This is a genomic window from Blastococcus sp. SYSU DS0669, from assembly GCF_054050895.1.
In genome coordinates this window covers 1-50716 of record NZ_JBJHAE010000025.1, presented here as the reverse complement: position 1 = coordinate 50716, position 50716 = coordinate 1, and the positions used below count along the sequence as shown (strand labels likewise).

Annotated in this window: 48 protein-coding genes and 1 pseudogene; 22 read left to right on the top strand and 27 right to left on the bottom strand. The window is 74.6% G+C overall.

Annotated features, from left to right (window positions below; translation table 11 throughout):
* Positions 1–358 precede the first annotated feature (358 nt).
* From ACI792_RS18540 to ACI792_RS18530, 3 genes are all read left to right on the top strand, one after another.
* Positions 359–1348, top strand: coding sequence for an anti-sigma factor RsbA family regulatory protein (locus tag ACI792_RS18540; RefSeq protein WP_456603893.1), 990 nt, complete (start codon positions 359–361; stop codon positions 1346–1348).
* A 165-nt stretch (positions 1349–1513) separates the two neighbouring features.
* Complete coding sequence (locus ACI792_RS18535) at positions 1514–2329, top strand: CoA transferase subunit A (RefSeq protein ID WP_456603892.1); 816 nt, start codon at positions 1514–1516, stop codon at positions 2327–2329.
* Positions 2329–2997, top strand: coding sequence for a CoA transferase subunit B (locus ACI792_RS18530; RefSeq protein ID WP_456603891.1), 669 nt, complete (start codon positions 2329–2331; stop codon positions 2995–2997). The genes ACI792_RS18535 and ACI792_RS18530 overlap by 1 nt, the downstream gene beginning before the upstream one ends.
* 28 nt (positions 2998–3025) lie before the next feature.
* Here ACI792_RS18530 and ACI792_RS18525 read toward each other — a convergent pair whose 3' ends face one another.
* From ACI792_RS18525 to ACI792_RS18500, 6 genes and pseudogenes are all read right to left on the bottom strand, one after another.
* Positions 3026–3775, bottom strand: coding sequence for an IclR family transcriptional regulator (locus tag ACI792_RS18525; RefSeq protein ID WP_456603895.1), 750 nt, complete (start codon positions 3773–3775; stop codon positions 3026–3028).
* A gap of 26 nt (positions 3776–3801) precedes the next feature.
* A pseudogene (locus ACI792_RS18520) lies at positions 3802–4746 on the bottom strand (PDR/VanB family oxidoreductase); the annotation flags it as partial.
* A gap of 37 nt (positions 4747–4783) precedes the next feature.
* Positions 4784–5071 (bottom strand): hypothetical protein, encoded by a 288-nt coding sequence (locus ACI792_RS18515; RefSeq protein ID WP_456603890.1) that lies wholly within the window; start codon positions 5069–5071, stop codon positions 4784–4786.
* 8 nt (positions 5072–5079) lie between these two features.
* Positions 5080–6165, bottom strand: a complete 1086-nt coding sequence (locus ACI792_RS18510) for a Rieske 2Fe-2S domain-containing protein (RefSeq protein WP_456603889.1) — start codon at positions 6163–6165, stop codon at positions 5080–5082.
* A gap of 127 nt (positions 6166–6292) precedes the next feature.
* Complete coding sequence (locus tag ACI792_RS18505) at positions 6293–7273, bottom strand: ABC transporter substrate-binding protein (RefSeq protein WP_456603888.1); 981 nt, start codon at positions 7271–7273, stop codon at positions 6293–6295.
* A gap of 122 nt (positions 7274–7395) precedes the next feature.
* Positions 7396–7854 carry a MarR family winged helix-turn-helix transcriptional regulator gene (locus tag ACI792_RS18500; protein ID WP_456603887.1) on the bottom strand — a complete coding sequence of 153 codons (459 nt, stop codon included), beginning with the start codon at positions 7852–7854 and terminating at the stop codon, positions 7396–7398.
* Between the two features lie 81 nt (positions 7855–7935).
* Here ACI792_RS18500 and ACI792_RS18495 point away from each other — a divergent pair, with 81 nt between their 5' ends.
* From ACI792_RS18495 to ACI792_RS18480, 4 genes are all read left to right on the top strand, one after another.
* On the top strand, positions 7936–8859 hold the full coding sequence (locus ACI792_RS18495) for an SDR family oxidoreductase (protein WP_456603886.1): 924 nt from the start codon (positions 7936–7938) through the stop codon (positions 8857–8859).
* Positions 8860–8933: 74 nt separating this feature from the next.
* Positions 8934–9803: an amidohydrolase family protein gene (locus ACI792_RS18490; protein ID WP_456603894.1), complete on the top strand. Its 870-nt coding sequence runs from the start codon at positions 8934–8936 to the stop codon at positions 9801–9803.
* A complete protein-coding gene (locus tag ACI792_RS18485) occupies positions 9796–11343 on the top strand; it encodes an acyl-CoA synthetase (protein WP_456603885.1) in 1548 nt (515 codons plus the stop codon). The genes ACI792_RS18490 and ACI792_RS18485 overlap by 8 nt, the downstream gene beginning before the upstream one ends.
* On the top strand, positions 11340–11798 hold the full coding sequence (locus tag ACI792_RS18480; RefSeq protein ID WP_456603884.1) for a MaoC family dehydratase: 459 nt from the start codon (positions 11340–11342) through the stop codon (positions 11796–11798). Before ACI792_RS18485 ends, ACI792_RS18480 begins: the two co-directional genes overlap by 4 nt.
* A 25-nt stretch (positions 11799–11823) precedes the next feature.
* Here ACI792_RS18480 and pcaC read toward each other — a convergent pair whose 3' ends face one another.
* From pcaC to pcaH, 5 genes are read right to left on the bottom strand one after another with little or no spacing between them, the layout of a single operon-like run.
* Entirely contained in the window at positions 11824–12228 is a 405-nt protein-coding gene (gene pcaC / locus ACI792_RS18475; RefSeq protein ID WP_456581195.1) for a 4-carboxymuconolactone decarboxylase, read from the bottom strand.
* On the bottom strand, positions 12225–13022 hold the full coding sequence (pcaD, locus tag ACI792_RS18470; protein ID WP_456603883.1) for a 3-oxoadipate enol-lactonase: 798 nt from the start codon (positions 13020–13022) through the stop codon (positions 12225–12227). The genes pcaC and pcaD overlap by 4 nt, the downstream gene beginning before the upstream one ends.
* On the bottom strand, positions 13019–14344 hold the full coding sequence (gene pcaB, locus ACI792_RS18465; protein ID WP_456603882.1) for a 3-carboxy-cis,cis-muconate cycloisomerase: 1326 nt from the start codon (positions 14342–14344) through the stop codon (positions 13019–13021). The genes pcaD and pcaB overlap by 4 nt, the downstream gene beginning before the upstream one ends.
* A gap of 37 nt (positions 14345–14381) precedes the next feature.
* A complete protein-coding gene (gene pcaG, locus ACI792_RS18460) occupies positions 14382–15035 on the bottom strand; it encodes a protocatechuate 3,4-dioxygenase subunit alpha (RefSeq protein ID WP_456603881.1) in 654 nt (217 codons plus the stop codon).
* Entirely contained in the window at positions 15032–15778 is a 747-nt protein-coding gene (gene pcaH, locus ACI792_RS18455; protein ID WP_456603880.1) for a protocatechuate 3,4-dioxygenase subunit beta, read from the bottom strand. Before pcaH ends, pcaG begins: the two co-directional genes overlap by 4 nt.
* A gap of 68 nt (positions 15779–15846) precedes the next feature.
* Between pcaH and ACI792_RS18450 the strand changes: the two genes are divergently transcribed.
* The 7 genes from ACI792_RS18450 to ACI792_RS18420 all read left to right on the top strand — a co-directional run bounded on the left by ACI792_RS18450 (position 15847) and on the right by ACI792_RS18420 (position 24296).
* Entirely contained in the window at positions 15847–16623 is a 777-nt protein-coding gene (locus ACI792_RS18450; protein WP_456603879.1) for an IclR family transcriptional regulator, read from the top strand.
* A gap of 120 nt (positions 16624–16743) precedes the next feature.
* Entirely contained in the window at positions 16744–18510 is a 1767-nt protein-coding gene (locus ACI792_RS18445; protein WP_456603878.1) for a PIG-L family deacetylase, read from the top strand.
* A gap of 69 nt (positions 18511–18579) precedes the next feature.
* The gene (locus tag ACI792_RS18440) at positions 18580–19749 is read left to right on the top strand and encodes a 4-hydroxybenzoate 3-monooxygenase (RefSeq protein WP_456603877.1); all 1170 of its coding nucleotides are present in this window, start codon (positions 18580–18582) and stop codon (positions 19747–19749) included.
* A gap of 43 nt (positions 19750–19792) precedes the next feature.
* A complete protein-coding gene (locus ACI792_RS18435) occupies positions 19793–20035 on the top strand; it encodes a hypothetical protein (RefSeq protein ID WP_456603876.1) in 243 nt (80 codons plus the stop codon).
* Between the two features lie 126 nt (positions 20036–20161).
* On the top strand, positions 20162–21784 hold the full coding sequence (locus ACI792_RS18430) for a carboxylesterase/lipase family protein (protein WP_456603875.1): 1623 nt from the start codon (positions 20162–20164) through the stop codon (positions 21782–21784).
* Positions 21785–21950: 166 nt separating this feature from the next.
* Positions 21951–23126 carry an acyl-CoA dehydrogenase family protein gene (locus ACI792_RS18425; RefSeq protein ID WP_456603874.1) on the top strand — a complete coding sequence of 392 codons (1176 nt, stop codon included), beginning with the start codon at positions 21951–21953 and terminating at the stop codon, positions 23124–23126.
* 6 nt (positions 23127–23132) lie between these two features.
* Entirely contained in the window at positions 23133–24296 is a 1164-nt protein-coding gene (locus ACI792_RS18420) for an acyl-CoA dehydrogenase family protein (protein ID WP_456603873.1), read from the top strand.
* Positions 24297–24422: 126 nt separating this feature from the next.
* Here ACI792_RS18420 and ACI792_RS18415 read toward each other — a convergent pair whose 3' ends face one another.
* Positions 24423–25259 carry an HDOD domain-containing protein gene (locus ACI792_RS18415; protein ID WP_456603872.1) on the bottom strand — a complete coding sequence of 279 codons (837 nt, stop codon included), beginning with the start codon at positions 25257–25259 and terminating at the stop codon, positions 24423–24425.
* Positions 25256–27328 (bottom strand): putative bifunctional diguanylate cyclase/phosphodiesterase, encoded by a 2073-nt coding sequence (locus tag ACI792_RS18410; protein WP_456603871.1) that lies wholly within the window; start codon positions 27326–27328, stop codon positions 25256–25258. The genes ACI792_RS18415 and ACI792_RS18410 overlap by 4 nt, the downstream gene beginning before the upstream one ends.
* A 306-nt stretch (positions 27329–27634) precedes the next feature.
* Between ACI792_RS18410 and ACI792_RS18405 the strand changes: the two genes are divergently transcribed.
* The 4 genes from ACI792_RS18405 (at position 27635) to ACI792_RS18390 (ending at position 32036) form a co-directional block, all read left to right on the top strand.
* Positions 27635–29221, top strand: a complete 1587-nt coding sequence (locus ACI792_RS18405) for a Re/Si-specific NAD(P)(+) transhydrogenase subunit alpha (protein WP_456603870.1) — start codon at positions 27635–27637, stop codon at positions 29219–29221.
* Positions 29218–30624 carry a Re/Si-specific NAD(P)(+) transhydrogenase subunit beta gene (gene pntB / locus ACI792_RS18400; protein ID WP_456603869.1) on the top strand — a complete coding sequence of 469 codons (1407 nt, stop codon included), beginning with the start codon at positions 29218–29220 and terminating at the stop codon, positions 30622–30624. The genes ACI792_RS18405 and pntB overlap by 4 nt, the downstream gene beginning before the upstream one ends.
* Positions 30625–30822: 198 nt before the next feature.
* Positions 30823–31542, top strand: a complete 720-nt coding sequence (locus ACI792_RS18395; protein ID WP_456603868.1) for a GAF and ANTAR domain-containing protein — start codon at positions 30823–30825, stop codon at positions 31540–31542.
* A 62-nt stretch (positions 31543–31604) separates the two neighbouring features.
* Positions 31605–32036, top strand: a complete 432-nt coding sequence (locus tag ACI792_RS18390) for a hypothetical protein (RefSeq protein WP_456603867.1) — start codon at positions 31605–31607, stop codon at positions 32034–32036.
* 189 nt (positions 32037–32225) lie between these two features.
* On the opposite strand, the gene ACI792_RS18385 is transcribed toward ACI792_RS18390, so the two are convergent.
* The 6 genes from ACI792_RS18385 to ACI792_RS18360 form a co-directional block, all read right to left on the bottom strand.
* Positions 32226–32606 carry a hypothetical protein gene (locus ACI792_RS18385; protein ID WP_456603866.1) on the bottom strand — a complete coding sequence of 127 codons (381 nt, stop codon included), beginning with the start codon at positions 32604–32606 and terminating at the stop codon, positions 32226–32228.
* A 159-nt stretch (positions 32607–32765) separates the two neighbouring features.
* Positions 32766–33611 (bottom strand): aggregation-promoting factor C-terminal-like domain-containing protein, encoded by an 846-nt coding sequence (locus ACI792_RS18380; RefSeq protein ID WP_456581176.1) that lies wholly within the window; start codon positions 33609–33611, stop codon positions 32766–32768.
* Between the two features lie 436 nt (positions 33612–34047).
* Positions 34048–34704: a class I SAM-dependent methyltransferase gene (locus tag ACI792_RS18375; protein ID WP_456581175.1), complete on the bottom strand. Its 657-nt coding sequence runs from the start codon at positions 34702–34704 to the stop codon at positions 34048–34050.
* 46 nt (positions 34705–34750) lie between these two features.
* Entirely contained in the window at positions 34751–35761 is a 1011-nt protein-coding gene (locus ACI792_RS18370) for a GNAT family N-acetyltransferase (protein WP_456603865.1), read from the bottom strand.
* 40 nt (positions 35762–35801) lie between these two features.
* Positions 35802–36641: an SDR family NAD(P)-dependent oxidoreductase gene (locus ACI792_RS18365; RefSeq protein ID WP_456603864.1), complete on the bottom strand. Its 840-nt coding sequence runs from the start codon at positions 36639–36641 to the stop codon at positions 35802–35804.
* Positions 36641–38119, bottom strand: coding sequence for a flavin-containing monooxygenase (locus ACI792_RS18360; RefSeq protein WP_456603863.1), 1479 nt, complete (start codon positions 38117–38119; stop codon positions 36641–36643). The genes ACI792_RS18365 and ACI792_RS18360 overlap by 1 nt, the downstream gene beginning before the upstream one ends.
* Before the next feature lie 121 nt (positions 38120–38240).
* Here ACI792_RS18360 and ACI792_RS18355 point away from each other — a divergent pair, with 121 nt between their 5' ends.
* Entirely contained in the window at positions 38241–38894 is a 654-nt protein-coding gene (locus tag ACI792_RS18355) for a TetR/AcrR family transcriptional regulator (RefSeq protein ID WP_456603862.1), read from the top strand.
* A gap of 12 nt (positions 38895–38906) precedes the next feature.
* Here the strand turns inward: ACI792_RS18355 and ACI792_RS18350 are convergent, their stop codons facing one another.
* From ACI792_RS18350 to ACI792_RS18340, 3 genes are all read right to left on the bottom strand, one after another.
* Entirely contained in the window at positions 38907–39827 is a 921-nt protein-coding gene (locus ACI792_RS18350) for an SMP-30/gluconolactonase/LRE family protein (RefSeq protein WP_456603861.1), read from the bottom strand.
* A gap of 80 nt (positions 39828–39907) precedes the next feature.
* The gene (locus tag ACI792_RS18345; protein ID WP_456603860.1) at positions 39908–40417 is read right to left on the bottom strand and encodes a universal stress protein; all 510 of its coding nucleotides are present in this window, start codon (positions 40415–40417) and stop codon (positions 39908–39910) included.
* Positions 40418–40517: 100 nt separating this feature from the next.
* A complete protein-coding gene (locus ACI792_RS18340) occupies positions 40518–41408 on the bottom strand; it encodes a DivIVA domain-containing protein (RefSeq protein WP_456603859.1) in 891 nt (296 codons plus the stop codon).
* 209 nt (positions 41409–41617) lie between these two features.
* Here ACI792_RS18340 and ACI792_RS18335 point away from each other — a divergent pair, with 209 nt between their 5' ends.
* Both ACI792_RS18335 and ACI792_RS18330 read left to right on the top strand, forming a co-directional pair.
* Positions 41618–42799, top strand: a complete 1182-nt coding sequence (locus tag ACI792_RS18335) for an LLM class flavin-dependent oxidoreductase (RefSeq protein ID WP_456581167.1) — start codon at positions 41618–41620, stop codon at positions 42797–42799.
* Positions 42800–42851: 52 nt separating this feature from the next.
* Positions 42852–43472: an FMN reductase gene (locus ACI792_RS18330; protein WP_456603858.1), complete on the top strand. Its 621-nt coding sequence runs from the start codon at positions 42852–42854 to the stop codon at positions 43470–43472.
* 39 nt (positions 43473–43511) lie between these two features.
* Here the strand turns inward: ACI792_RS18330 and ACI792_RS18325 are convergent, their stop codons facing one another.
* The 5 genes from ACI792_RS18325 to ACI792_RS18305 all read right to left on the bottom strand — a co-directional run bounded on the left by ACI792_RS18325 (position 43512) and on the right by ACI792_RS18305 (position 49900).
* Positions 43512–43694, bottom strand: a complete 183-nt coding sequence (locus ACI792_RS18325) for a hypothetical protein (RefSeq protein ID WP_456603857.1) — start codon at positions 43692–43694, stop codon at positions 43512–43514.
* Between the two features lie 143 nt (positions 43695–43837).
* A complete protein-coding gene (locus tag ACI792_RS18320) occupies positions 43838–45409 on the bottom strand; it encodes an FMN-binding glutamate synthase family protein (RefSeq protein ID WP_456603856.1) in 1572 nt (523 codons plus the stop codon).
* Between the two features lie 52 nt (positions 45410–45461).
* Positions 45462–46919 carry a GntP family permease gene (locus tag ACI792_RS18315; RefSeq protein WP_456603855.1) on the bottom strand — a complete coding sequence of 486 codons (1458 nt, stop codon included), beginning with the start codon at positions 46917–46919 and terminating at the stop codon, positions 45462–45464.
* Between the two features lie 16 nt (positions 46920–46935).
* Positions 46936–48489, bottom strand: a complete 1554-nt coding sequence (locus tag ACI792_RS18310; protein ID WP_456603854.1) for a gluconokinase — start codon at positions 48487–48489, stop codon at positions 46936–46938.
* A 79-nt stretch (positions 48490–48568) separates the two neighbouring features.
* On the bottom strand, positions 48569–49900 hold the full coding sequence (locus ACI792_RS18305; protein WP_456603853.1) for an MFS transporter: 1332 nt from the start codon (positions 49898–49900) through the stop codon (positions 48569–48571).
* A 274-nt stretch (positions 49901–50174) separates the two neighbouring features.
* On the opposite strand from ACI792_RS18305, the gene ACI792_RS18300 reads away from it, so the two are divergent.
* Positions 50175–50576 (top strand): cupin domain-containing protein, encoded by a 402-nt coding sequence (locus ACI792_RS18300; protein WP_456603852.1) that lies wholly within the window; start codon positions 50175–50177, stop codon positions 50574–50576.
* Positions 50577–50716: the final 140 nt, after the last annotated feature.

Below are 50716 nucleotides of genomic sequence, written 5' to 3'. Positions count from 1 at the left end.
CCGCCCGCTCCTCCGGCGAGGTCAACCGGTAGCCCGCGAACGCCCGGGCCGCACGAGCCAGCTTCTCCTCCAACGCCTCCTCCCCCAACGGCTCATAGGTCTTCAGCGTCTCGCCGGTCGCCGGGTTGATCGTCGCGATGGCCATGGTGTCTCCCTCCTGATGCGCCCTCACCTGCCCGGACGGGCCCGCTCGAAACGGGCGGCAGGCGGCCCGACCACCGTCCCCCGGGCAGGCACCACGCGCTCCCGGAACCCCCGGATGCGCCTCCGGACCGGGGTGCGGGCTGACCACCCCGCCGCGCTGGCCTACCGTGGGAGCCCGAGCAGGACGGCCGGCGCGGAGAACTCAGGGGAACAGGTGAACTGGACGGCAGCGGGCGGTGCGGGCCACCCCCCGACGGCGGGCTTCGTCCACGACGCGCTGGTCTACGACTCCCTCGACGACCTCGTCGCCGTGGCCGCCCCCTTCCTGCGGGCGGGGCTGGACGCCGGTGAAGCCGCCGTGGTCGTCGCGTCGGGCCCGGCCACGACCGCGCTGCGGGAGGCGATCGACGACGACGAGCGGCTCGTGGTCCTCGACCGCACCGTGACCTACGGGCCGCGCACACCGGCGGCGATCACCAGCTTCCGCCGGCTGGCCGAGCAGCACCGGGCGGCTGGGGCGTCGCGGGTCCGGGTCATCGGCGAGGTGGACCACGGCAGGACCCCGCGCGAGTGGCTGGAGTGGCAGCGCTACGACGCGGTCATCAACGAGGCGCTGCGCGGCTGGGACCTCTGGGGCGTCTGCGCGTTCGACACCCGGCGGCTGCCCGCGCCGGTGGTGGCCTCCGCGGCCTGCACGCACCCCCACGTGGTGGGCGCCCAGGGCCGTACGAGCAGCACGGGGTACACCGACCCGGCCGCCTACCTGCGCGGGCTGCCCGTGCCGGAGGAGCCGCTGGAGAGCACCCCGCCGCGGTTCGCCGCCGCCGACGTCGCCGACTTCATCGGCCTGCGGCACGCCGTCGGCGCGGAGCTCGCCGGCCTGGGGGCACCCGCCGACCTCGTCGAGGACTTCCTGCTCGCCGTCGACGAGATGACGTCCAACGCCGTCCGGCACGGGCTGCCCCCGGTCAGCCTGCAGCTGTGGACCGCGCCCGACCGGCTCGTGTGCACCATCGCCGACGGCGGTCCGGGCTGGGACGACCCGTTCGCCGGGTACGGGCCGGCGCACGGGAACGACCTCTCCCGCGGCGGCATGGGCCTGTGGCTGGCCCGCCAGCTGTGCGACCACGTCGACATCTCCGGCGGGGCCCACCACCCGGGCGACGGCGGGGTCCGCGTCCGGCTCACCGCCCTGCTCCCCTGACCCCTCGCAGCGGCGGATTTCCGCCCAGTGGGGACGGCGGCCCCGCCGGGCGGTGGCGGCCCGCGATACTGGGGGCCGCAGCCGGCGACGATGGGAGCAACGTGGTGGATCGGGCGCGTTCGGACCACGGACGGGGAACCGTCCCCGCAGAGCGGGAGGGCTGACGTGGACAAGGTCGTCCGCTCCGCCGAGGAGGCGGTCGCCGACATCACCGCCGGCGCCACGTTGGCCGTGGGTGGCTTCGGGCTGTGCGGTGTGCCGTACGCGTTGATCGACGCGCTGCTGGCCCAGGGTGCTGACCGGTTGACCACGATCTCCAACAACTGCGGCGTCGACGACCAGGCCCTCGGTGTCCTGCTCTACGCGGGCCGGATCCGCAAGACGATCAGCTCGTTCGTCGGCGGCAACAAGGAGCTGGCCCGGCTGTACCTCTCCGGTGAGCTCGAGGTGGAGCTGACCCCGCAGGGCACCCTCGCGGAGCGGCTGCGCGCCGGCGGCAGCGGCATCCCCGCCTTCTACACCCCCACCGGCGTCGGCACGCTCGTCGCCGAGGGCGGCATCCCGATCCGCTACGACGCCGAGGGCACCGTGGTGGAGGTCAGCCGGCCCAAGGAGGTGCGGGAGTTCGACGGCCGCCAGTACGTGCTGGAGACCGCGCTCACCGCCGACTTCGCGCTCGTCCACGCCGCCGTGGGCGACCGGCACGGCAACCTCGTGTTCCACGAGTCGGCGGCGAACTTCAACCCGCTGGCCGGGATGGCGGGCCGGATCACCGTCGCCGAGGTCGAGGAGCTCGTCGAGCCCGGCGAGATCACCCCCGAGCACGTCCACCTGCCCGGCGTCTTCGTCGACCGGGTCGTGGTCGTCGGCGCCGACCGCAAGCCGATCGAGCGGCGCACCACCCGTCCCCGCCCGGCGGGGCCCGACACCGCCGCCCCGGCCGCCGCCGGTGACGAGGCCACCACCGAGGGAGCACGCTGATGGCCCTGACCCGTGAGCAGCTCGCCGCCCGCGTGGCCCTCGAGCTCGAGGACGGCCAGTACGTCAACCTGGGCATCGGCATGCCCACCCTCGTGCCGAACTACGTGCCCGAGGGCGTGCACGTCGTCCTCCACTCGGAGAACGGCGTCCTCGGCGTGGGGCCCTACCCCTTCGAGGGCGAGGAGGACCCCGACCTGATCAACGCCGGCAAGGAGACCGTCACCCTCCTCCCCGGGGCGAGCTTCTTCGACTCGGCGCTCTCCTTCGGCATGATCCGCGGCCAGCACCTGGACGTCGCCGTGCTGGGCGCCATGCAGGTCAACGCCCGCGGCGACCTCGCCAACTGGCTCATCCCCGGCAAGATGGTCAACGGCATGGGCGGGGCGATGGACCTCGTCCACGGCGCCCGGCGCGTGATCATCATGATGGAGCACGTCGCCCGCGACGGGTCGCCCAAGATCGTGCAGGAGTGCACCCTGCCGCTGACCGGCAAGGCCTGCGTCGACCGGATCGTCACCGACCTCGCCGTCATCGAGGTCACCGCCGAGGGGCTGGTCCTGCGCGAGACCGCGCCCGGCGTCACCGTCGACGAGGTGGTCGCCGCCACCGGGGCCCCGCTCACCGTCGCCGACGACGTCCGCGAGATGCCGCTGCCGGCCACCGTCTGACCCGGGGGCGCCGGCCGGCGCCCCCGGGTCAGGGCACCGGTCGCCCGCCGGGCCCGGTCGGGTCCGCAGCGCGGTCCAGGGTGCGCGAGATGCCGCGGGCGGCCGCGCGCACCCCCGGGGTCAGGGTGCGGACGGCGGCCGGCGAGTTGCCGCGGACCACGATCGACAGCGCCGCCACGACGGTCCCGCGCACCTCGATCGGGGCGGCCACGGACACCGCGTCGGTGGTCACCTGCCGGTCGCTCACCGCCACGCCGGCGCGGCGCACCTCGGCGAGGACCCGGCGCAGCTGGCGGGGGTTGGTGACGGTGTGCGAGGTGTACCGGTGCAGCGGGCCGGCCAGCACCCGCTCCTGCACGTCGGCGGGGGCGTGGGCGAGCAGCACGAGCCCGACCCCGGTCGGCGGCAGCGGGAAACGGCCGCCCACCTGAGTGAGGACGGCGACGGCGTCGCGTGCGGCGAACCGCTCGACGAACACGACCTCCACGTCGTCCCGGACGGCCAGCTGCACGTTCTCGTGGGTCACCTCGTACAGGTCTTCCATGAACGGCAGCGCGGCCTCCCGCAGGCCCAGGCCGCGTGGCGCGAGCGCGCCCAGCTCCCAGACGCGCAGGCCCACCCGGTACCGGCCGTCGTCCGCCCGCTCGAGCGCACCCCACGCGCACAGCTCACCCACCAGCCGGTGGGCGGTGGACAACGGCACACCGACGGCCCGGGAGATGTCCGACAGCGTCAGCGCCGGCCGGTCCCGGGAGAACGCGCCGAGGACGGCGAGCAGCTTCCCTCCGGCGGTCCGCGAGCCGGTCAGAGCTCCAGCACCAGCTTCGGGCAGGCCGCCCGGGACACGCAGATGAACATCGTGTCGTTGGCCGCCTGCTCCGCCGGCGTCAGCAGTGAGTCCCGGTGATCCACCGCGCCGGAGAGGACCGTCGTCTCGCAGGTTCCGCACGTTCCCTCCTGACACGAGGAGAGCACGCTGACCCCGGCCTCCTCGACCACCTCGAGGACAGACTTCCCCGGGGGCACGGTGAGCGCCAGCCCGCTGACGGCCAGCTCCACCTCGAAGGCGTCGGTGAGCACTGGTTCGCCGACGTCCTTGGGGGCGAACCGCTCCAGGTGCAGCGACCCTTCGGGCCACTGCCGGCAGCGCTGCTCGACCGCGGCCAGCAGCGGCTCGGGCCCGCAGCAGTAGACCATGGTCCCGGGCCGCGGCACGGCGAGCAGCGCGTCGAGGTCGATCAGGCCGACCTCGTCCTGCGGGTGCAGGGTGACCCGGGAGCCGGTCGCCTCCTCGAGCGCCTGCAGGAAGGCCATCGACCGCCGGCTGCGGCCGCCGTAGTGGAGCTCCCACTCGGCGCCGGCCGCCTCGGCGGCGTCGACCATGGGCAGGATCGGCGTGATGCCGATGCCGCCGGCGACGAAGACGTACCGCGGGGCCGGTACCAGCGGGAAGTGGTTGCGGGGACCGCGCACCTCGACCTCGGCCCCCTCGACGAGGGCGTCGTGCACGTGGGCGGACCCGCCCCGGCTCTCCGGCTCGCGCAGCACGGCGATCCGCCAGACCGACCGGTCCGCCGCGTCACCGCAGAGCGAGTACTGGCGGGTCAGCCCGCCCGGCAGGCAGAGGTCGACGTGCGCGCCGGCCGACCAGGCCGGCAGGTCGCGCCCGTCGGCGGCGCGGAGGTCGAGGACCACGACGCCTTCCGCGCCCGTCGTCCGCCGGTCGACGCGCAGCCGCAGCTCGACCTCGTCGTGGGTGCTGTGCACCGGGAGCAGCTCCTTCTCGCTAGGCCAGGACGGGGATGCGGGTCCGCTCCCGGGCCCGCAGGACCGCCGGGTCGGTGACCACGTGCGCGGGCGGGGGCGGCAGGTCGACGGGCGGTTCCGGGATGTCCGGCCCCCCGGCGGGGTGGTCGGGATGGGCGAGCAGCCACTCCCACATCCGCACCGGGTCCTCGGCCTCGCTCTCCGCGCCGCAGTGGCACCGCCCGCGCAGGCGGTCGGAGCCTGGCAGCCAGTTCACCCGCAGCACCCGCTCGCCCTCGAGGACGTGCCGAGGCGGCGGGAGGGACATGCCGGGGGTCACCGGCCGGCCGCGGCGGGGGCCGGGGCGGCCGGGGCGGCGGCGGGGCCGTCGGCCTCCGCGGCCAGCCGGGCGATGAGGCGCCGGGCGGCCAGCCCGCCGGTGTCGATGTTGATCGAGAGCTCCTGGTAGCCGTCGGCCTCGCCGGTCAGCACCTGCTCGAGCACGTCGAGGGCGACGACGTCCTGCAGGACGACGGTCCGGTTGTTCTCGGCGAGGAAGTCAGACACACCCTGGTCGTCGAGGGCGAAGTCGCGGGCGACGGCCCAGAAGTCGTGCGTCGAGTGCTCCGTCTCCGGCGTGATCGCATAGACCACCTCGACGTGGAAGGCGTCAGGATCGGTCCCGTCGTCGTTCGGCAGGACGCCGACCGGCGCGATCCGGCTGTGCAGCTTGTACAGGCAGGGCGGGGTGAACTCGATGTCCTGCCAGCGGGTGATCCGCCCCTCGATGCCGGTGCTCTTCGCGTAGAACGGCGGGCAGGCGGCGTCGGCCATGTGCCGGCTGACGTAGACGATGCCGGCCTCGTCGTCGACCTCGGTGGTGATCGGCGTCTCGGCCACCTCGGGGGTGCCGATGTATCCGCCGTGCAGGTAGGTCTCGTGGGAGAGGTCCATGAGGTTGTCCACCAGTAGGCTGGCCCGGGCGGCGAGCGGCTCCATCCCGGACACCGTCGTCCAGCCCTCCATGTCCAGCCACGGCGCGCGCGGGATCCGGGTGGTCTCCGCCCGGTCCGGGTCGCCGATGAAGACCCAGACGAAGCTGTCCTGCTCGACCACGGGGTAGCTCTTCAGCCGCGCGGTGCGCGGCACCCGGGTTTGGCCGGGGACGGCGACGCAGACGCCGTCCGCCCCGTAGGTGAAGCCGTGGTAGCCGCACACCACCGTGTCGCCCACCAGGTGGCTGGGCTGCTGCGAGAGCGGGAACCGGCGGTGCACGCAGCGGTCGCTCATCGCGGTGACCTCGCCGGCCTCGGTCCGCCAGAACAGGATCGACTCGCCGCAGATCGTCCGGCTGAACAGCTCTCTCCCGACCTCGCGCCCGTAGGCGGCCACGTACCACTGGTTCCGAACGATCGACGTCATGCGTCCTGCTCCTCCTCGATCCGGCGTGGTCCGAGCGTGACCGCCGTCACCCGTCGCCCGACAGCACTCTTCCGCCACGTGGAAGGCTCGTCCCGCCGGAGTTGCCGACGGGCCCGCGACGCCCGCATCACCCCTCCGGGAGCAACCCGTCCAGGTCGGCGTCGTCCTCGAGGAGGCCGTCCTCGACCATCAGCTCCCCGAGCTGCTCGAGCTGATCCCGCCGCAGGTCGGTGCCGAACTCCTCCAGGCGCACCTGCTCGGCGACCTCCGGCGGCAGCTGCGGCAGCACCTCGGAGATCTGGTCCTTGACGGCGTCGGGGTTCTCCTCGGCGAACTCGAGCGTGTCCTCGATCGCGGCGGTGAAGTCCTCGACGAGCTGGGGGTCGGACTCGACGAGCTCGCCGGAGGTGAAGAACAGCTGGGTCGGGTGGCCCTGCACCGACTCCGCGCTCGAGTAGGTGGCGACGACGTTGCCGCCGGCCTGCAGGCTGCTCAGGAACGGTTCGGGCACCCACACCGCGTCGACGTTGCCGCCCTCCAGGGCGGCGGGCATGTCGGGGAAGGGCAGCTCGACGAACTCCACCGCGTCGGGATCACCGCCGTCCTGGCGCACCGCCTCGCGGATGGTCAGCCCGCCCATCCCGCTGAGCGTGTTCACCGCGACGGTCCTCCCCTCGAGGTCGGCGGCGGACTCGATGCCCGACCCGGCGGCGGCCACCACACCGTTGACGTCGGCGTCCCCCTCGGACAGGGCGGAGGTCCAGTGGGCGATCACGCGGACGTCCAGACCCTGCCCCCGCGCCTGGAGCAGCGAGACCGGGTTGCTCGTCGCGAAGTCGATCTGACCGCCCATGACCGCAGGCAGCAGGGCCGCACCGCCCTGACCGGTCTCGACGGTGACCTCGATCCCGCGGTCGGCGAAGAAGCCCTCCTCGATGCCGGCGTAGAGCGCGGCGGTGGGGAGGATCGGCAGCATCCCGACGGTGACCTGTCGGGGTCCACCACCGTCGGCGGCGGCACCGGCCGACGGCGAGGCGTCCGAGTCGTCCCCGCCGCAGGCGGCGAGCACGAGCGTCGAGGCGAGGAGGGTGGGGATCCAGCGGCGCATGATGGCGGCTCCCGGGATTCGGTGAGGTCGTCAACGATTGACAGACGGCATGATGCACGTCACAGCGACGCCTGGCCAGTCCCTTCCGCCGGGCGGCAGCCGGCCGCCCGGCCGGCGGCGGGTCAGCCGACGGCGCCACCGCTGCCGGTGCGCACCAGGCGACCGAGGAGATCCCGCAGCAGGTACTGCTCGGTGGCCGTCAGATCGGCCAGCTGGAGGGCCACCGCGGCATCGACGTCCACGACGGCGGCTGCGCGCAGCTCGCGACCGGCGGCGGTGCCGACCACCAGCTTGGTCCGCCGGTCGGTGCCCGACGGCCGTCGCTCGACCAGGCCGGACTCCGCCAGCTCGTCCACGAGCAGGACCACCTGGCTGGGATCGAGGCCCAGGACGCCGGCCAGGTCGCGCTGCGACATCCCGTCGTCGGAGGCGCAGGCGAGCAGCAGGACCGAGTACGAGCGGACCCGGAGACCGTAGGACGCCAGTGCCGTGTTGCTGGCCCGCACGAACAGGCCGCTGGCGCGGGACAGCAGGAAGCCGACGTCGTCGGTCAGCGCGCCTGTGGTGGTGTGGGCGTCCATGTCTCCTCCATCGTTGACATCCTCCATGATATCCGCCTAGCGTCGCGCACCAGCTGACCGTCCCCCGATCAAGGGAGTCCCGTGGACCTGTCCGGCAAGGTAGCCATCGTCACCGGAAGCGGACGGGGTCTCGGGCTGGCCTACGCCACCGAGCTCGCCCGCGCCGGTGCCGCGGTCGTGGTCAACGACGTCGACGCCGCCGTCGCCGAGGCCGCGGTCAGGACCATCACCGACGACGGGGGCACGGCCGTGGCCGAGGTGGTGCCCGTGGGCACCAGCGAGGCCGCGCAGGCGCTGGTCGACCGGGCGGTGTCGGCGTTCGGCCGGCTCGACGTCCTGGTCAACAACGCCGGCATCCTGCGGGACAGCACGCTCTGGAAGATGAGCGACGAGGACTTCGACGCGGTCATCGGCACCCACCTCCGCGGGACCTTCACCTGCACCCGGGCCGCGGCCATCCGGATGCGCGAGCAGGGTGAGGGCGGCCGGATCGTCTGCGTCGGCTCCCCCACCGGCCAGGTCGGCAACTTCGGGCAGACCAACTACGCCGCGGCCAAGGCCGGGATCGTCGGCATGGTGCGGACCTGGGCCATGGAACTGGCCCGCGCGGAGATCACCGTCAACGCGATCGTCCCGGTGGCCATCACGGCGATGACCGAGACAGCGCCCTTCCTCGAGCCCTACATCGACGCGATGCGGACCGGCGGGCCCCTGGCCGAGTACGGCCGCCGCGAGCTCAGCCTCGGGCCGCCGGAGGACGCCGCGGGGGTGGTCGCCTTCCTCGCCTCCGACGCGGCGGCCGGCATCACCGGCCAGGTGGTCGGCATCGGCGGCGACCGGCTGGCGCTGTGGAGCCACCCGCGCGAGGTCGTGGTGGAGTTCGCCGACGGCACCGGCTGGTCGGCCGACGCCGTCGCCGGCGTGTGGCCCGGGGCGTTCGCAGGGTCCCAGCAGAGGGTCGGCCAGGAGTTCCCGGAGCCCCCGACGAAGGCGACGGCGGAGTGAGCATCGCAGGGAGCGCCAGCGACCGAGGAGCGGAGCGACCCGGAGCCGAGCCGATGAGCAGGGTGACGTCGCACCTGGACCTCGACGCCCTGGTGGCGATCGACGTGCACGTCCACGTGCACGCCGACTCCCACGGCCACCTGGCCCTGGACGACGAGCTCAACGCCGCCGCGGCGACGTACTTCAAGGGCGACCCCTACGACCCCACCGTGGCCGACATCGCGGCCGACTACCGGGGCAGGAGGATGGCCGCGGTCATCTTCACCGTCGACGCCGAGGCGGCCACCGGGCACACGGCCCTGTCCAACGAGGAGATCGCCGAGGCCGCAGCCGAGCACCCCGACGTGCTCATCCCGTTCGGCTCGATCGACCCGCACCGCGGCGTCGCCGGCATCCGGGCGGCCCGGCGGCTGGTCGAGCAGCACGGCGTCCGCGGGTTCAAGTTCCACCCCAGCCTGATGGACTTCCTCCCGAACGACCGGGCCGTCTACCCGCTCTACGAGGAGCTGCAGGGTCTGGGCGTCCCGGCGCTGTTCCACACGGGCCAGACCGGCATCGGTTCCGGGCTGCCGGGCGGCCGCGGGATCAAGCTGCGCTACTCCGACCCGATGCTGCTCGACGACGTCGCCGCCGACTTCCCCGGCCTGACGATCATCATGGCCCATCCCTCGGTGCCCTGGCAGGACTCCGCGATCGCCGTCGCCCAGCACAAGGCGAACGTCTACATCGACCTGTCCGGCTGGTCCCCGAAGTACTTCCCGCCCCAGCTGGTCCGGGCCGCCAACACGCTGCTCAAGACGAAGGTGCTCTTCGGATCGGACTACCCGCTGCTGCGGCCCGAGCGCTGGATGAGGGACTTCGAGATGCTCGAGATCCGCGACGAGGTGAAGCCGCTGATCATGAAGGACAACGCCGTCCGCGCTCTCGGGCTGGACCGTGCGTAACGCCGGGCTCGGCTCCTGGCCGGAGCGCCGGCTGCGCATCTCCCCCGACCGCGACGCCCTCTGGTTCGAGGGGACGACGACCTCGCACGCAGGGTTCGCCGACCGCGTGCGCCGCACCGCCGGTGCGCTGGCGGGGCTCGGCGTCGGATCGGGCGACCGGGTCGCGTGGACCGGCGGAAACCACCCCTCCGCGCTCGAGACGCTCTACGCCTGCGGTCAGCTGGGCGCCGTCTGGGTGCCGGTCAACGCCCGGCTCGCCGCTCCGGAGGCGGAGTACGTTCTGGGCCACTCCGGCGCGAGCGTCGTCGTGCACGGCCGGGACCACGGCGCCCTCGCCGACGCGCTGCGCGACCGGCTGCCCGGCGTCCGGCACTGGCTGGCGGCCGAGCCCCCGGCCGCCGGCGGGGCCGGTTCCCTGCCGTACGAGGAGCTGCTCGCCGAGGCCGACGCGGACGCCCGGGACCTGCCGGTGACGCTCGACGACCCCTGCCTGATCATGTACACCTCCGGGACGACCGGCCGCCCCAAGGGCGCGGTGCTCACCCACGGCAACATGACCTGGAACGGCGTCAACCAGCTGCTCGGTCTCGACTTCGGGCAGCACGAGCGCACGCTGGCCCTCGCCCCGCTGTTCCACATCGGCGGGCTCAACGGCACCGTCAACCCGACGCTGCTCAGAGGCGGGTGCGCGGTGGTCGTGCGCGGCTTCGACCCGGCCGAGACGCTGCGGATCATCGAGGAGCAGCGGATCAACTCGTTCTTCGCCGTCCCCACGATGCTCGACGCGATGGCCCGGCTCCCGGAGTTCGCCACCCGCGATCTCTCCGCCCTGCGCACCATCGGCGCCGCCGGTGCGCCCCTCCCCCTGCCCACCCTGCGGACCTGGCTGGACCGCGGCGTGACGATGCAGCAGGCCTACGGCATGACCGAGGCCGCCCCGGGATGCACCGTCCTGGACTCGGCGGATGCCGTCCGCAAGGTCGGCTCGGCCGGCAAGCGGGTCTTCTTCACCGACGTGCGGGTGCTGCGGGCCGACGGCACGGAGGCCGGAGTGGACGAGGTGGGCGAGGTCGTCGTCCAGGGGCCCAACGTGATGGCCGGCTACTGGCAGGACCCGGAGAGGACGGCCGAGGTGCTCGTCGACGGCTGGTACCGGACCGGCGACGCCGGCTCGGTCGATGCCGAGGGCTTCCTGTACATCCGCGACCGCTACAAGGACATGATCATCTCCGGCGGCGAGAACATCTACCCGGCCGAGGTCGAGTCCGCTCTGCTCGAACTGCCCGGCGTGCTCGAGGCCGCCGTCATCGGCGTCCCGGACGACAAGTGGGGCGAGGCCTGCCTCGCCGTCCTGGTGGTCGCCCCTGGCGTCGAGCACGACGGGGACGTCGTCCGCACCGCCCTGCGCGAGCGCCTGGCCGGCTTCAAGGTGCCCCGGCTGGTCGAGTTCGCCGACGAGCTCCCCAAGACCGCCACCGGCAAGGTGCGCAAGCCGGAGCTGCGGGCCCGATACGTCCACACCGAGGAGATCACCGCATGAGCACGACCACCACGCTGGCCGAACTGCCGTCGCTGAGGGGCCAGGAACTCGGGCAGAGCTCCTGGATCGAGGTGACCCAGGAGCGTGTCAACACCTTCGCCGACGCCACCGGCGACCACCAGTGGATCCACGTCGACGTCGAGCGCGCCACGGCCGAGAGCCTTTTCGGTGGCCCGATCGGCCACGGCTACCTGACCCTGTCGCTGCTCATCCCGATGTGGTCGGAGGTGCTCACCGTCACCGACGCGACGATGGGCGTGAACTACGGGCTCAACAAGGTCCGGTTCCCGTCTCCCGTGCCGGTCGGCTCGAGGATCCGGCTGACCGCGACGCTGAAGGACGTCGAGGAGGTCACCGGCGGGCTCCAGGTCACGGTGGCGGCGGTCATCGAGGCCGAGGGCGGGGCCAAGCCGGTCTGCATCGCCGAGCCGGTCTTCCGGATGTACGGCGGCTGACCGTCCGGTCCCCGCGGCACGCCGATCAGGCGGGGTCGCCCCGCAGCTCCGCGAGGATCGGACCGGCGACCTTGAACGCGTGGTTGGCGGCGGGCACGCCGGCGTAGACGGCGGCGTGCTGGATGACCGCGCCGATCTCCTCGTCGGTCAGCCCGTTGTTCACCGCGGCGCGCACGTGCAGGGCGAACTCCTCCCAGTGGCGCAGCGCGATGGTGATCGACAGCGTCATGAGGCTGCGGTCGCGCCGGGAGAGCTCGGGCCGCTGCCACACGTCGCCCCAGGCGACCCGGGTGATGAAGTCCTGGAACCCGGCGGTGAACGGCGTCGTGCCGGCGACGGCGCGGTCGACGTGGGCGTCGCCGAGCACCTCGCGGCGGGTGCGCATGCCGGCCTCGCGACGGGCGTCGTCGGTGTCGGGCAGCTCGCTCACCGGGTACCTCCGCCGGGGCTCGAGAGTCCTGCCGCGTCGAAGTGGCCGAGCAGCGCGCCGGTGACCTCCAGCGCGCGCTCCAGGTTGCCCAGGTGGGCGGCCGGGTCGAGCACCAGCAGCTCCGCTCCGGTGATCCCCTCGGCGATCAGCTCCTGGTGCCTGGGCGGGAGGGCCGGGTCCTGCGCGCCGGAGACCACGAGCGTGGGCGCGGTGATCCGGGGCAGGTCGTCGCGGAGGTCGATGCCCGCCACCACCTCGCAGCAGGCGGCGTAGCCCTCGTCGTCGGCGCCGGCGACCATCGCCTCGAGCCGGGCGACCAGGTCGGGGTTTTCCGCGGCGAAGCCCGGGGTGAGCCAGCGGGAGACGACGGTCGGGGCGAAGGTGGCCGTCCCCTCGGCGCGGGCCTGCGCCGCCCGGTCGAGGAAGCCCTGCGGGTCGGTCTTCGCCGAGCTGAACATCACCGCCAGGCTCCCGACCCGGTCCGGCTCGCGCGCCGCCAGCCGCATCCCGACCATCCCACCCAGCGACACACCGGCGACGTGCGCCCGCTCCGCCCCGAGCAGGTCCATGAGCGCCAGGACGTCGTCGACCAGGTCATCGAGGGTGTACGGGCCGGCGGGCGCGGGCGACTCCCCGTGCCCGCGGCCGTCGTAGGTCACCACGCGGAACCGCTCGGCCAGCGGCGGCACCTGCGGGTCCCACATCGCCCGGGTGGCGCCGAGGGAGTTGGAGAGGACCACCAGGGGTGCATCCGCGGGGCCGGCGACGGAGTGGGAGACGGGGACGGGGTTCATCGGGTTCCTCCGGTGAGGTGGGCGTGCTCGGCCAGCACGGCGTCGACCTGCGCGCCCGCCTCGCCGACGTCGGGGCGGGCGCCGAGCAGGGCGGCGAGGTCGACGTCGTCGCGGCCGGCGACCACGTCGGCCAGCGGTCGTCCGGTGGCCGCGGCCTCCCGGACGGCGGCCGCGGCCACGTCGTGCGCCGCGTCCCGGCCGAGCGACGGGGTCAGCGCGTCGGCGAGCGCGCCCGCGAGCTCCGGGTCGCGGGCCGCGGCCACCGTGGCCGCCATGCGGGCGGGGTCCGGGCGCAGGCCGCCGAGGCTCTCGACCAGCCAGGCCGCGGCCGAGCCGACGGTCGACAGCAGGTCGGTGAGGGCCGGCCACTCGCTGTGCCAGGCGCCGGCGGCGCGCTCGTGCTCCTGCTCCATGGCGCCCAGCAGGGTGGTCACGAGCCCGGGTGCGCGCCGGGCGCAGGCGCGGGCGGAGATGGCGGCGACGGGGTTGCGCTTGTGGGGCATGGCCGACGAGCCGCCCCGGCCGGCCCCCGTCTCTGCGACCTCGGCGACCTCCGTCTGGGCCAGCAGCACGACGTCGACGGCGACGGTCGCCAGCACCCCGCCGGTGGCCCCGAGCGCGCCGGCCAGGTCGGCGATCGGCAGCCGCACCGTGTGCCACGGCGCGGCGGTGGCGACCAGCCCGAGCTCGGCGGCCAGGGCGGCGCGGAGCGCGGTGCCGGAGCCGTCGCTGGCGGCCAGCGTGCCGACGGCGCCGCCGTACTGCACCGGCAGCGAGGCCACCACCTCGGCCAGCCGCAGCCGGGCGCCGTCCAGCCCCCCGAGCCACCCGGCGGCCTTGAGCCCGAACGTCGTGGGCAGCGCCTGCTGCATCAGGGTGCGGCCCATGACGACGTCGTCGCGGTGGGCGCGGGCCAACCGGGCGGCGGCCTCGGCGGCGAGCACCAGGTCGCGGTCGATCGCGGCGATCGCCCGGCGGGCCAGCAGGACCAGCGCGGTGTCGACGACGTCCTGGCTGGTGGCGCCGACGTGGACCGCGACGGCGTCGCGCTCCCCCACCGCCGCGCGCAGCACGCGCACCAGCGGCGGCACCGGGTTCCCCGCGTCCGCGGACTGCGCCACCACGGTGGCCAGGTCGAGCGCAGCCGGTTCGGCACAGACCCGGGTGACGGCGTCGGCGGCGGTCGCGGGCACCAGCCCGGTCGCCGCGGCGGCGCGCGCCAGGGCGGCCTCGACGTCGAGCAGCGCGTCGATCCAGGCGGCATCGGAGACGGCGGTCGCCGCGCCGCCGCGGGCGAAGGTCGCGCTGAAGAGACCGGTCACGTCCCGTTCCTACCGCCTCGGCCGCGCGCGGGGACGTTCATACGGCGAAGAACACGGTCTCGCGCTCGCCCTGCAGGTGGATGTCGAAGCGGTAGCCGTCCCCGGACGGGGTGGCGAGCAGCGTCTGCCGGGCGGCGCCGTCGGGCAGCGCCCGCAGCACCGCGTCCTCGGCGTTGGCCTCCGCCTCGTCGGCGAAGTAGATGCGGGTGACGACGCGGTCCAGGATGCCGCGGGCGAAGACCGAGACGTCGATGTGCGGGGCCTGCAGGCCACCCTCGCCGTCGGGCACCCGGCCGGGCTTGAGGGTGTGGACGGCGAACCCGCCGGTCAGCGTCTGGGCCCGGGCGTAGCCACGGAAACCGGGGTAGGACGACGCCCCGCGCGGGTCCTCGGGCGAGGGGAAGCCGCCGTCCGGATCGGCCTGCCAGGTCTCCACCATCGCGTCCGGGACCACGTCCCCGGCGCCGTCGAGGATCCGGCCGCGGATCCAGAAGGCTCCCGCGGTGCCCTCCTCGGCGGCCCACTCACCGTCGGGCCAGGTGAGGCCGATGGAGAGGTAGGGGCCGACGGTGGCGCTCGGGGTGGTGCCCAGCCGGAACGGCCCGGTGAGGAAGCCGCTCCCGCGCCGCCCCGAGCGCGGCTGGAAGGGGGTGGGCGGGTCCGGCGGGACCTCCAGCGGGTTCACGGTCACGCCACATCTCCGTCGTCGTCGGTCTCGAACGGCGTCTGGTCCGCCCCGCGGAGCACGATGTCCCACTCGAACGCCAGCGCCCAGTTGTCCTGGGTCCGCTCCAGCGAGAAGCGGCTGATCGCGCGGTGGCGCGCGGCGGCCGGGATCGCGTTGTAGATCGGGTCCTGGCCGAACAGCGGGTCGTCCGGGAAGTACATCTGGGTCACCAGCCGCTGGGTGAAGGCGCGGCCGAACAGGCTGAAGTGGATGTGCGCCGGCCGCCAGGCGTTGTGGTGGTTCCCCCACGGGTAGGCGCCGGGCTTGACCGTCAGGAACTCGTACCGGCCCAGGCTGTCGGTGACCACCCGGCCCAGGCCGTCGAAGTGCGGGTCCAGTGGCGCCGGCCAGTTGTCGACGACGTGCCGGTAGCGGCCGGCGGCATTGGCCTGCCAGACCTCCACCAGCGCACCGGGCACCGGGCGGCCGTCGCTGTCGAGCACCCGTCCGTGCACGAGGATCCGCTGCCCGACGGCCTCTCCGCCGTTGCGCAGCGTCAGGTCGGCGTCGTGCGGCAGGACGCGGTCCTCGCCCAGCACGGGCCCGGTGATCTCGGTGAGCCGGTGCGGCAGGTCCACCGGGGTCCGCAGGGGCGCGCGCAGGGCGGTGCTGCGGTAGTCGGGGAAGCCTACGGGGGTGCGCAGCGCGGCGTCCTCCCGGTGGTACCGCGGCAGGTGCAGGCCGCCGGTGGAGGTGGTCCCGGTCATGGCCGGGACCGTACGACCGCCCGGCTACGCTCCCAACCCCAGGCTTCCACTGGACGGGAGAGGTGAGCATGGCCGGTCGCAGCGCCAGCCCGGGACGGTCGGTCACGTCCCGGGCGCTGGGCATCCTCGACGCATTCGACAGCGGCACCCCGCGGCTGTCCCTCTCCGAGATCGCCGAGCGGTCGGGCACGCCGCTGACCACCGCGCACCGGCTCCTCGGTGAGCTGACCGGCTGGGGGGCGCTCATCCGGCGCCCCGACGGCCGCTACGAGATCGGGCGGAAGCTGTGGGACCTCGGGCTGCTGGCCCCAGTGCAGCTCGAGCTGCGCCAGGTCGCCGCGCCGTTCCTCCTCGACCTGCACACGACCATCCGGGACACCGTGCACCTGGCCGTCCGCGAGGGGCTCTCCGCGCTCTACGTCGACCGGGTCTCGGGCCGGGAGTCGGTCCCGGTGGTCAGCCAGGTCGGCAGCCGGCTCCCCCTCCACGCCACCGGCGTGGGGAAGGTGCTGCTGGCCGCGGCCCCCGACGACGTCGTCGACCAGGTGCTGCGCGGTCTGCGCCCGGTCACCCGGCACACCGTCACCGACCCCGCCCTGCTCGCCCGCGAGCTGACCGAGATCCGGCGGCGGCGCTACGCGCGCACCTGCCAGGAGATGTCCCTCGGAGCCGCGTCCCTCGCGGTCCCGGTCCAGGTGGAGCGGGCGGGCGGGCCGCTGGCCGTCGCCGCGCTGGGCATCGTCGTGCCGCCCCACCGACGCGACCTCGCCCGGCTGGTCCCGGTGCTGGAGATGGCGGCGCGCGGCATCGGCCGGGAGCTGGCCCGCTCCCAGGAGTTCCACTGAGCCGGGGTGGTGGCGGCGACGTCCCCCCGACGGCGCGCTTCCACCGGCCGCACTGCCCAGGGAGGATGCTGCAACCGCCCGGCGACGTCTCGCCGATCCGTCGAGCGGGAGGAGAGGCCGGTGCACGCCTCCGTCCTGGCCGTCGTCGCCCATCCCGACGACGACCTCCTCTTCCTGAACCCCGATCTGGACGCGGGCACCCACGCCGGGCTCCCCACCACCGTGGTCTACGTCAGCGCCGGGGACGCGATGCTCCCCCTCGAGGAGGCGTCGTCGCGCGCCCGCGACCGGCGACGCGGCATCCAGGACGCCTACCGGATCTCCGCCGCCGTGCCGGACCGCACCCTCCAGGAGGAGTGGGTGGGCGAGGTGGTGCAGGTCGGCGGCCACCGGATGGAGGAGTTCCGGCTCCGCGACCGGCCCGACGTGCGGGTGACCTTCCTGGGGCTCCCCGACGGCGACCTCTCGCGGCTGTTCTCCGGCGCCACCCTGGAGACCGTCCCGGCTGCCGGTGGTCTCGTGGAGCAGGTGCAGCGGTACGACGAGGACGACGCGGTGGCGGTGCTGCACGGGCTCCTGGAGCGCTACCGGCCGACGGTGCTGCACGTGACGGAGCGCTTCGCCGACCACCGGTACGACGTGCCGCGGTCACACCCGGACCACCGGGCGGTGACCGCCCTCGCCCTCGAGGCGGTGCGCCGGTACCGGGCTGTCCAGGGCACGTGGCTGCCCTACGTGCTGGAGCACCGCGACTACGGGGTCGGGCAGCACCCGGTGAACCTCGACAGGGCGACCCGTGCGCGCAAGCGGGAGCTGTTCGCGACGGCGTACCAGCCCTGGGACCCGGCCGCGGCTGACGTCTTCGGCGCGACCGACCGCTCCTACTACCGGACCTCCCGCGGTACCCGCTGGTCGGCGACGGACGGCGAGGGCGCGGTGCGCCTGTTCGCCGTGCGCGACGGCCGGGTGGCGTGCTTCACCGGTCCGGGCAGCTGGCAGGGCCCGGTGGACCTCGGTCCCGACGACCTCGGCGCCGGGGTCACCACGGTCGTCGCGGCGGCCGGGGCCGACGGCAGCACCCACCTCGCCGCCCGCACCGACGACGGGCGGGTGGCGGTGCGTCCCCTGACCGGCGGCACGTGGACGGACCTGGGCACGCCGAACCCCGGCGACGCCGCCCGGTACGTCGGGAGCCCCGCCCTCGCGCCGAACGCGGACGGCCGGCTGCAGGTCGTCGTCGTCAACGCCGACGGCGGCCTGTCCAGCCGCCACCAGGAGGCCGACGGGGGCTGGCACCCCTGGTCCGATCTCGGCGGCACCGACCTGCAGGACCCGTGCGACGCGCTGCTGGACGTCACGGGGCGCATCGAGGTCGTCGCCGCCTCGCGGACCGGACTGGTCCTCTGGCGGCAGACCGTCCCCGGCGGCGCACTCCTGCCGGGCCCGCTGCCCAGCCTGCCACCGGCCAGCCCTGCCACGTTCGCCGTCAACGCAGACGGGCGACCGGAGGTGCACTACCGCCTGGCGGGGACGGCGGACGTCGCGACCAGCTGGCAGGACCGCGACCTCGCGTGGCGATCGGCCACCTCGATCGGGGGGCACGGCGGCACGGGACCCACGGCGAACGCCACCGTGGACGGGCGGATCGCCTGCGTCGCCCGGAACGCCGGCGGGGGCCTCTCGGTGACCCAGCAGGTCGCCCCCGACAGCCACTACGGCCCGTGGACCGACCTGGGCGGGTTCGTCACCGACCACCCCACCGCCGCCGCCACTCCCGACGGCCGGCTGGTCGTGGCCGTCGTCGACGCGGGCGGCGCGCTCACGCACCGCACCCGGTCCGCCGACGGGGAGTGGGGGCCCTGGCGGACGGTCGGGGAGATCGTTTGACCGGATGTGCTCCTCCGCTGGACGGAAGGATCCGGCGACACCGGGGGCGGCGGGCGGGAGACTGCCCCCGTGCGCACCCAGGTAGCGATCATCGGTGCCGGCCCCGCCGGCCTCCTGCTCTCGCGGCTGCTCGCCCTGCAGGGCATCGACTCGGTCGTGCTGGAGAACCGCTCGCGGGAGTACGTGGAGGCCCGCATCCGGGCGGGCATCCTGGAGCAGCACACCGTCGACACCCTGACCGACGCGGGGCTGGGCGAGCGGCTGCACCGCGAGGGCCTGGAGCACCGCGGCATCTACCTCCAGTACCCGGGCACCCGCCACCAGCTGGACTTCCGGGAGCTGTGCGGCCGCACGGTGTGGGTCTACGGGCAGACGGAGGTCACCAAGGACCTCATCGCCGCCCAGCTGGACGGCGGCCCGCCGCTGCTGTTCGACGTCTCCGAGGTCACCCCGGAGGAGGTCGACTCGGAGAACCCGCGCGTCCGCTTCACCGACGCCGACGGGGTGGCCCAGGTGCTCGAGTGCGACGCGATCGCCGGCACCGACGGGTTCCATGGCGTCTCGCGCCCCGTGGTGCAGGCCGCCGCCGCCGGGCGGACGTGGGAGCGCACCTACCCCTACGCCTGGCTGGGCATCCTGGCCGACGCGGCGCCGGCCACCGACGAGCTGATCTACGCCTGGCACCCCGAGGGGTTCGCCCTCTACTCGATGCGCTCGCCCTCGGTCTCCCGGCTCTACCTCCAGGTCGACCCCACCGAGAAGATCGAGGACTGGTCCGACGACCGGATCTGGGAGAACCTCTCGCGCCGCTTCGCGCTCGACGGCTGGGAGGTCGGCACCGGCCCCGTGACCGAGAAGTCGATCCTGCCGATGCGCTCGTTCGTGAGCAGCCCGATGCGGCGGGGCCGCCTGTTCCTGGCCGGGGACGCCGCCCACATCGTCCCGCCGACCGGCGCGAAGGGGCTCAACCTCGCCGTCGCCGACGTGACCCTGCTGGCACAGGCGCTGGTGCGGCTGCTGGCCGAGAAGCAGACCGACCTCGTCGACTCCTACTCCGACCGGGCGCTGGCCCGCGTCTGGCGGTGCACGCACTTCTCCTGGTTCATGACCTCGATGCTGCACACCTCCGGCGACGACTTCGACGCCCAGCTGCAGCTCTCCCAGCTGCGGCGCATCTGCTCCTCGGAGGCGGCCGCCCGCGAGCTCGCCGAGAACTACACCGGCCTGCCCGTCGAGTAGCGGAGGGTGCATCCGCCGGGCGGCCGCCGCCCGAATGGGGTGCGTGGAGTCCACCGCCCCGCAGCAGGAGACGGCATGGCTGGTGCAGCCCCTGGTCGACGCCGGGCTCGACCTCGACGAGATCAACGCGCTGGTGACGCGCCTGGGCTTCGAGGCCGTCGTCGGCACCGGGCCGGGCGCCGGCACCGGCCTCCTGGACGTCGTCGGTGACCGCCCCCGCGACGTCCGGGCCGCCTGGGTGGAGGTCCTCGAGCGGATGACCGGCCCACCCCTCCCCGGCGGCTGAGCAGCGCTCCGGCCACCCCCGGGCGGGCGTGACCCCCGCCACACGGGGTGAGACAGGCGTGGCTAGTGTCTCAGGTGCTGTGGCCCAGCTCACCCCAGGGCTCGGCCGGCACTCCTTGGAGGTCACGTGCGCACCACTCCCCCACGTCCTGCCCGAAGGTCGTTGCTCGCGCTCGGGCTGGGCACCGCCCTGACCGCGGGCGCGCTGGCGGCGGCCGCTCCCGCCGGGGCCGCCCCCGATGGCGCCCCGCTGGTCGTGCAGACGACCGAGGGCGCCGTCGCGGGCACCGCGGCCGACGGCTACCGCCTGTTCGAAGGCATCCCGTACGCCGCGGCGCCGGTGGGCGACCTGCGGTTCCGGCCACCGGCCCCGGCGGAGCCGTGGGAGGGGGTCCTCGACGCGACCTCCCCCGGCAGCGCCTGCCCGCAGGAGCCCAGCGCCACGAACCCGACGTCGTCGGTGGAGGAGGACTGCCTCTACCTCAACGTCACGACCCCCTCGGGCCTGGACACGCCCCGGAAGAACCTGCCGGTGATGGTCTGGATCCACGGGGGCTCGTGGCAGACGGGCAGCGGCGACCGGTACGACGCCGCCGAGCTGGCGCTCGAGGGCGACGTCGTCGTCGTCACCATCAACTACCGGCTCGGCGCGCTGGGGTTCATGGCCCAGGAGGACCTCTCGCGGGAGAACGGGGACGTCGCCTCCGGCAGCGCCGGGCTGCTCGACCAGCAGGCCGCGCTGCGCTGGGTGGAGCGCAACATCCGTTCCTTCGGCGGCAACCCCGGCCGAGTCACCATCTTCGGCGAGTCGGCCGGCGGCTCGGCGGTCTGCGCCCAGCTGACCTCGCCGTCGGCACGGGGCCTGTTCGACCGGGCCATCGCCCAGAGCTACAGCTGCACCGCGCCCTACGACACGGTGGAGACGGCGGAGGCCAAGGGTGCCCGGGTCGCCGGGACCGTCGGATGCGACCCGGCGGACGACGTCGCTGCCTGCCTGCGGGAGACGCCGGTGCAGGAGCTGCTCGACGCCTGGCCGGGCGGCGCCTTCGTCGTCGGCGGGTCGGCGCTGCCGGTGCAGCCGGCCGAGGCGATCGCGGCCGGGGACCACGCCCGGGTGCCGGTCATGCACGGCAACCTCAGCGACGAGAACACGCTGTTCACGCCGCTGAACCCGACGGTGGCCGGGCTGGCCGCCGACGGCTTCACGGAGGCCGACTACGCGACCGTCCTCGACGGCGTGTTCGGCGACGCCGCCGGCGAGGTGCTGGCGCGCTACCCGGCGGCCGCGTACCCGTCGCCGCTGCGCGCCCTGGCCGCCGTCAACAGCGACGCCGGGAGCGCGCTGTCCACCTGCTCGCACGTCGACGCCTACGACACGCTGGCCCGGCCCCCGGTGCCGGCGCCGGTGTTCGCCTACCAGTTCCGCGACGAGACGGCGGACCCGCTGTTCGACTTCCCGTACCCGGACTACCCGGAGGACGCCCAGCACGCCGCCGAGCTGCCCTACCTGTTCCCGGATCTGTTCGGGGACGGGCTGACCGCCGAGCAGGAGGAGCTCTCGACGGCGATGGTCCGCTACTGGACCAACTTCGCGGCCCACGGCAACCCCAACGGCCGGGACGTGCCGACGTGGACCCGCTACCGGGCCCCGGCCGACGTGCAGGGGCTGGACATCGCCTCTGACGAGGGCATCGGCCCGGTCGACGTCGCCGCGGAGGCGAACTGCGATTTCTGGTCGACCCTGAGCTGAGCCGACCGGATCCGGGGCGGGCCCCGGGCGGCGCGTGCTGCCCGGGGCCCGTCCGCGCGAGCGGCGCGCCGTCCCCGGGTGCCGCTCCTACCCACCGGTAGCCCGTGTGGGATCGTCGGGGGCACTACGTCGAGACGGCACCTGCCGCCGTCAGGAATGAGGACCGATGCGGTTGCAGCTGTCCCCGGAGCTCGAGGCCTTCCGGGAGGAGATGCGGACCTTCTTCACCACCCAGGTGCCGCAGGAGATCCGCGACAAGGTCGCGGCCCACCGGCACGTGTCCAAGGAGGAGTACGTCGAGGCCCAGCGCGCGCTCAACGCCGCCGGCCTGGCCGTGCCGCACTGGCCGGTCGAGTGGGGCGGGCGGGACTGGACGCCGCTGCAGCGCCACATCTGGCGCGAGGAGATGCAGCTGGCCGGGGTCCCCGAGCCGCTGGCCTTCAACACCTCCATGATCGGCCCGGTCATCGCCGCCTTCGGCAACCAGGAGCAGAAGGAGCGCTTCCTGGCCAAGACGGCGAACCTCGACATCTGGTGGTGCCAGGGCTTCTCCGAGCCCGACGCCGGCTCCGACCTGGCCTCGCTGCGCACGACCGCCGTCCGCGACGGCGACGACTGGGTGGTCAACGGCCAGAAGACCTGGACCACCCTGGGGCAGCACGCCGACTGGATCTTCTGCCTGGTGCGCACCGACCCGACGGCGGAGAAGAAGCAGCGCGGGATCTCCATGCTTGTCTTCCCGATGGACACCCCCGGCGTCACGCTCCGGCCCATCGAGCTGATCGACGGCGGCTTCGAGGTCAACGAGGTCTTCTTCGAGGACGTCCGCGTGCCCGCCGAGAACCTCATCGGCGAGGAGAACCGGGGCTGGGACTACGCCAAGTTCCTGCTCGGCAACGAGCGCGTGGGCATCGCCCGCGTGGGCGCGACCAAGAAGATGCTCGCGCAGGCCAAGGACTACGCCCGCGAGATCACCGTCGACGGCCGCCCGCTGCTCGAGGACCCGTTCATGGCCCGGCGCATCGCCGAGGTGGAGAACGAGCTGGTGGCCCTGGAGCTCACCGCCCTGCGCGTGGTGGCCAACTCCGCCGACGGGAAGCCGCACCCGGCCTCCTCGGTGCTCAAGCTCAAGGGCTCGGAGCTGCAGCAGGCCGCCACCGAGCTGCTGGTCGACATCGCCGGCCCGCTCTCGATCGCCTCGTTCGCCGAGGAGGGCTCCGACGTGCCCGACTGGGCGCGCGTCGCGACGCCGCACTACCTGAACTACCGGAAGGTCTCCATCTACGGAGGCTCCAACGAGGTTCAGCGCACCATCATCGCCGGCACGATCCTGGGGCTGTGATCTGACGTGGACTTCACCTTCGACAGCGAGCAGAGCGACCTGCGGGAGGCCGTGCGCGGCCTGCTGGCACGCGCCTACTCCGACAGCGAGCAGCGCCGCACGGTCGTCGCCAACGACCCGGGCTTCGACGAGAAGACCTGGGCGCGGCTGGCCGAGATGGGGCTGCTCGGGCTGCCCTTCGCCGAGGAGCACGGCGGCATGGGCGCCGGGCCGATCGAGGTCGCGATCGTCGCCGAGGAGATCGGCCGGGTCATCGCCCCGGAGCCCTTCATCGAGGCGGTCGTGCTGGCCGGTGGCCTGATCGCCGCCGTCGGCACCGACGAGCAGAAGGGCGAGCTCCTCGCGGGCATCGCCGAGGGGACGACGGTCCCGGCCTTCGCCCACGCGGAGCCCGGCACCCGGTGGAGCGCCTCCGCAGCCGGGGTCACCGCCACCCCGTCCGGGAACGGCTGGACCCTGACCGGCGTCAAGGAGCCGGTGCCCACCGGCGCCCGCGCCGACGTCCTGGTGGTCACCGCGGTCGTCGACGGCGGCACCGGGCTGTTCCTCGTCCAGGGGGACGCCGCGGGCCTCACCCGCACCGGCTACCGCACGCACGACGGCACCCGCGCGGCCAACGTGCGCTTCGACGGCACCCCGGCGACCCTGCTGGGCGGCAATGGCTCCCCCACCCACCCGGACCAGACCGCCGCCGTCGAGCGGGCGCTCGCCGAGGCCCGCATCGCGTACAGCCACGAGGCGATCGGCGCGATGGACACCGCCCTGCGCACCACCGCGGAGTACCTCAAGACCCGCAAGCAGTTCGGCGTCACGCTCAACCGGTTCCAGGCGCTCACCTTCCGCGCCGCGGACATGTACGTGTCCCTGGAGCTGGCCCGGAGCACCGCCCTGTGGGCCTCGATGGTGCAGGACGCCGGCGGCGACGTCGTCTCCGCCGCCGACCGTGCCCGGCTGCAGACCAGCCGCGCCGGCCGGCACATCGGCAAGGAGGCCATCCAGCTGCACGGTGGCATCGGCGTGACCGCGGAGTACTCCGTCGGGCACTACACCAGCCGGCTCACCGCCATCGACCACCTGCTCGGTGACGGCGACTTCGCCGCCGCACGGCTGGCCCGCACGGTGGGCGAGCGGAAGACCGTCGACCCGCTGGGCGCGCCGTACGCAGTCTGAACGCGGCCCCTGCCGGGCCCCGTCGGAGCCCCGTCCCCCTCGCGGGGGGCGGGGCTCCGCCGCGTTGCCCCGTCGCAGGGCCCCGGCGCGAGCGGAGCGAGTGCTGGGGGGCGACGGGGCCCTTCTTCAGTCGGCCAGCACCGCCCGGCGGAGCTCGTCGGCGTCGGCCCGCACCGAGTCGAGGACCGGCACCAGGTCGTCCTCGCGGAGCCGGCCGCAGGTGAGCCGCCCGATCGGCACCGCGTCGTGCTCCTCCGCGGTGAGCCGTGCGGCCACCTCGAAGGCGGCCCGCAGCAGCCCGCCCTCCAGGGAGGCGTGGTCGTCGACCTGGTTGAGCCGGTTGGTCATGGTGTGCGGGAAGCCCCACTGCTCCAGGGCGACGGCGGTCAGCCGGACGCTGTGGATGCCGTAGCGGCCCAGCTCGGCGCTGCGACGCGCTGCGAAGCCCGGGTGCTCGGCCACGAGGGCGCCGTACCCCTCGGGGTCGTTGTGGTGCAGGAGCGCGGCGCCCATCTGGGCGAGCAGCCCGACGCAGAGGGCGTCCTGCGACCGCTCCCCGAAGCGGGGCGCCAGCGTGGAGGACGCCAGCGCCAGGCAGGTGGTCACGTCCCAGAAGTCCTCCGGCAGCCGTGACTCGTCGTCCAGCCCGGTGAGCGCGACCGTCGCCATCGTCCGGACGGTGGTGAAGCCGATCACCGTGACGGCGAACTGCAGGGAGGTGACGCGGCCCCGCATGCCGAAGTAGGCGGAGTTGGCCAGCTTCATGACGCGCCCGGCCAGAGCGACGTCGGAGGCCAGGATCCGCGACAGCACCCTGGCACCGGTGCCGTCGGAGTTCGCGACCGACACGATCTGCGCCGCGACCGGGCGCTGGGCCGCCATCGTGTCGATGCCCGCGAGGACCTTCTCCAGGTCGAAGACCGGAGCCGGCTCGGTGCGGACCGGCAGCGGGGTGACGGTCATCGGGTGCCCGCTCCGTGGGACGCGAACCAGGCGGCGGTCCGCGGCCCGGTCATGGGCCGGCTCAGGCCGAAGCCCTGCAGGTGTGTGGCGCCCAGGCGGCGGAGCTCGTCGGCCTGCTCGGCGGTCTCCACCCCCTCGGCGACGGTGCTCAGGTCGAGGCTGCCGGCCAGCGCGATGACCGCCGAGGCGATCTCGCCGTGCCCGTGGGCGAGCTCCGCGACGAACGACCGGTCGACCTTCAGGCAGTCCACCGGCAGGTGCCGCAGGTAGGCGAGCGACGAGTAGCCGGTGCCGAAGTCGTCGATCGCCAGCTCCACGCCGAGGTCGCGCAGCTGCTGGAGCACCTCGCGGGCGGAGTCGGGGTCCTTCATCAGCGCCGACTCGGTGATCTCCACCGAGATCCGGGAGGCGTCCAGCCCGTGCCGCCCGAGCGCCTCGGTCACCTGCGGCGGCAGGTTGCCGTCCAGCTGCAGGGCCGAGACGTTGACGTTGGCCCGCGGGGGTGCGGCCGGCCCCAGGGCGCGGTCCCACTCGGCCAGCTGGCGGCACGTCTCGTCCAGGACCAGCAGGCCGAGGCCGGCGATCAGCCTGCTCTCCTCCGCCAGCGGCACGAACACCGTCGGGCTGATCGGGCCGCGCGCGGCGTGGGTCCACCGGGCCAGCGACTCGACGGCGATCGGGCGCCCGTCCTCGGCGCCGAGGATCGGCTGGTAGAGCAGCGTGATCTCGCGCCTCTCGACGGCGTCGCGCAGCTCGGCGACCAGCCGGAGCTTGTCGCGGGCCTCCTCGCGCGCCCGCTGGTCGAGCACGGTGATCCGCCCCTTGCCCCCGGCCTTGGCCTGGTACATGGCGATGTCGCAGTCGCGGATGAGCTCCTCGGCGCCGGTGTGCTCCTCGGTCTGCACGGTGACGCCGACGCTCGCGTGCGGGCGCACGTCGACGCCACCCAGGCGCACGGGCCGGGCGAGCTCGGCGGTGATGCGCTCGGCGAGCGCGACCACGGCATCCTGGTCGACCTCCTCGCAGACCACGACGAACTCGTCGCCGCCGAAGCGCGCCACCAGGTCGCCCGGGCGGACGACCGACCGCAGCCGGTCGGCCACCTCGGTGAGCAGCTCGTCGCCGGCCGTGTGCCCCAGCGAGTCGTTGACGACCTTGAAGTTGTCCAGGTCGAGGAAGAGGCAGGCGAGGGATCCGGCGCCGGGGACGAACCGCTCCGCGACATGGCGGGCCAGCAGCGTCCGGTTCGGCAGGCCGGTCAGCGGGTCGTGGTTGGCCTGGTGGGCCAGCGTGGCCTCGAACGCCAGCCGGTCGGTGATGTCCTCGATGGTGCCGACGAAGCCCGCACCCACCCCGGGGGTGAACACGTGGGCGAAGCGGATGACGGTCGTGCGGACCGAGCCGTCCGACCGGCGCAGGCGGGCCTGGGCCTCCGCCTCCTCGCCCTCCAGCGCGGCCGACACCTGCTCGATCACCGTGTCGAGGTCGTCCGCGTGCACGGTGTCCATCCACCCGATGCCCAGCAGCTGCTCGGCGCGGCGGCCGACGAGGCTGCAGAACGCGTCGTTGACGTGCGCCAGGCGCATCCCCTGCTCGGAGAGGAGCGTCGGCACCGGCGACCGCTCGGTCAGGGTGGAGAAGCGTCGCTCGTGGGCGTCGGCGGCCGACCGCAGCGCACGCTCCTGCTCGTTGTCGGTGGAGACGATGCGCAGCGTCCACATCCGGCCGCCGGGCGACGGCGTCGTGGTGACCAGCGCCTCGATGCGGGCGCCACTGGCGGTGCGGACCGGCAGCGTCATCCGGGCGGCCCGCTGCCGGCGCAGCAGCAGCGTGAGCTCGCCACCCCCGAGGGTCGGGAACAGGTGGTCGACGGGGAGGGCGCGCAGGTCGTCCAGGCCGTAGCCGAGCAGCTCCCCGGCACCGGCGTTGCCCCAGCTCAGGCACGCTCGGCCGGCCACCATCTCGACGACCACGATGGCCAGGCTGTCGCTGACCGTGGCGCCGTAGAAGACCGAGGCCATGATCTCCGGCGGCACCCGGTCGTCGGGGCGGTTCAGGATGACGGACACGGTCCTCCCCTCGGTTCGAGCAGGCGCCGAGGTCTGGACCCGCCACCGAGGTCTTCGGCCGGTCGCCCCTGCCCCCTGCACCCGGACAGGGCGCCCGCCCCCCGTTCGGGGGATACCGGCGGCCCACCGACCGCGGCGCGTCGCCGTCGTCACGCGACTCGCCGTGCCGTGCCTCACATTCGCGCAGCCAGGCACCGCCACCGTGCGTTAACAGGCAAGATCCGTCCCACTCACCCGGCACCGCGAGGGACCCCGCCACTGGCGGGCAGGCGACGAGGCCTGCCCACCGAGGAATGGAGCGCCACGATGCAGATCGGAGTCCCGCGCGAGACGCGGCCACGTGAGACCCGGGTGTCCGCGACACCCGCGACGGTCACGCAGCTGGTCCAGCTGGGCTACGACGTCGTGGTGGAGTCCGGCGCCGGGTCGGCGGCCAGCTTCCCGGACGACGCCTACGCCGGGGCCGGTGCCCGGATCGGCACGGCGGCCGAGGCGTGGGGCGCCGAGATCGTGCTGCGGGTCAACGCCCCGGCCGAGTCGGAGATCGGCCGGCTGGCCGACGGCGCGACGCTGATCAGCCTCCTCAGCCCGGCGTTGAACCCCGACCTCGTCGAGGCGCTGGCCGCCCGTCCGATCACCGTGCTCGCCATGGACGCCGTCCCCCGGATCTCGCGGGCGCAGTCGATGGACGTGCTCTCCTCGATGGCCAACATCGCCGGCTACCGGGCGGTCATCGAGGCGGCGAACGTGTTCGGCCGCTTCTTCACCGGCCAGGTCACCGCTGCGGGCAAGGTGCCCCCGGCGAAGGTGCTGATCGCCGGGGCCGGCGTGGCGGGGCTCGCCGCGATCGGCACCGCGTCCAGCCTGGGCGCGATCGTGCGCGCCACCGACGTCCGCCCCGAGGTGGCCGAGCAGGTGCGCTCACTGGGCGGCGAGTACGTCGCCGTCCCCGCCGGGGAGCAGGAGGGCGGCCAGGGTCCCGGGAGCACAGACGGCTACGCCCGCGAGATGGGCGAGGACTTCAACCGCCGGGCGGCGCAGATGTACGCCGAGCAGGCCCGCGACGTGGACATCATCGTCACCACGGCGCTCATCCCCGGCCGGCCCGCCCCGCGGCTGATCACCGAGGAGATGGTGGCCTCGATGCGCTCGGGTTCGGTCATCGTCGACATGGCCGCCGCGCAGGGCGGCAACGTGGCGGGCTCCGTGCCCGACGAGGTCGTGGTGACCGCCAACGGCGTCACCATCATCGGCTACACCGACCTCCCCGCGCGGCTGCCCGCCCAGGCCTCCCAGCTCTACGGCACCAACCTGGTCAACCTGCTCAAGCTGCTCACCCCCGGCAAGGACGGCGAGCTCGTCCTCGACCTCGACGACGTCGTGCAGCGGGCGATCACGGTGGTCCGCCAGGGCGAGCTCACCTGGCCCCCACCGCCGGTGCAGGTGTCGGCGGCGCCCCCGCCACCGCCCGCTCCCCCCGCCGGCGCCACGGCGGGTACCCCCGCGGTGCCGCAGCGGACGCCCGCGCCCGCGCGCCGGTTCGCCCTGGTGGGCCTCGCCGCGGCGGCGCTCTTCCTGGTGGCCGCCTTCTCCCCCGACGAGCTCCTCGGGCACTTCACCGTCTTCGCGCTCGCCGTCGTCGTCGGCTTCTACGTCATCGGCCACGTGCACCACGCCCTGCACACCCCGCTGATGAGCGTCACCAACGCCATCTCCGGGATCATCGTGGTCGGCGCGCTGCTGCAGCTGGGCAGCGACGACGGCGTGGTCCGCGCGCTCGCGTTCGTCGCGACGCTCGTGGCCAGCATCAACGTCTTCGGCGGTTTCGCCGTCACCCGCCGCATGCTGGGCATGTTCTCCCGCGGCCCGAGCACGGAGAGCGTCGCCCGATGACCGCCACCACCGCCGCGGCCGCGGCCTACATCGTCGCCGCGCTGCTGTTCATCCTGAGCCTGGCCGGGCTGTCGCGGCACGAGACGGCCAAGGCGGGCAACGCCTACGGGATCGCCGGCATGGCGATCGCGCTGGCCGCCACCGTCGGCCTGGCCACCCGCGACATCTCGGCCGTGGGGCTGACCCTGCTCGTCGTCGCGGTCGTCATCGGTGCCGCGATCGGCCTCTGGCGGGCCCGCCAGGTCGAGATGACCGGCATGCCCGAGCTGATCGCGCTGCTGCACAGCTTCGTCGGCCTGGCCGCGGTGCTCGTGGGCTGGAACGGCTACCTCTCCGTCGAGGGCGCCGACGGCGGGTCGGTGCTCACCGGCGCCGAGGCCGGCATCCACTCCGGCGAGGTGGTGGTCGGCGTCTTCATCGGCGCGGTCACCTTCACCGGCTCGATCGTCGCCTTCCTCAAGCTCTCGGCCCGCATCAGGAGCAACCCCCTGGTGCTGCCGGGGCGCAACTGGCTCAACCTGGGCGCCCTGGCGCTGTTCGCCGTCCTCACCGTCGTGTTCGTGGCCGAGCCGAACCTGCTCGTGCTCTCGGTCGTCACCGTGCTCGCCCTCGCGCTGGGCTGGCACCTCGTGGCGTCGATCGGCGGCGGCGACATGCCCGTCGTCGTCTCGATGCTCAACAGCTACTCGGGGTGGGCGGCCGCGGCGTCGGGCTTCCTCCTCGGCAACGACCTGCTGATCATCACCGGGGCCCTGGTCGGCTCCTCGGGTGCCTACCTCTCGTACATCATGTGCAAGGCGATGAACCGCTCGTTCCTCTCGGTGATCGCCGGCGGCTTCGGCAACGAGGGGGCGGTCGCCGCCTCCGACGTGGACTACGGCGAGCACACCGAGATCTCCGCCGAGGAGACCGCCGAGCTGCTGCGGGACGCGAAGTCGGTGGTCATCACCCCCGGCTACGGCATGGCGGTCGCGCAGGCCCAGAGCGCCGTCGCGGAGCTCACGCGGAAGCTGCGCGCGCACGACGTCGACGTGCGCTTCGGCATCCACCCGGTCGCCGGGCGGCTGCCCGGGCACATGAACGTCCTCCTCGCCGAGGCGAAGGTGCCCTACGACATCGTCCTGGAGATGGACGAGATCAACGACGACCTCGCCGGCACCTCGGTGGTCCTGGTCATCGGCGCCAACGACACCGTCAACCCGTCCGCGGCGGAGGACCCGACCAGCCCGATCGCCGGCATGCCGGTGCTGCGGGTGTGGGAGGCCGAGCACGTCGTCGTCTTCAAGCGGTCGATGAACACCGGGTACGCCGGCGTGCAGAACCCGCTCTTCTTCCGCGAGAACAGCCGCATGCTGTTCGGCGACGCCCGGGAGCGGGTCGAGGACATCCTCAAGGCGCTCTGACCAGGCCTCCGTCGCCGCACGCCGTCCGGGGTCCGCCCCGACGGCTGGCTATATTGGACCGAGCCACACACGCGTCACACAGCCGGCGCGCGGCCGGGCCCCCGGGTCCGGCTCCGAGGGATCCTGGAACAACGCGGGAACCCCTCACTGACCGCCGGCGCACGTTCGTCCGGTGCATGACCCGACGGAGTGCGACCCGTGACACCCCCCGACGACGATGCCCTCGACGTCCAACCGGCGTTCGACGAGCTGGCCCGGCTCTCCTTCGCGGAGCACTCGCTGGAGTCCGTGCTGCGCACGGTGACCGAGCTGGCCACCCGCATCCTGCCGGGGCGGCCCGTGGCCTCGGTCACGATCCTCGACGACGGCCGGCCCAGCACGGTGGCCTCGAGCGGCGACCTCGCCCTGCGGCTGGACGAGCTGCAGTACCGCCTGGGTTCCGGACCGTGCCTGGAGGCCGCCACCACGGGACGGCCGACCGCGGTGCCCGACACACGCGCAGAGCCGCGGTGGCCGGAGTTCGCGACCGAGGCGGCCGCCCAGGGGTGCGAGAGCACCCTGTCCTACCCGCTGCCGGTGCAGGAGCGGGTCTCGGGGGCCATGAACGTCTACGCCCGGAACTTCTCGGTGGCCGACGACCGCACCCGCTCGCTGGTGTCCCGGCTGGCCACCTACGCCGTCGGCCCGGTGTCGAACATGTACCTGTACGAGACCGCGGTCGAGCGGGCCGAGCACCTGCAGGCCGCCCTGCAGCACCGCGCGGTGATCGACCAGGCCAAGGGCATCCTCATGGAGCGGCACAAGCTCACCGCCGACCAGGCGTTCCAGCTGCTGGCCCGGGTGTCGATGGAGAGCAACACCAAGGTCCGGGACGTCGCCGAGCAGTTCGTCATGACCGGGGAGCTCCGCCCGCGCTGACCACCGCCCGGCCCGACCCGCGCCGGGTTGCGCCGGGGACGCCGGTCACCGACGGTGTCGGGGTGGATCCCTTCCGCGGCCTCGGCATGCCCCGCATCCCCGGCTTCAGCGAGTTGCTGGCGCTGCTCCAGACCCAGACGGAGGCGCTCTCCCAGCTCCCCCGCACGCTGGCCGACCTCAACGGCACGGTCCGGGAGCTGACCGCCGCGACCACCTCCGTCCGGGAGACCATCGCCTCCGCCCAGCGGATGGCCGAGCGCCTGGAGAGCCTGGTCGAGGAGCTCGAGGAGCCGGTGCGCGCGCTGCGCCCCGGCATCGAGCGGGTCGGCCGGGTGCTGGACGACCCCGCCGTCGACACCGTCCCCGAGACGCTGCGCCGCATCCACGACGACCTGATGCCTCTCGTCCACGGCCTCCGCCAGGCGCAGACCCGCGTGGGCTCGGTGACCGGTCTCTTGCGCCGCCGTCCCGCGGACGAGGACGACGGCTACTGAGCCAGGGTGTCCGCCGGCCCGGTCGGGGGCCCGGGCCCTCGGGCGCCCGGATCCTCGGCGTCGGTGCGCTCGTCCGGCTCTCGCCCTCATGCCGGGCGGTTGTTGCGGATAACGGTCGACGTGGCACGCCACCGCGCCGTGCCTGGCTCGAGCGGGACGCCGCCGGTCAGGTCACCGGACGGCCGGGGATCACTGCTCGGCGGGCGGCTCCCGGCGCACGATGTCGCCGACCGCCTCCTCCAGCCGGGCCCAGGTGGAGCTCCACTCCACCAGCGGGTCGAGGATCCGCTCGAAGACGGCGAGCTGCTGGTCGAAGGCGTCCAGCTGGGCGCGCATGGCCGCGATCGAGCTGCGCTGCGCCGTCACCATCTCCTTCACCGCCCGGAGCTGGGCGGCCGACATCGCCCCGGGCGGGGTCGGCAGGGCCGGGAGCGGGAGGCGGGACGTCGCGGTGCCGGCGAGGTTCCGGGCACGGTCGCTGAAGAACCGCAGTTGGCTCACGAACTCGTCGATGGACCGGCCGATCATCCCGCCCTGCGGGGTCGTCCGGTCGTCGTCGGCCTCGGTCATCGCTCCCCCTCGATCGGCTCCGGACCGACCTTAGGCAGGGCCGGCGCCGCGGGGCGAGGGCTTCGAGGACGCAGGTAGGGCTTCCTGTGCCTCAGCGGGACGGGCCCGTCCCGGGTCCCCCCGCGAGCCGGCGAGCGGTGGGGAGGACGCGGGGTCCGCTCAGTACCAGCCGACGGACTGCGAGTGCGCCCACGCGCCGCACGGGGAGCCGTAGCGGTTGGTGATGTAGATCAGGCCGGCGTCGATCTGGCGGTAGCCGTCGGAGGTCTTGGCGATGCCGGTGCCGGCCCAGGTGGAGTCGAGGAACTGCGCGATGCCGTAGGCGGTGCTGCGCGGGTTCTGCGCGTTGGGGTTCCAGCCGCTCTCCTTGCCCCAGAGGCTCTCGAGGCAGGAGAACTCGCTGCCGGAGCCCACCTTGCCCATCGCGTAGTCCTTGAAGGAGCCGCCGGCCGGGGCCGGAGCGGCGACCGGCGCGGGGGCGCTGCGGGCGGGAGCCGGGGCGGCCGGGGCAGCCGGGGCAGAGGTGCGGGGGGCCTCCTGGCGAGCGGCCTCGGCTCGGGCGGCCTCCTCCTCGGCGGCCTTGCGGGCAGCTGCTTCCTCGGCGGCCTTGCGCGCGGCCTCCTCCTCCGCGGCCTTGCGCGCGGCCTCCTCGGCGGCGCGGCGGTCCAGCTCGGCCTGCTCGGCGGCGGCCCGGGCCTCGGCGGCGGCGGTCTGCTCGGCGGCGCGCTCGCTGCGGCTGGCGGCCAGCGGCGCGAGGCTCGCGACGGCGGACTCGACGGGGTCGACGGCCGGGGCGTCGGCGGTGATCCCGAGCTGGTCGGCCACGCTGACCGACGCGAGCTGCGGCTCGGCCTGCGCGGCCGGCTCCGTGGCGACGACGCCGTTGACGAGCAGCCCGCCCGCCGCGGCGACCGCCAGCAGCAGCGCGGGACGGCGCATCCGGGCGGCGCGGCCCCCGGTCGCGGGGCGGTGGGCGCGGGTGATCGAGGTGGCGCGAAGCTTCATGAGGTGGAACTGCTCCAGGGGCAGGGCGCGGCGGGCCGCACGGGCGGCACCACGGCTGGGGTGGTCGAGTGGCAGCGGGGATCGGGCGGGTGCCCGGGCGGCTCAGCGCGGGGAAGGCACGCGCGAGGCTCCGTACCGGCTGCGGTTCCGTGCAAGGTGGGCCCGCAGGCTCCCCATGCGGCGGCTCTCCGTTTCTTCCGTGTGCCGCCTACCGGGTCAGCTGACGGGGGAGCAGCGCTGCTGCCCGCGACGGGACCTGCCCGGCGCAGGGGGGGTCAGTGCTGCGGTGGTCCCCGGCTCGCCCCGGAAGGCGACTCGGCGGCGCCCGGCGGACCTCCCCCGGTGGGGAGTGGACGACCGGCCGGGCGGAGCCACGGTAACCACCGTTATGCGTCCGTGACAATCCCCCGGCGGTCATCGCTCGGTGAGGCGGGCCTCAGGGCAGCCGCCACACGGTCGTCCGGCGCACCGGCGGCGGCCCCGTCGGGGAGGGCTCGGTGTCGGGGACGTCGTAGGTCGCCAACGCCTCCAGCCTGTCCTCGGGCAGGTACACGCGGCCGGGATCGCCGACGAGCACCTCGGCGCCGCGCGCCCGGGCAGCCGTCAGGAAGGGCAGCACCCGGTCGGTCATCTCCCGGTCGTAGCAGACGTCGCCGGCCAGGACGACGCCGACGTCCGGCGGGTCCGCACCGAGCACGTCACCGACCGGCGTGATGCCGGCCGCCCCGTTCCGCCCGGCGTTGACGGTGACGGCGGTCAGCGCGTACGGGTCGACGTCGCTGGCGAGCACCGCGCTCGCCCCGGCGAGGACGGCGGCGACGGCGACCAGGCCGCTGCCGGCGCCCAGGTCGAGGACCGCGCGCCCGGCCACGAGCTCCGGGTGGTCGAGGACGTACCGCGCCAGCGCCTGCCCGCCCGGCCAGGCCGCGGCCCAGAACGGCGGGTCGGTGGAGGTGCGCCCGTGCTCGCTCTCCATCGCCTCCCAGAGGGCGACGACGTCGGCGGCGACCAGCAGCTCGACCTCGGGCACCAGGTCCGGGCGCACCGGCCGGGTGTGGGCCCGGAGGAACTCCGCGGGGATGGGACGGTCCACCCGGGCAGTCAACCGCACCGGACCGCCGGCCCCGCAGCGCCCCGGCTCAGAGCCGGGCCGACCAGGAGGAGAGCCCGCCCGCGGGGCGGAAGCCGAGCTGCTCGTTGACCGCCACCATCGGTGCGTTGCTCTCGGCGTTGTAGGTGCTGATCCGCCGCACCTCGGGGTAGCCGGCGGCCAGCTCGCGCAGCACGGCGGCCTTCATGCGGGCACCGAGCCGGCGGCCGCGGTGCTCCCGCAGCACCAGCGTGCCGCCCTGGTGGGCGAGAACCGGCTGGGCGAGCGGGATCTGCAGGTCGGTGAAGCCGACCAGTCGGCCGCCGGTCACCGCACCCGCGCTGAGCACCGTCCGGCCCCGGGCGACGTGGGTCTGCTCGTACTCGCGGATCCGGTCGCCGTCCCACTCCTCCTCCCCCACCGGCAGCTCGCCGTGCGGGGCGTCGGTGGTCATGCGCCGCTCCAGCAGCGCGCGGTCCGCCAGCAGCGCGTCCGGGGTCCGGTCCCGCCAGGTGACGACGTCGTAGCCGGCACTCGCTCCGGCGGCCCCGGCCTCCAGCGCCCGCAGGCGGTCCTCGTCGACCGGCAGCGCCAGCTCACGGCGGGTCTCCACCAGGTCGCACGTCCAGCCGTGCCGCTCGGCGAAAGCCCGGCCCGGTGCCCCGGGGGCCGGTTCGTCCACCTCGCTCACCAGCAGGGTGCGGCCGTGGGCGGCGGCGACCGCCCGGGCCTCGGCCAGCAGCGCGCTCCCGAGGCCACGACGCCGGGAGGCCGGGTGCACGGCGACGTCGACCATCGCCAGCGACGGGTTGTCCTTGAGGGGGAGGATCACCCGCAGCGCCCCGGCGACGGCGCCGTCCACCAGGGCCGCCCGGTGGGTGCCGTCCCGGGAGCCCCCGGCCGCCACGAGCTCCCGGCCCAGCGCGACGTGCTCCTGCGCCGGCCGGGGCGGGTCGTGCGGCCGGGCGTCCCGACCCGTGGCGGCCCACACCTCGCACCAGGACGGGAAGAGGTCGTCGTCGGGTCCGAGCTCGACGATGCGCCAGGAGGGGTCGCTCACGCCTCCCGTTCTACCGGGGGCGGCAACCGCTTTTCCGGCCTCAGCGCTCCCGCTTCGCCGGCGCGGACCGCCGGGCGATGATCCGCCAGTAGGTGCCCGGGAGCAGGCGCACGAGCACGTCGGGCACCTTCGCGGTCCAGCCGATCAGGAGCCGGGGACGGCGGCGCTCGACCGCCGCGACGATCTGCGCGGCGGCCACCTCCGGCGGGATGCGCAGCAGCTTGCTGAACTGCCTGCGGCCCTCCTCGTACTCCTCCACGGAGACGCCGGCGCCGGTGCGGGCGCTCTCGGCGATGCGGGTGCGGATGCCGCCGGGGTGCACCACGGTGACCCCGACGCCGTCCTCCGCCAGCTCGTGGCGGAGCGCCTCGCTGAAGCCCCGGACGGCGAACTTGCTGGTGGCGTAGGCGACCTGGCCGGCGGGGGCGAAGATGCCGAAGACGCTGGACAGGTTCACCACGTGCGCGCCGGGGTGCGCCTTCAGGACCGGCAGCAGCGCGTGGGTGAGGCGGACGACGGCGCGCAGGTTGATCGACAGCAGCCACTCGACGTCCCCGAGGCTGACCTGGTCGAAGCGCCCACCCAGGGCCACGCCGGCGTTGTTGACCAGCAGGGTCGTCTCCGGGTGCTCGGCCACCAGCGTGGCGGCCACCCGGGCGGTGGCCTCGTCGTCGGCCAGGTCGACGACGTAGGTCACGACGCGCAGCGCCGGGTGGTCGGCGGTGATCCGCGCGGCCACCGCCGCCAGCCGGTCGGCGTCGCGGTCCAGCAGCACCAGGTGGCTGCCCCGGCCGGCGAGCTCCCCGGCCAGCGCCTCGCCGATGCCGCTCGCCGCGCCGGTGACGACCGCCGTCCCGCCCAGGAAGGCGTAGGGCCGCATCAGGCCACGACCCGGTCGGCGGCGGGCACGCGCGGCTGGAAGGTCATGCCCTCGTCCTCGAGCGGGCCCCGGCGCATCACGGCGACGTCGCGCAGGTAGTTCTGGTGCAGCCGCCAGGGCGCCCGGCGCCCCTGCTGGGGCAGGCCGGCGATGCTGCGCTGCACGTAGCCGGCGGTGAGGTCGAGGAAGGGCGCGCCACCGCCCTCCGGTGGGGCGACCGGCGTCGCCGACGCGTAGCCGTGCGCGTCCAGGTGGTCCAGCAGGCGGCAGACGTAGCGGTTGACCAGGTCGGCCTTGAGCGTCCACGAGGCGTTCGTGTAGCCGATGACCATGGCGAAGTTCGGCACGCCGGAGAGCATCATGCCCTTGTAGGAGACCCGCTCCGGCAGCTCGACGGGCTCCCCGTCGACCGCGATCCGCATCCCGCCCACCGGCAGCAGGTTGAGCCCGGTCGCGGTGACGACGACGTCGGCCGCCAGCCGCTCCCCCGAGGCCAGCTCGAGCCCGTCCTCGGTGAAGGTGGCGATCCGGTCGGTGACGATCGACGCCGAGCCCCGGCGCAGGGCGCGGAACAGGTCGCCGTCGGGCACCAGGCACAGCCGCTGGTCCCACGGGTCGTAGGGCGGGTTGAAGTGCGTGTCGACGTCGATGCCCGGCAGCTGCTTCTGCGTCATGCGCCGCAGCAGCGAGCGGACCAGCGCCGGGCGCCTGCGGCTGAGCTGGTAGAGCGCGGTGCTGGTGAGGACGTTCTTCCACCGCACCAGCGAGTAGGCCGCCTTCTCCGGCAGCCGGGCCCGCAGCTTCTCCGCCAGGGGGTCGCGGCCGGGGAGCGACATCACGTAGCTCGGCGTGCGCTGCAGCATGGTCACGTGCGCGGCCTGCTCGGCGAGGTTCGGCACCAGCGTGACCGCGGTGGCGCCGCTGCCGATGACGACGACCCGCTTGCCGGTCACGTCGAGGTCCTCGGGCCAGTGCTGAGGGTGGACCAGCCGCCCCCGGAAGCGCTCCTCCCCGGGGAACTCGGGGCGGAAGCCCTCGTCGTAGCGGTAGTAGCCGGAGCAGACCTGCAGCCACGAGCAGGTGAGGGTGACCGCCTCGCCGGTGTCGGTGCGCTCGGCGGTGACCGTCCAGCGGGCGTCGGCGCTGGACCACTCCGCCCGCACGACGCGGTGGTGGTATCGGATCTTCTGCGTCACGCCGTGCTCGCGCGCGGTCGCCTCGATGTAGCGGCGGATCGCCGGGCCGTCGGCGATCGACTCGGCCTCCCGCCACGGCCGGAAGGAGTAGCCGAGCGTGAACATGTCCGAGTCCGACCGGATGCCCGGGTACCGGAAGAGGTCCCAGGTGCCGCCCAGCGCCGCCCGCGACTCCAGAAGCGCGTAGCGGGTACCCGGCCGCTCGCGCTCCAGGTGGCAGGCGGCGCCGATGCCGGAGAGGCCGGCTCCGACGATCAGCACGTCCAGGTGCTCGATGGTCATGCACTCTCCGGTGGCTCCGCCGGGTGGACCGGCCGCGGGCTGACCCCGGCACGCTATCGACGCCCTGTCGAGTCCGTCAACACGGTGTCGACGACAGCGCCGCCCTCGCTATCCTCTCCCCGTGCCGAGTGCCGCGGGCGAACCGCAGACCGCCGGTCGCGGTCGGCGACCGGCCCGGCCCTCCGGCGACGACCGGGAGCTCGCGATCCTCGTCACCGCCGAGCGGCTGCTGGCCGAGCGGCCGCTGGCGGCCATCTCGGTCGACGACCTGGCCCGCGGCGCCGGGATCTCCCGGCCGACGTTCTACTTCTACTTCTCCTCCAAGGACGCCGTCCTGCTCGCCCTGCTCGACCGGGTGGTGGCCGAGACCGAGACGGCGATGCGCCAGGTTTTCGACACCCCGGCGACCGGTGCGCGGGACGGCTGGGCGCGGGCCATCGGCGCCTACTACGACACCTTCGGTGCGCACCGGGCGCTCACGGTCGCCTGGGCCCAGGCCCGGTCCACCAACGAGGAGGTGCGGGCGCTGTGGTCGGCGGTCGTCGAGCGCTGGGTGCAGCGGTCGGCGGCGGCCATCGACGCCGAGCGGGCGCGGGGCGCGGCGCCGCCCGGGCTCGCCGCGCGCGACCTCGCGATCGCCCTCACGTCGATGAACGAGCGGGTGCTGTACGGGACCTTCAGCGGGGACGGCCCCGCCGTCGCCGAGGAGGACGTCGTCGACGTCCTGCTGGGCATCTGGCTCGCGGCCGTCTACGGCACGGCCACGCCGGGCTGAGCCGGGACGTCGTCAGACGGCGAGGGTCGCGACCGTGCTGCCGGTCAGGCTGCCGAACCACAGCCTGCCGCCGGCCTCGCGCACGCCGGTGAGCATCTCGAAGCCGGGGATCTCGCCGCTGAAGCGGTGCACCGCCGTCCCCTCGGCGTCGACCGCGAGGACGCCCAGGGTCCGGCCGGGGCTGGGCTGCAGGGCCGGCGGCAGGAGGCTCACCAGGGCGCGCAGCGGCGCGGGCAGCCGGTGGATCGCGGCCAGCGCCGCGACCCGGGGGCTGGGCAGGGTGATCCACACCAGCCCGTCCGAGCCGAGCGCGATGTTGTCCGGGTGGCCGGGCAGGTCGTCGACGAAGACCTCGCTCGCGCCGGCCCGCGCGCCGGTCAGCCATACCCGGCGGACCCGCGCCGCCCCGGTCTCCGCGACCGCCACCCAGGACCCGTCCGCGGCCAGGGCCACGCCGTTGGCGAACTCCAGGCCGCCGAGCAGCTCGGTGACCGTGCCGTCGGGGTCACGGCGGAACAGCCGCCCGCTGGCGGTCCGCCGCACCAGGTCCGCCCGCCACCGCGGGATCAGGTAGCGCTGCGAGGAGTCGGTGAAGTAGATCGTCCCGTCGGCGCCGACGGCGGCGTTGTTGACCGCCCGCAGCCGGCGCCCCGCCACCTCGTCGACCAGCGTCCGCACGTCGCCGTCGGCGAGGGAGACGGCGAGCAGCCCGGCGTCGGAGGCGCACACCAGGAGCACCCCGCTCCCGAGGAGCTCGAGGCCCAGCGGCCGGCCGGGCACCCGGGCGACCGTCTCGACCGGCCCGCCCGGGGCGGCGACGCGCACGATCCGGCCGTCGGCCAGGCCGGTGAGCACCCGGCCGGCGCCGTCGACGAGGACGTCCTCGGGCCCCTCGCCGACCGGCACCACCGTGGCCCCCGCGAAGTCGCGCACGCCGTCTCCTCCAGCTCGCCGCCCGCGGTCGCTCCGCGGGCCGGCGGCAGTCTGCCCGACCGAGCCGCCGACCTCCGGGCTCACTCCCCGACGACGGCCCCGACCGCGTCCGCGGTGAAGTCGCGTCCCTGGGCGCCGGTGCGCACCACGGTGACCGGGCAGGCGGCGTGGTGGACCAGCTGGTCGCTCACCGAGCCGAGCAGCAGGCCCTTGAAGCCGCCGCGGCCGCGTGCGCCGACGACCAGCAGGCTGGCCCCTTCCGCGGCGGCCAGCAGGCCGGGCACCGGGGCGCGGTGGACGACGTGGGTGGTGACCCGGCAGGCGGGGTCGAGCCCGGCCGCCGCCACGTGCGCGGTGAGCTCGTCGCGCACCGCCTGCTCCCAGTCGGGGAGGGGGGGCACGTAGCCCGGCTCCCAGGTCGAGGGCTGCGGTGCGGTCGTCATCGACCAGGCGCGCACCACGTGCAGCTCGACATCGGCGCGCCGGGCGAGCCGCCCCGCCCACTTCAGCGCCTCCTGCGCGCACTTGGAGCCGTCGTGCCCGACCACGACGCCGCCCTCGATCCGAACGACCTCACGGACCTCGTCCACCGCTGACCTCCTCGTTGCCCTGTGCCGGCGCGATCACCGGCCCGGGTCAGCCTCTCACCACCCGCGACCGCGCAGGCCACCGGCGGCGCGCGCCGCGCCGTCAGCCGGTGACGGGCTCGGCCCGGCCGCCCAGCAGCGCCAGCTCCTCGGCCGGGGGGACCCCGACCGCCTGCAGCGCGGCCCCGATCCGGTCGGTCAGGCAGCGCAGCGACTCCCGGGCCTGGTCGCGCTGGCGCCACAGGTCCTCGATCTCCGTGCGGAGCGCGGCAAGGTGGGCACCCGCGGCGTCGTCGGCGGCGGCCCGGTCGCGCCGCGCCTGCTCCGCGGCGCGCTCGAGCTCGGCGGCCGCCTCGGCCGCGAGCCGGTCCCGCTCGGCGGCGGCCTCGGCGGCCAGCCGGTCCCGCTCCGCCGCGGCGGCCCGCAGCAGCTCCTCGGCCTCGGCGCGCGCCTGCTCCAGGGCGGCGACCCCCTCCGCCCGGTCCCGCTGGGCGTTGACCCGCAGCTGGTCGGCGACCTCGATCGCCAGCTCCTTGATCTCGTGCGCCTTGCGCAGCCGGGCGTCCGCCTCCAGGCGCGCGTCGGCGCGCAGCTGGGCGGCCTCGGCCTCGGCGGCGTCCAGCACCTGCGCGGCCTGGTCCTCGGCCAGCCGCAGCACCTCGCCCACGCGGGCGCTGACCGCGGGGCGCTCGCGGCCGACCGGCTGCTCGGCGAGGAGCCGACGGGAGATCTCCAGCTCCGTCCCGCAGGCGACGACGCGGTCGAGCAGGTGCTCGCGTTCGCGCTGGGCGGCGGCGAGCTCGTTCTCGGCCCAGGCGACGTAGTTGTCGACCTGGACGCGGTCGTAGCCGCGCACCGAGCCCCGGAACGCGGGCCCGTGGTCCAGCAGCGCCTCCAGGGCTCCGGCGGGCCGCGGCGACGGGGCGGCGGGCCCGTCCGGCGGCACCCCCTCGTCCTGGACACGGTTGGCGACGAATTCGACACGCCGGAGCATCCGGATGGCCCCCCTGGGAAGTAGGTGGAGCGGAATCTGCCAGAGCCGCCGGGAGCGCGCGGTCGACCGTGACGGCTCCGTGACCCGTGTCGCGGCCGGTCCGGGGGTGCCACGGCGGGGCGTGCCGGAACGGTCACGGATCGTTCCGACCCCACCCCGCAGGGCGACCGGGCATAGCCCGGGCATCCCGCGCGTTAGGCCGGGCAGAGATGATTGCACTCTCAACCAGTTTGGAGCTCGAGATGCAGTTCGGCGTCTTCACCGTCAGCGACATCACCACCGACCCCACGACCGGCCGCACGCCCAGCGAGGCCGAGCGGCTGAAGGCGGTGCTGACCATCGCGCAGAAGGCCGAGGAGGTCGGCCTGGACGTCTTCGCCCTGGGTGAGCACCACAACCCGCCGTTCTTCTCCTCCTCCCCCACCACCACGCTGGCCTGGATCGCGGCGCGGACCTCGACGCTCCAGCTGTCGACGGCGACGACGCTGATCACCACCAACGACCCGGTGAAGATCGCCGAGGACTACGCGATGCTCCAGCACCTCGCCGAGGGCCGGGTCGACCTGATGATGGGCCGCGGCAACACCGGCCCGGTGTACCCGTGGTTCGGGCAGGACATCCGCAACGGCATCGAGCTGGCGGTCGAGAACTACGCGCTGCTGCGCCGGCTCTGGACCGAGGACGTCGTCGACTGGTCCGGCCGGTTCCGCACGCCGCTGCAGGGCTTCACCTCGACCCCCCGCCCGCTGGACGGCGTCCCGCCGTTCGTCTGGCACGGCTCCATCCGCTCCCCGCAGATCGCCGAGCAGGCCGCCTACTACGGGGACGGCTTCTTCCACAACCACATCTTCTGGCCCAAGGAGCACACCCAGCGGATGGTGGAGTTCTACCGCCGTCGCTACGAGCACTACGGCCACGGCGCCGCCGACCAGGCGATCGTCGGGCTCGGCGGGCAGGTGTTCATGCGGAAGAACAGCCAGGACGCCGTCCGCGAGTTCCGCCCGTACTTCGACAACGCGCCGGTCTACGGCCACGGTCCCTCGTTGGAGGACTTCAGCCGCGAGACGCCGCTGACCGTCGGCTCGCCGCAGCAGGTGATCGAGCGGACGCTCGGCTTCCGCGACTACGTCGGCGACTACCAGCGGCAGCTGTTCCTCATCGACCACGCCGGGCTGCCGCTGAGGACCGTCCTCGAGCAGCTGGACATCCTCGGCGAGGAGGTCGTGCCGGTGCTGCGGCGCGAGTTCGCCGCGCTGAAGCCCGCCCACGTGCCCGATGCCCCCACCCACGCGGCCCGCGTCGCCGCGGCCGGCGGTGCGGCGGACGCGACGGTGCACGCCCCGGCCGACGACGTGACCGGGCAGGTCCGGGACGAGGTGGAGGTCCGATGATGCGCCTGACGGCACGGCGCAGCCCTTCCGCTCCTGCACCGGAGGTGGGTCGATGAGCACCCGCACCCTCGCGGTGGTCAGCGCCGGGCTGTCGACGCCCTCGTCCACCCGGCTGCTGGCCGACCGCCTGACCACGGCGGCGGTGGACGCGCTGCGGGAGCGGGGCGTCGCCGCCACCGTCGAGGCGGTCGAGCTGCGGCAGCACGCCCGCGACCTCGCCGACAACCTGACGACCGGCTTCGCCAACGAGGCGCTGCGCGCGGCCGTGGACACCGTCGTCGGCGCGGACGGCCTGATCGCGGTGACGCCGATCTTCTCCGCGTCCTACAGCGGCCTGTTCAAGACGTTCGTCGACGTCCTCGAGAAGGACGCGCTGACCGGCAAGCCCGTGCTGATCGGCGCCACGGCCGGCACCGCCCGGCACTCGCTCGCGCTGGAGCACGCCGTGCGGCCGCTCTTCGCCTACCTGCGGGCGACCGTCGTCCCCACCGCCGTCTTCGCCGCCCCCGAGGACTGGGCCGGTGGCGACACCGGCACCCCGGCCCTGACCGGCCGGGTGCGCCGGGCGGCCGGGGAGCTCGCCGACCTGGTGGCCGGCCGGCCCCCGGCCGCCCCGGCCGACCCCTTCGCCGACCCGACGACCTCCTTCGAGGACCTGCTCCGGGGCAGCTGAGGCCGGGGCGTCCGAGGGTGCTCCCGGGCGTCGGCGGGGTCAGTCCTCCTCTTCCTCGCCGCCCTCCTCGCCGCCCTCCTCGCCGACCTCCTGCTCGATGACGCCGCCCTCCTCGCCGCCTTCCTCCCCGCCGCAGGCGGTCATGGTGAAGGAGGCGGCCGCGATGGCCACCCCGGCGGCAGCCGAGCGCCAGCGACGGGCGGGCAGGGACGTGCGGTTCATGGGTTCTCCTCCAGGCAGGCCGACCACGGGGTCGGGCACGGGCGTACCTGCGCTCCTGTGCCCCGGTCCGCCGAGAGGCACGCCGACCCGTGCCGATGTCATGGACCCGTCACGCGTCCCCGTGGACGCGGGCGGCGTCCGGCTCAGCCGACGGCGTCGGGCGACGGCGGTGCGCTGCCACCCTCGGGTTCGCCTTGCATGAGCGCCGTGATGGCGGCCCGGTCCGCGGGCGAGGGCAGGCCCCACTCGGGCTCGTACCCGTACACCTCGCGCAGCGGCCGCGACGCCGTGCGCCCGGTGAGCACCTCGACCGAGTCGGTGTCGATCAGCCCCGGGTGGGCGACCCCGCACGCCTCGGCGACCCGGAGCAGGTCGCGGCGCAGGGTGCCGATGTAGTTGGCCGCGCGCACCGACTTCAGCTGCGGGTCCAGGCCGTGGGTCAGCCAGGCGTTCTGCGTCGCCACCCCGGTCGGGCAGGTGTCGGTGTGGCACTTCTGCGCCTGGATGCAGCCGATGGCCAGCATCGCCTCGCGGCCGACGTTGATCATGTCGCAGCCGAGCGCGAAGGCCACCACGGCGTTGTCCGGCAGGCCGAGCTTGCCGGCGCCCATGAACACCACGTCCTCGGCCAGCCCCGCCCGGGCGAACACCGCCTGCACCCGGGAGAACCCGAGCTGGAAGGGCAGCGAGACGGAGTCGGTGAAGATCAGCGGCGCGGCCCCGGTGCCGCCCTCGCCGCCGTCGACGGTCACGAAGTCCACTCCCCGGCCGGTGCCGGCCATGAGCCCGGCGAGCTCTTCCCAGAAGGTCATGTCGCCGACCGCGGACTTGATGCCCACCGGCAGGCCGGTCTCGGCGGCGAGCAGCTCGACCCAGTCGAGCAGGCTGTCGGCGTCGGAGAACTCGGCGTGCCGCGAGGGGCTGATGCAGTCGACGCCCTCGGGCACCCCGCGCGCGGCGGCGATCTCGGCCGACACCTTGGCCGCCGGCAGCACCCCGCCCAGGCCGGGCTTCGCGCCCTGGCTGAGCTTGATCTCCAGCGCCCGCACCGGGGCGCCGGCGACCAGGTCCTTGAGCCGGTCGAGGTCGAAGCGGCCGTGCTCGTCGCGGCAGCCGAAGTAGGCGGTGCCGATCTGGAAGACCAGGTCCCCGCCGTGCCGGTGGTGGCCGGAGATGCCGCCCTCCCCCGTGTTGTGCAGGCAGCCGGCCAGCGCGGCCCCGCGGTTCAGCGCCTCCACGGCCTGGCCCGAGAGCGAGCCGAAGCTCATCGCGCTGATGTTCACCACCGACGGCGGCCGGAAGGCGGCGGCCCGCCCGCGGGCCGCCCCGAGCACCTTGGCGCAGGGCAGGTCGACGAACTGCCCGGCGTGCACGTCGGTCGCCGGGACCGCCGGCCCGAAGGTGCGGTGCTTGATCACCGGGTAGCCGGCGGTGAACTCCAGGTCGTTGTCGGTGCCGAAGCCGAAGTAGTTGTTGTCGCGCTTGCTGGAGGCGTACACCCAGCGCCGCTGGTCGCGGGTGAACGGGCGTTCCTCGTTGTTCCCTGCGACCAGGTACTGGCGCAGCTCGGGCCCGATCGACTCCAGCAGGTAGCGGGCGTGGCCCACGACCGGGAAGTTGCGCAGCAGCGTGTGCTCCCGCTGCAGCAGGTCACGGACGGCGACGGCGGCGAGCGCACCGAGCCCGGCGGCCGCGGCACGTGGGAGGAGCGGCATGCCCCACTATGGCGCGTCCGGGAGCCCGGTGCAGTCGCGGCGCCCGCCGTCGTCAGAGGAAGAGGCTGAGCACGAGCGCCAGGACGAACCCGATCGTGCCCAGCAGCGTCTCCATCACCGTCCAGGTCTTCAGCGTCGTCTTCTCGTCCATCCCGAAGAACCGGCTGACCAGCCAGAAGCCCGAGTCGTTGACGTGCGAGAGGACGGTCGCCCCGCCGGCGATCGCGATGACGATCAGCGCGAGGTCGACCGAGCTCAGCCCGTCGGTGGCCGCGACGACGGGCGCGATGAGACCGGCCGCGGTGGTGAGGGCGACGGTGGCCGAGCCCTGCGCCACCCGGATCAGGGCCGAGATGACGAACGCCGCCACGATGACGGGGAGGCCGATGTCGCCCAGGACGTCGGCGAGCGCGGCACCGATGCCGCTGGCGCGCAGCACGCCGCCGAACATGCCGCCGGCACCGGTGATCAGGATGATCGCGCAGACCGGGCCGAGTGCGCTGTTCAGCACCGACTCCACCTCGGCCCCGCTGTCGCCCCGCCGTCGCCCGAGCACCCACATGGCCACCAGGACGGTGATCAGCAGCGCGATGGGCGTCGCCCCCAGCAGCTGACCCCAGCGGACGAGCGCCGAGTCCTCGTCGACGACGCCCTCGGCGGCGAGCGTGCTCAGCCCGGTGTTGAGGAAGATCAGCACCATCGGGAGGAGCAGCAGGGTGATGACCGTGGCGAACCGCGGAGGCGCGGGACGCGTCGCCGTCCCCGTGCCGGTGCGGCCCGACGCGATCCCCGGCGAGCTGCCCTCGACCGACGGGTCCGGCGCGTTGTCGGCGGTCTTCGCCTCGTCGGCCAGGATGTTGGGGACGGGCAGCTCGAACTTCCTGCCGGCCCAGAGCCCGAACAGGTAGCCACCCAGGAACCAGGTCGGGACGCCGATGAGCAGGCCGAAGACCAGCACCAGCCCGATGTCCGCGCCGATCAGCCCGGCCGCCGCGACCGGCCCCGGGTGCGGCGGCACGAAGGCGTGCATGACCGCGAACGCGCCCGCCACCGGCAACCCGTACGTCAGCAGCGAGCCGCCCAGCCGGCGGGCCACGGTGAAGACGATCGGCAGGAACACGACGAGCCCGGCGTCGAAGAAGATCGGGAAGCCGAACAGCAGCGCGGCGATGCCCAGGGCCAGCGGCGCGCGCTGCTCGCCGAATCGGGAGATGAGGCTGTCGGCGAGCACCTGGGCGCCGCCGCTGTGCTCGAAGAGCCGGCCCAGCATCGCCCCGATGCCCACCAGCAGCGCGACGCTGGCCAGCGTGGAGCCGAAGCCCGTGGTCATGACCTCCACCACGTCGGCGAGCGGGACCCGCGCGGCGAGGGCCACCGCCAGGCTGACCAGGATCAGCGCCAGGAAGGCGTGCAGCTTCACCTTCATGATCAGGAAGAGGAGGACCGCGACCGCGGCCGCGGCGATCAGCAGCAGGGGCCCGGCGCTCAGCGCGGGTTCGACCTCGGGCATGGCTCCTCCACGGGGTTCAGGTGGGTCGGCTCGGTGCGTCATCCAGGGCGTCGAGGGTGGTGAGGACGTCGGCCAGGGCCGTGGTGGACCGGTCGACGAGGGGGCGGAGCTGCCGGTAGACGGCGACGGCCTCCGGGTCGGGGAGCACCGGCTCGTGGACGGCGACGAGCGCGGTGGCCGCGGTGAGGTCGGGCAGCGCGCCGAGGGCGTGCCAGCCGAGCAGGCAGGCGCCGAGACCGGTGCCCTCCGGGGAGTCGGCGACCCGCACCGGCAGGTCCAGTGCGGAGGCGAGCGTCCGGATCCACAGCGGCGAGGCGACCGCGCCGCCGGTGGCGCGCACCTCGCGCACCGGCACGTCGGTCGCGGCGAACGCGTCGCGCACCAGGGCCAGCTGCTGGCACACCCCCTCGACCGCGGCGCGGACCAGGTGCGGGCGGCGGTGCTCGCGCCGCAGCCCCAGGTAGGCCCCCCGCATCCCCGACCGCCACCAGGGCGCCCGCTCGCCCAGGAAGTAGGGCAGGCAGAGCAGGCCCGAGCTCCCGACCGGCACGGCGGCCGCCTCCTCGAGCAGCCGGGCGTCGAGGTCGTCGGCGGCCTCCCCCTCGGGGCCCGGCTCGCCCCCGGGGCCGGCGGCCAGCGCCTGGGCGGCCCAGCGCACCACCGACCCGCCGTTGTTGATGGCGCCGCCGACGACCCAGGCGTCGTCGGTGAGGGCGTAGCAGAACAGCCGCCGCCCCGGGTCGACCGTCGGCCGGGGGACGACGACGCGCATCGCACCGCTGGTGCCCAGCGAGACGGCGGCGACGTCGGAGCGCACGGCGCCCACGCCGAGGTTGGCCAGCACGCCGTCGGAGGCGCCGACCACCACGGGGAGCCCCGGCGGCAGGCCGGTGGCCGCCGCGACCTCCGGCCTCAGGCCGGGGAGCACCGCCGTCGTCGGCAGGACCTCGCCCAGCTGGCCGGGGCGCACGCCGGCGATGCTCATCGCCTCCTCGTCCCAGCGCCCGGCGCGGAGGTCGTACAGGCCGGTGGCCGACGCGCAGGACCGGTCGACCACGTGCGGGCCACCGCAGAGGGCGGCCACCACCAGCTCCTTGACCCCGCCCCAGCGCGGCACACCGGCCACGCGGGCGGAGTTCTCCGCCCGCTCCCACGACAGCTTGACCAGCGGGGACATCGCGTGCACCGGAGTGCCGGTGCGGGCGTGGAGGTCGGGCGCGCGGCCGTCGGCGACCAGCGCCTGCGCCCACTGCGCGGCGCGGTCGTCGGCCCAGGTCACCACCGGGCCGAGCGGGGTGCCCCCGTCGTCCATGGGGACCAGGCCGTGCATCGCCGCGCTCAGCGAGACGGCGACGACCGCATCACCCCGCTCGCGGGCGAGGGCGGCGACCTCCCCCAGCGCCTCGACGGCGGCCGCGGCGAGCCGCCCGGCGTCCAGCTCGGCGCGGCCGGGGGCGGGGACGAGCAGCGGGTAGGCCACGGTGGCGACGTCGCGGACGCGGCCGTCGGTGCCCGCGGTGACCGCCTTCGTCGCCGTGGTGCCCGAGTCCAGCCCGACCACGACGTCCACGGGTCCACCCCCCTGACCGGCTCGTCCGCTCCCGGCATCGTGCCCGTGCGCGGCCGGGGCGGCAACAGCCCGTTCCGGATCAGCCGCCCGACGGGCCTCCGCGCAGCCGGTGGCGGACCGCGACGTGCAGCGGCTGGAGCACGACGCCGTCGCGGGCCAGCCGTGCGCGCAGCTGCCGGCGGTGCCGGATGACGCCGGCCAGGCCGATCGCCCAGAACAGGTACTGCACCGCGAAGGCGGCCCGGAAGGAGTCGAGGTCGTACGCGGTGGAGGCGCCCGGGGTGAGCAGGTCCAGCACCGCCCCGACGGCCAGGATGGTGAGCAGCGAGGCCACGAAGCCCCCGACGTTGACCACGCCGCTGGCGCTCCCCTGCCGCTCCGCCGGGTTCTCCGTCCGGGCGTAGTCGAAACCGATCATCGAGCCGGGGCCGTTGGTGCCCAGGACCACCACCAGCAGCACCAGCACCGCCAGCGGCGCGCGGCCGGGCCACAGCAGCACGAGCGTCCAGGTGCTCGCCGTCGCCGCGAGGATCGCGAACACCAGGACCGAGCGGCGCAGCGGCCACCGGGCGCACAGCCGGCCCAGCGCCGGCCCCACGCCCATGCCGACCAGCACCAGCAGCGTCAGCAGGGCCGCCGCCGTGCCCGGCGACAGCCCCTGGCCGACGACCAGGAAGGGGTAGCCCCACAGCAGCGCGAACACCGTGCCCGAGAACTGGGTGACCAGGTGGGTGTAGAGCCCGATCCGCGTGCCCGGCTCGCGCCACGTGTCGGCCAGCCCCTGGCGCAGCTGGGCCAGGTCCGGCGCCGCCGGGCGCGGCGTCCCCTCCGGCGCGTCCCGCAGCGCGACGAGCACGAGCAGGGCGACGAGCACACCGGTCGCCGCGGCCCCCAGGAAGGTCGCCGTCCAGGAGGTCTCGTGGAGCAGGGTGACGAGCGGGTAGGCGGCCACGATGGAGCCGACCTGGCCCAGGATCCCGGTCAGCTGGGTGATCAGCGGCGCCGCCGGGCCCGGGAACCAGAAGGCCACCACCCGGAGCACGCTGATGAAGGTCATCGCATCGCCCGCGCCGACCAGCACGCGGGCGGCGATGGCGGTGGGGACGTCCCCGGCCAGTGACAGCACCAACTGGCCGGCCGCCATCGTGACGGCGCCGGCGAGGATCATCCGCCGGGACCCGAAGCGGTCCAGCGCCACGCCCACCGGAACCTGCAGCCCGGCGTAGACCGCCAGCTGCAGCACCAGGAAGAGCGAGACGGCGGACGCGCCGGCGGAGAACCGTTCCTGCGCCTCGACGGCGGCGACGCCCAGCGACGAGCGGTGGAAGACGGCGACCGCGTAGGCCAGCAGTCCCACGGCCCACATCGCGTAGGCGCGGCCCGACGGGCGGGCCCGGTCCACGGAGGTCACCTGAGGAGGACACCACGACCGACCGGACGCTTCCCCGTCGGGCGGTGAGTTCCCTCACCCGCACGCCGACCGCCGGAGGAGGGTCCGGCGGCACAGCCGCCCCGAGCGCCGGGTCCGGCGGCGCCGGTCCGTCGCGCCCGGGGCGTGATCGACAACGCTGCCCCGGACGACTACTCCCGGCCCGGACAGGGCAGGAGCAGCCCGGCGCCGGCCGGGCTGCTCCGCGCCCGGCCGGCCGTAGCCGTCCGTCCCCGAGACGAGAGGAGCGCCGTCCATGGCGTCCGTCATCCACTACACGATCGCGACCGAGGCCGAGAAGAGCCCGGACTTCCGCCGGGTCCTCTGGACCGGCACGAACACCCAGCTGGTGATCATGACCATCCCGCCGGGCGGTGAGATCGGCGAGGAGACGCACGAGGACATCGACCAGATCCTCACCTTCGTCAGCGGCATCGGGAAGGCCGTGATCTCCGGCAAGGAGAAGAACGTGGCGCAGGGCGACCTGGTCGTCGTCCCCGCCGGGACGAAGCACAACTTCCTGAACACCGGCGAGAACCCGCTGGTCCTCTACACGGTCTACGGCCCGCCCGAGCACGCCGACGGCGCGGTCCACAAGACCAAGGAGGAGGCCGACGAGGCCGAGGAGTCGGGCCGGGACGAGCCCCCGACCTCCTGATCCGGCGCACGACCACCGGCCGGGGGGGGGGGGGGGGGGGGGGGGGGGGGGGGGGGGGGGGGGGGGGGGTGCGGGGGGGGGGGGGGGCTGGGGGGGGGGGGGGCGGGGGGGGCACATCGGCCTTGTCGGATGGGCTAGTT

Bases quoted from the DNA above. Each gene is read 5' to 3' on its own strand.
- ACI792_RS18530 (WP_456603891.1), top strand. From the start codon at position 2,329: ATGGCCCTGACCCGTGAGCAGCTCGCCGCCCGCGTGGCCCTCGAGCTC.
- ACI792_RS18515 (WP_456603890.1), bottom strand. From the start codon at position 5,071: ATGTCCCTCCCGCCGCCTCGGCACGTCCTCGAGGGCGAGCGGGTGCTG.
- ACI792_RS18510 (WP_456603889.1), bottom strand. From the start codon at position 6,165: ATGACGTCGATCGTTCGGAACCAGTGGTACGTGGCCGCCTACGGGCGC.
- ACI792_RS18505 (WP_456603888.1), bottom strand. From the start codon at position 7,273: ATGCGCCGCTGGATCCCCACCCTCCTCGCCTCGACGCTCGTGCTCGCC.
- ACI792_RS18500 (WP_456603887.1), bottom strand. From the start codon at position 7,854: ATGGACGCCCACACCACCACAGGCGCGCTGACCGACGACGTCGGCTTC.
- ACI792_RS18480 (WP_456603884.1), top strand. From the start codon at position 11,340: ATGAGCACGACCACCACGCTGGCCGAACTGCCGTCGCTGAGGGGCCAG.
- pcaD (WP_456603883.1), bottom strand. From the start codon at position 13,022: ATGAACCCCGTCCCCGTCTCCCACTCCGTCGCCGGCCCCGCGGATGCA.
- pcaH (WP_456603880.1), bottom strand. From the start codon at position 15,778: ATGACCGGGACCACCTCCACCGGCGGCCTGCACCTGCCGCGGTACCAC.
- ACI792_RS18450 (WP_456603879.1), top strand. From the start codon at position 15,847: ATGGCCGGTCGCAGCGCCAGCCCGGGACGGTCGGTCACGTCCCGGGCG.
- ACI792_RS18425 (WP_456603874.1), top strand. From the start codon at position 21,951: ATGCGGTTGCAGCTGTCCCCGGAGCTCGAGGCCTTCCGGGAGGAGATG.
- ACI792_RS18415 (WP_456603872.1), bottom strand. From the start codon at position 25,259: ATGACCGTCACCCCGCTGCCGGTCCGCACCGAGCCGGCTCCGGTCTTC.
- ACI792_RS18405 (WP_456603870.1), top strand. From the start codon at position 27,635: ATGCAGATCGGAGTCCCGCGCGAGACGCGGCCACGTGAGACCCGGGTG.
- pntB (WP_456603869.1), top strand. From the start codon at position 29,218: ATGACCGCCACCACCGCCGCGGCCGCGGCCTACATCGTCGCCGCGCTG.
- ACI792_RS18385 (WP_456603866.1), bottom strand. From the start codon at position 32,606: ATGACCGAGGCCGACGACGACCGGACGACCCCGCAGGGCGGGATGATC.
- ACI792_RS18380 (WP_456581176.1), bottom strand. From the start codon at position 33,611: ATGAAGCTTCGCGCCACCTCGATCACCCGCGCCCACCGCCCCGCGACC.
- ACI792_RS18365 (WP_456603864.1), bottom strand. From the start codon at position 36,641: ATGCGGCCCTACGCCTTCCTGGGCGGGACGGCGGTCGTCACCGGCGCG.
- ACI792_RS18360 (WP_456603863.1), bottom strand. From the start codon at position 38,119: ATGACCATCGAGCACCTGGACGTGCTGATCGTCGGAGCCGGCCTCTCC.
- ACI792_RS18340 (WP_456603859.1), bottom strand. From the start codon at position 41,408: ATGCTCCGGCGTGTCGAATTCGTCGCCAACCGTGTCCAGGACGAGGGG.
- ACI792_RS18335 (WP_456581167.1), top strand. From the start codon at position 41,618: ATGATTGCACTCTCAACCAGTTTGGAGCTCGAGATGCAGTTCGGCGTC.
- ACI792_RS18330 (WP_456603858.1), top strand. From the start codon at position 42,852: ATGAGCACCCGCACCCTCGCGGTGGTCAGCGCCGGGCTGTCGACGCCC.
- ACI792_RS18325 (WP_456603857.1), bottom strand. From the start codon at position 43,694: ATGAACCGCACGTCCCTGCCCGCCCGTCGCTGGCGCTCGGCTGCCGCC.
- ACI792_RS18320 (WP_456603856.1), bottom strand. From the start codon at position 45,409: ATGCCGCTCCTCCCACGTGCCGCGGCCGCCGGGCTCGGTGCGCTCGCC.
- ACI792_RS18315 (WP_456603855.1), bottom strand. From the start codon at position 46,919: ATGCCCGAGGTCGAACCCGCGCTGAGCGCCGGGCCCCTGCTGCTGATC.
- ACI792_RS18300 (WP_456603852.1), top strand. From the start codon at position 50,175: ATGGCGTCCGTCATCCACTACACGATCGCGACCGAGGCCGAGAAGAGC.